This is a genomic window from Burkholderia contaminans (assembly GCF_029633825.1).
In the GTDB taxonomy this organism is placed as follows: Bacteria; Pseudomonadota; Gammaproteobacteria; order Burkholderiales; family Burkholderiaceae; genus Burkholderia; species Burkholderia contaminans.
Window position 1 is genome coordinate 1778571 of the sequence record NZ_CP090641.1, and the last position, 55841, is coordinate 1834411.

Genomic DNA, 55841 nt, shown 5'->3' on the forward strand with positions numbered 1-55841 from the left:
AATCCAGACGAACCATCCCCCAATCCGTGCCGCTCCGCACGACAGGCGCCCGCAGGAGGCGACGTGACGAATACAACCGTTTTTTCCCGCACGCGAGGCTCGACGGCCGACGTGCCGGCGCGCGACAGGATGGCGTACTGGGATGCGTTCAATGCGGCGACGCTGGTCGGGCTGCGCTGTTCGTCGCTGTCGCCGGCCGGGCTCGAGGTCGAGAAGACCGACATCGCGTTGCCGGGCCTCGGCATCGCGGACATCAGCGGCCAGGATCACGTGATCGAGCGCGGCCCCGCGCTGGTGCGCCAGTTGCCGAAGGAGTCGCTGTTCGCGTGTCAGATCCTGAGCGGGCGCGCGTATTTCATCCAGCGAGACCGCTGCCTGCTCGCGGACGCCGGCGATGTCGTCGTCTACGACACGCGCGTGCCCTATCTTTTCGGATTCCTGACGCCGATGCGGCAGCTGCTGATCGATATCCCGATCACGACGTTCGACGACCGGCTCGATGCGGAACTGGCGGCGCTGCCGTTGCGGATCGCGCCGAAACCCGGCGCGGGCGCGATGCTCGGCGCGACCTTGCGCGCGAGTGTCGAGCGGTTCATGAAGGATCCGGTCGAGCGTGACGCCGCGCGGTTCGCCGAACACACGCGCACGCTGATCGCGGAACTCATCGATGCGGAGGTGAACGGGGCAGGCGCGTCGCGTGCGTCGCTGTCGTATCTGCTGACCGCGAAGCAGCACATCGCGACGCATCTCGGCGACCCGGAGCTCGGGCCGCAGGCGGTCGCGGACGCGGTCGGGCTGTCGCTGCGGCATCTGAGTCGCCTCTTCGCGGCAGAAGGCGAGTCGATCACGCAGCATATCTGGTCGGAGCGGCTGTCGCATGCGCATCGCGAGCTGACCGATGCGCGGCTGCGCAAGACGAGCGTCGGCGAAATCGCGTTTCGCTGGGGGTTTTCGAGCCAGGCTCATTTCAGCCGTGCGATTCGCGAGCGGTACGGCGCGTCGCCGATGGCGCTGCGCGACGCGGCGCGGGCGGACGGGCGTTGATTACGGCAGTCGATGCAGATGAAGCGGCGGCGCGTGTCTCACGCGCCGTTTTTTTTATCGTGAACGAAAGCGCCCGCGCGCCGTGTTGCATTACTCGGCCAGCATGAACGCCGCACAGCGCTCCGCGATCATGATCGTCGGCGCGTTCGTGTTGCCGGACACGATGCGCGGCATCACCGATGCATCGCAGATCCACAACCCGTCGACACCTTGCACCGCGAGGCGCGGCGTGACGACCGCATGCGCGTCGTTGCCCATGCGGCAGGTGCCGGCCGGGTGGTAGACGGTTTTCGCGCGACGCCGCACATAGTCGGCGAGCGCAGCATCGGTCAGCGTCTCGGCTTCACGCACGATGCGTGCAAGCGACGGCGCGCGGATGATCTGGCGCGCGAGCGCGACGCCGCGCACGAGGCCGTCGACATCCGCCGGGTCGGACAGCGCGCCGCTGTCGAACAGGATCGGCGCGGCCGGATCGTTGCCGCGCAGTTGCACCGAGCCGCGCGAGCGCGGCCTGAGCAGGCACGGGTTGATCGACAGGCCGTGGCCGGGCAGCGGCGCGCGATCGACGTCGCCGACGAGCGTCGGCAGCACGTGGAACTGGATGTCCGGGCGGCCGCTGCCGGTCGTGTCGACGAAGGCGCCGGATTCGACGACGTTCGACGTCAGCAGGCCCGTGCGGCACAGCATCCACTGCAGCCCGTGGCGCAGCGCCTTCAGCCCGCGATCCTCGCCCAGCAGGCTGAGCGGCGCGTGGCTGTGGCCGTAGATCGAGACTTCGAGATGATCCTGGTAGTTCGCGCCGACGTCGCGGCTGTCGTGCAGCACGTCGATGCCGTGCGCGTGCAGATGCGCGCCGGGCCCGATGCCCGACAGCATCAGCAGCTTCGGTGTACTGAGCGCGCCGGCCGCGAGCACGACGTCGGCGCGCGCGGCGGCCGAACCGGTCGCACCGCTTTCCGTCCGCCATTCGACGCCGGTTGCACGCCGGCCGTCGAACCGGATGCGCGTGACGCGGCAGCCGGTCAGCACGCGCAGGTTCGGGTGACTCATCGCGTCGGCGAGATAGGTGGCCGCGGTGCTGCCGCGCTGCCCGTCGAAGATCGTCGTGTGATAGAAGCCGACGCCATGTTGCGCCGCGCCGTTGAAATCGTCGTTGTATGCGATGCCCGCTTCCTGCGCGGCCTTCACGAATGCGAGGCTCAGCGGATGCCGGAAGCGCGTGTCGCCGACCTTCAACGGCCCGTCGGTGCCGTGGAACGGCTCGGAGAGCCGCAGGTGCGATTCGGCGCGCTTGAACACGGGCAGCACGTCGTCCCAACCCCAGCCGGTGCAGCCGAGCGCGGCCCAGTCGTCGTAGTCGTCGCGCGTGCCGCGCACGTACAGCATCGCGTTGACCGAACTGCCGCCGCCGAGCGTGCGGCCCTGCGGCACGTAGGTCTTGCGGCCCGCCGCGCCGGGTTGCGGCTCGCTCTCGAACGTGACCGTGCGCTTCGTGCCGAGCACGCGGATGAAGGTTGCCGGAATCCGGATGAACAGGCTGTCGTCCTTCGGACCGTCCTCGAGCAGCAGCACGCGCCTGCCGGCGTTCACCAGCCGGTGCGCGACCGTGCAGCCGGCCGAACCGCCGCCGACGACGATGTGGTCGTACGTCTCCATCCCGCTTCTTCTCCTTGCTGTCGGGCGGCGAAACGAGTGCCGCCGCGCAGGAAGCCAGCTTAGCGACCGCTATGCGGCCCCATTTGACCGGGACGGACGCCGTGCTTGCCTCGCAGGGACGCGGCGGCGGGTGGGCGGAGGGCGGCGATGGACTATCGTGCGTCGGTGAGCGCCGGTGCGCGCGTATCGCTCGGTGTCTCGCCGAAGCGCGCGCGATAGCTGCGGCTGAAGTGTGCGCTGTTGTTGAAGCCCCAACGGAACGCGATCTCGCTGACCGTCAGGTGTTTCAGCGACCGGTCGCGCAGGTCGGCGCGGCAGCGTTCGAGCCGCCGCGCGAGGATGTAGCGCGTGAGCGGCATCCCTTCGATTTCGAAGACGCGCGCAAGCTGGCGCGGCGACAGGTTGATCGCGCGGCTCACCGACTGGCTGTCGAGATCGTCGTCGGCGAGATGGCTGTCGATGAACGCCTTGGCGCGCGACAGCGTGTGGACGGTCGATTTGGTCGGCGACGCGTCGCCGTCGCGCAGCCGCAGCATCGACTGCACGAGATCGAGGATCGCGGCGGCACGCTGTTCGCGCGCATCGGGCGTCGGCTCCTGCGGCGCGGCGAGCAGCGCATAGACCTGCCGCACGGCCCACGACGCGACGCCGTCGTCACGGTCGATCTTGACGAGGCTGCGGTAACGCCACGGGCCGACGCGCGCTTCGAACACGTGACGCGGCACGTCGAGCACGGTCATCGCCATGTCGGCGGGAAAGCCGTGGCCGTACGGCATCGACGTGTCGTAGAGGACGAGGTCGCCGGGCCCGTGCTGCATGCAGTCGACGTCCTGGAACGTATAGCCTTGCCCGGCGTGCATCAGGCAGATGAACACGGCGTCGCGCTGGTCCGCATGGATGTTGTGCGGCGTGCGCACGACCGCGTGCCGGTTCGCGACGATGTCGCAGGCGCCGAACAGCCCGAGATCGCGCTTGCGCAGCGACGCGTCGATACCTTCGGAGGACTTGCCGCTGCATTCGATCCGCACGAGCGTGCGAGCGACATGGTCGACCCAGAAGTCGACGCGTTCGTGGCCGCGCACGGCGCGCGTCGAGATCGTGGCGATCTCCGTGCTGGTGTCCGGCATGACGTTCTCCCAATGACCGCTCGAGCGGCGCAGTCTCGGGCATGGCGGAGAGCGTGGTCAATCCGTGAAAGACCCGGGGCGGGGGCGTGATGCGCTTGCGGCGAGGCGTTGCGGCTGCGCGTGCAATCGATGTCCGGCTGAGGCAACACAAGCGGCCGTGCCGATCAAAACACGACGACGGTTTTCGTCTAGGCAGCGTGCATTTCGGTACGCACATGAAACCGGCCGGTGGCGGAGCCGCGCGGACTGCGCGATCCGATCGACCGGCCTGCTGCCGACGACTTCAGACCGCGCTCGCCTCGTCGATCCGGCGGATGTCGTCCTGATCGAGCTGAACGCGGATCGCTTCGCCGAGCGATGCCAGCTGCGCCAGCGACGTCGCGCTCGCGATCGGCGCGGTGATCGTCGGCCGCGCGATCTGCCATGCAAGCGCGATCGCGGCCGGTTGCGTGCCGTGCTTCTCGGCTACCGCATCGAGCGCGGCGAGGATGCGCAGCCCGCGTTCATTGAGATACCCGGCGACGCGATCGCCGCGCACGCTCTTCTTCAGGTCGGCCTCGCTGCGGTACTTGCCCGACAGGAACCCGCTCGCGAGCGCGTAGTAGTTGACGACGCCGAGCTTCAGGTCCCGCACGACCGGTTCGAGATCGCGTTCGTAGTCGGCGCGGTCGAGCAGGTTGTACTCGGGCTGGATGACCTGGTACGCGGGCAGGCCGTCGCGCTTGCTGATGTCGGCCGCTTCGCGCAGGCGTGCGCCGCTGTAATTCGACGCGCCGATGATCCGCACCTTGCCCGCGTCGATCAGCGTTTGGTAGGCGCCGAGCGTTTCTTCGAGCGGGGCCGTATCGGCAAGGTCGCGATGCGAGAAATACAGGTCGATGTAGTCGGTCTGCAGGCGGCGCAGCGAATCGTCGGCGGCTTTCAGGATGTTGTCGCGAGTCAGCCCCGCGCGCGTGCCCAGCAGGCCGACCTTGGTCGCGATCACGACCTGCTCGCGCTTGCCGGACCGCTTGAGCCACTTGCCGATGATCGTTTCCGATTCGCCGCCGCTGTTGCCGGGCGCCCAGGCCGAATAGACGTCGGCCGTGTCGATGAAGTTGATGCCGGTGTCGGCGAGCGCGTCGAGGAGCGCAAACGACGTGTTCTCGTCGACGGTCCAGCCGAAGACGTTGCCGCCGAACGCGAGCGGCGAAACCTGGATGTTCGACGTGCCAAGGGTGCGTAGTGCCATGTTCTGCTCCGATTGCTGCGGGGTGACGGAATGGAACTGCGGGATGGGCCGGCGTGTTCGCGGCGAGACGACAGGTACGTGGTGTGGTCGCGCCGTTGTCGCGGGACGCCGGACATTCTCGCCCATCGCGCCGATTCGTGCAGGCGGCGCGCGGCCGCGATGGCGGACGGCTCGACGCAGATGACGGACACCTCGTCCGTTGCGTGAGTGCTTCGTGCGGCTGCGTTCGATCGGGAACCGATTTTTGTCGCGGTTGGCGAGCCGGAGCGCGGAGCGGCGCGCGGGCGGAAGCGGTGACGAAGGGGAAGGTGGAGGCTCCGGCGTTGCGCCGAAGTGGGCGGGACGACGGGCGGCAAGCAGCCGCCCGCGCGTTGGCGAGCCGGTCAGCGCAACTGTACCGCCGCGAGAAACAGCACCATGCTGCCGATCGCGCCATCCAGCACGCGCCACGCCGTGGCCTTGCGGAACCACGGCGCCAGCAGCCGCGCGCCGTAGCCGAGCCCGAGGAACCACACGACGCTGACCGACATCGCGCCGATCGCGAATGCGAGCCGTGCGCCTTCCGGCTCGCGTGCGCCGGCCGTACCGATCAGCAGGAACGTATCGAGATACACGTGCGGGTTGAGCCACGTGAACGCGAGCGTCATCAGCACGATCGCGAGGCCGCTCTGCGGCGGCGGCGCGACCGCGTCGCCGCGCACGTCGAGCGTTTCGTGGCCGGGCTTGAACGCGCGGCGCAGCGCGTTGATGCCGAACCAGGCGAGATACGCGAGGCCGACGTACAGCACCGCGTGGACGAAGGTCGGATAGCGTTCGACGAGCACCGATGCGCCGCCGACGCCCGCGCCGATCAGGATCATGTCGGACAGCGCGCACAGCAGCACGATCTTGCCGACGTGCGAGCGCATGATGCCCTGCCGCAGCACGAAGGCGTTCTGCGCGCCGATGGTGACGATGAGCGATCCGCAAAGCGCGGCGCCGTGGGAAAAAGCGAGCCAGTTCATGGTGGGTGACAACGGTGGAAGCAGTAGACGGATGAATCGGGTAGCGCTAGTCTGCGGTCAGCATGAAAATAAGAGAAGCTAATTCACCTAATGCCGATTAAGGAAATCTAATGCTCGACTACGCGTTGCTCGATGCCCTCGCGGCCGTGATCCGGCACGGCTCTTTCGAGCGTGCCGCCAAGGAGCTGAATGTCACGCCGTCGGCCGTGTCGCAGCGGGTCAAACTGCTGGAGGAGCGGGTGGGGAGCGTGCTCGTGAAGCGCGGGCAGCCGTGCGTTGCGACGACGTCGGGTGCGCTGCTGTGCCGGCATACCGAGCGCGTGCAACTGCTCGAGGCCGAGCTGGGCGGCCGGATGCCGGCGCTGCCGGGCCAGATCGCGAGCGCATGGCCGACATTGCGCGTGGCCGTCAACGACGACAGCGTCGCGACGTGGTTCATCGACGCGGTCGGGCCGTTCTGCACGGAGCGCGAGACGCTGCTCGACCTCGTGATCGACGACCAGGACTACACGGCTTCGCGCATTCGCGACGGCAGCGTGCAGGGCGCCGTGACCGCGCAGGCCGAGCCGATCCAGGGATGCCGGTCGGAGCGGCTCGGGCGCATCCGCTATCGCGCGGTGTGCTCGCCGGCGTTTTACGAACGCTATTTCGGTGCGGGCATCACGCGCGATGCACTGCGCCGCGCGCCGTGCGTGATGTTCAATCCGAAGGACGGGCTGCAGGCGCGTTTCATCCGGCGCGTGACGCGCGCGGATCTCGATCCGCCGCAGCACTGGATACCGCACGTCGCGGGCTACCTGCGTGCGTGTGAGACGGGATTGGGATGGGGGATGTGTCCGGACCGGATGGTCGACCGCCAGCTGGCGGCGGGTGAACTGGTCGACATGTCGCGCGGGCGCACGATCGACATCGACCTTTACTGGCAAAGCTGGCGTCTGTCGATCGGCTGGCTCGACGATTTCAGCGCGGCGCTGAAGGCGCGCGCCGCGCTGTTTCTCGATTGACCGATTGTGCGATTCAGGCGGCGCGCGAGAGGCGCGCGCCGTGCGGCATCACATCAGACGTGATGCAGGCCGTCGAAATCGATGATCTGGACGTGGCGGCCCTGCATTTCGATCAGGCCGCGCTTCTGGAATTTCGACAGCGTGCGGCTGACCGTTTCGAGCGTCATGCCGAGGTAGCTGCCGATGTCTTCGCGCGTCATCCGCAGGTTGAATTCCGACGGCGAGTAGCCGCGCTTCAGGTAGCGCGACGAGACGTCGAGCAGGAACGCGGCGACGCGTTCTTCCGCATTCAGCGAACCGAGCAGCATCGTTTGCGACGTTTCGCGCACGATCTGTTCGCTCATCAGCTTGTGCATGCGCAACTGCATCGAACCGGCTTCCGAGCACAGCGCCTTGAGCGCGCTGTACGGGATCACGCAGACGGAGCTGTCTTCCAGCGCGACCGCGGTGCGCGGATGCGTGTCGTCGCAGATGCCGTCGAGGCCGAGCGCTTCGCCGGCGAGATGCAGGCCGGTGACCTGCTCGCGGCCGTCGTGGCGCGTGGCGACGGTTTTCAGCGAACCCGAGCGCACCGCGTACAGGTTGTCGAATGCGTCGCCTTCACGGAACAGCGCTTCGCCGCGCTTGACGGGGCGCGCCGCGCAGATGACCGACTCGAGGCGGCTGAGCGCTTCGGGCGCCAGGCCCTGCGGCATGCACAGGTGCCGCATTGCGCACGACGAGCAGTGCGCTGCCTGGCGAGGGGCCCAGCTACCGGCATGAGGCGTGGCGGCGGGACGTGTGGCGACGGGCGTCAGCATGATCGTTTACTCCGGCGTTGAATCGACGGAATCATTGTCCCACCGCAACTTGCCGCTGTCGGGTGACAAAACGTCGCGACTGCCCGCGCATGCCGAACGCTGCTTACGCGGCCGGTTCGTCGACGTTGGCGGCTGCCGGAATCAGCAGCACGGGCAGCGTCGCGTGGCGCACGCACTGCTCGGCGATGCTGCCCAGCACGAGACGGCGGAACCCGCGGCGGCCGTGCGTGCCGAGCACGATGAGATCGGCATCGAACGCTTTTGCGCCATCGAGGATCAGCGACGACACGTCGTTGAGCGACGTCGCTTCGCTGAGCTTCGTCTCGCCCTTCACGCCGGCTGCCTGCATCAGCGCGGTGAAATCCTTCGCAAGTGCGTTGCCCTGCGCGACGAGCTGATCGCGCAGCACGGACGGATCGTAGCCCGGCACGTTGTAGTAGATCGCGGCGTTCTCGACGACGTAGAACGGTTGCAGCTCGGCGCCGTGCGATTTCGCGAGCGCCAGCGCGGCATCGAACGCATGGCGGGACGTGTCGCTGCCGTCGACGGCAACCAGAATACGCTTGTACATAGTGTCTCCGAGTGGCGGGTTGAAACGAAGTCGGCCGGATGGCCGATCAGGCTGGGCAATGCGCAATGCTGCGAGGCAGAGTAAACCAATGGTCGGGAATTTGCAGTGAGGTGCCTGTCGTGCAGCGCGGCGGCGCTTCCGTTTCCGCGGCGCACGGCCATGTACCCGGCGCATGCTGCGCAGGGTGACGCGTGCCGTGCGACATGATGGCCGCTGTCGCCTGCATCGTCGACGGGAAGGCATGCGCGCGCATCGGTGTCGCATGTGGCACACGCACACGCGGCACATGCACATGCTTCGCCGCGCACGCCGATCGCATCGACACAACGCGACGGTCACGCGGATGCATTGCCCGCATCGCCATTCAATCGCAATCGCGCCGTTTCGACATGACCTCGATCAATGCAAGTGCGTCGCTGCGATTCACCGCATGCATGACACCGCCGGTGTCGCCGCGCGGAATCGTTCGCTTTTGCATCGCGCTGTGACCGGCACACGGTAGGCACGCAGCAAGGGCGGACGCCGATCCCCAGCCATCGGCCGTCGACCGATACCGATCCGCAAACGAACGATCGATTCAAACGCCGCGCCGGCTATCTCGGCACGGTCGTCAGCTCGAAGACGCGCTCCGGCCGCCGCTGGTGGCCGGGCCAGTGCGTGCTGCCGTACATCCGGTGGACGGGGCCGAACAGCGCGTCGCTCATGGGCGGCGGCGCGTCGAAGCCCTTCTCGATCACCATGTAGCCGGCACGCAGCGCGAACGCCGGATGATTGCCGCCGGGGCGGCTGTCGAAACCGGCGAAGCCGTCGCCGGCTTCCGGCATCGCATTGACGAGCGACGCGTTGCTGCGCGTGATTTCGTCGGGCGAGATCGGCCCGCCGCCGGCGAGGCGCGCCGCCTCGCGGTTCTTGCCGTCGGTGTCGACCGTGCTGTCGTGCGTGTCGTCGTTGTCGAGCTCGATGCTGCGCGGACGCGAACGAGCGGTTTGACCGGATGATTCCATCGCGGCTCTCCTCGCGGCGAAGCGTGCCGGATCGAAGCAAATCCCGTTCCGGGCGTGACGGGAAAAGGCGCGCGGGCGATCGCCGCGGTCGCGCGACGCGCACTGATTTGTCATGATTTATTTCAGCTAGAAGACGCGTTTCCTACAGAGTATGATTCTTTTCCTGCGAAGCGGCGACAGGGGATTCCGTCGCGCCGCCTCTGCCCGCGCCGGGGGGCCGCAGCACCCTTAAAGACGGGTAGTGAACAACAAAGCAAGGGACTTGAGGTGGCGGATTCATGCAAGCGACTACTGCCTTCACGCACCGCGGTTATCTGTTGAACTGCGCGCCCGCGCGCGCCAGTGACGGTTCGTTCAAACCCTATGTCGTGATCTCCCGATCGAGCGACGGGGAACTCGTCGCGAACCGTTTTTTCCCGATCGAGCTCCAGTTCAACGACGAAGGCGACGCGATCGCGCACGCGCGCGACTGGGCCGTGCGATGGATCGACGCGAGCAGCATCACGATCTGACGCCGCTGCTATCCGGTGCCATCGGCCGTCCGGCCGATCCCCGGCGTGCCGCTCCCGGACGGAAAACGCGGTAATCTTGTGGAACCCGTCACTTTATTAGCGGCCGTGCGACCGAGCGTGGCTGCCTGCATTGGCATATGTCGACATCACCCGCCCGTCAGTGGGGCCTTGAAGAAATCGTTGCCGGCTTGCGCGAGTCGCGCGAGGAACTCCATCGCACGCGTCATCCGCGCGGCATTCGCGAGCTGCCGTCGCGCGACGCGATCTGCAAGATTGTGAATGGCCTGCGCGCGTCGATGTTTCCGACGCACTACGGCGCACCGGATCTGACCGACGAAAGCGTCGACTTCTACGTCGGCCACACGCTCGAAAGCACGCTGCGCATTCTGTCCGAACAGATCCGCCGCGCGTTGCCGTTCCTGCCCGAGCATGTCGATACGCCGTTCGCCGAGCTCGACGAACGCGCGTTCGAAATCGCGCGCGAATTCGGCCGGCAGCTGCCGGCCGTCCGCGCGCTGCTCGTCAGCGATATCCAGGCCGCGTATGCGGGCGATCCGGCCGCGCAGCACATCACCGAGATCCTGCTGTGCTACCCCGGCGTGCTGGCGATGATGCATCACCGGCTCGCGCATGCGCTGCACCAGCTGGGCGTGCCGCTGCTGGCGCGATTCATCAATGAAATCGCCCACTCGGCTACCGGCATCGACATCCACCCCGGCGCGCAGATCGGCCCGAGCTTCTTCATCGACCACGGCACGGGTGTCGTGATCGGCGAGACGGCGATCATCGGCGAGCGCGTGCGCGTGTACCAGGCCGTCACGCTCGGCGCAAAGAGCTTCCCGGCCGATGGCGAAGGTACGCTGGTCAAGGGCAATGCGCGGCACCCGATCGTCGAGGACGACGTGGTGATCTACGCGGGCGCGACGATTCTGGGTCGCGTGACGATCGGGCGCGGCTCGGTGATCGGCGGCAACGTGTGGCTCACGCACAGCGTGCCGCCCGGCACGAGCGTCGCGCAGGGCAAGGTTCGAGAAGGCGGCAGCGCCGACAAGCCGTAGCGCGGCGCGCGGCCGACGGCTACGGGCCGCCGACGCGCGCACCGGTCAGTGCTTGCCGTCGGGCGCGCGGTGCTTGTACAGCACGTCCTGGTCGACGCGGATCAGGTTCTGCCCCGCATCGACGACGAAATCCACGCCGTTGTACGCGTTGCCCGTCAGCATCAGGATCGCGCTCGCGACGTCGTCCGGGCCCGCGATGCGCGCGAGCGGCGTCGATGCGCGGCTCGCGTGTTCGAAGTCGGCTTGCGTCTGGTCGTCGCTCGGCAGCATCAGCCCGGGGAACACCGCATTCACGCGCAGCACCGGCGCGGACGACAGCGCGAGCATCTGCGTGAGGTTGCCGAGCGCGGCCTTCGCGACCGTATAGCTGAAATGGTCGCGGTGAAAGTTTTCCTTGATCTTCTGGTCGACCACATTCACCACGACACCCTGCGTGCCGGTCGCGCGGGCCCGTTCGTAGAATGCGCGCGTGAGCAGGATCGGCGCGCGGCAGTTGACGGCCCACGCCTGGTCGAATGCCGCGAGGTCGAAGCTCGGGAAATGGTCCTGCCAGAACACCGATGCGTTGTTGACGAGCACGTCGAGGCGCCCGAAGCGCGCATACACCTGGTCGATCAGCGCGGTGATCTGCGCAGCGTCCGACAGGTCGGCCTGCAGCGCGACCGAATCGTGCCCGCGTTCGGCGATCGCGCGGGCCGCCGCCTGCGCGGCATCGGCCGAACGGTCGTAATGCACCGCGGTGCGATAGCCGTGCGCGGCGAAATACTCGGCGAACGCGCGCCCGGCCCGGCGCGCGGCGCCGGTCACGAGCACGACGGGCGCGTGCGCCGCTTGCTTCGTCTGCTCCATTACGTATTCGTCAGGTTGACTGAAGAAGGATTGGCGACGATCGACAGGAATTCGCGCCGCGTCGACGGATCGGTGCGGAACGTGCCGAGCATGCGCGACGTCACCATCTCGACGCCCGGCTTGTGCACGCCGCGCGTCGAGATGCACTGGTGCGCGGCTTCGAGGATCACGCCGACGCCCTTCGGCTGCAGCACGTCGAACAGCGTGTCGGCGATCTGCACGGTCATCTTTTCCTGGATCTGCAGGCGCTTCGCGAACGCGTCGACGAGGCGCGCGAGCTTCGAGATGCCGACCACGCGATGATTCGGCAGATACGCGACGTGCGCGCGGCCGATGATCGGCACCATGTGGTGCTCGCAGTAGCTCTCGAAGCGGATGTCCTTCAGCACGATCATTTCGTCGTAGCCGTCGACTTCGCTGAACGTGCGCGCGAGGATGTCGCGCGGCTCCAGCGCATAGCCGGCGAAGAACTGCTCATAGGCGCGCACGACCCGTGCGGGCGTGTCGACCAGGCCTTCGCGCGCGGGATCGTCGCCGGCCCAGCGCAACAGCACGCGAACGGCGTCTTCCGCTTCTTCACGGCTCGGGCGGGATGCGGCTGGTTCAGGCCGCGCGGACTTCTTTTTAGCCATCTATCTGCTCCATCGAATGCCGCCGCCGGGGCGGCGCGGAATCCGGGCATTGTTTCATGCTTTCGCGGGGCGCGTGTGCGGCTGGGGGCCCGCTCTTCGCGTGAACAGGCCCCGGCGCTCACTTCGGCCATTCGTCCTGTTCGTCGTTGAAGAGCGACGCGACGACGCCGCGCAGCCACGCGGTGCGCGGATCGTTGTGATACTTGCGATGCCAGTGCTGCTTCAGGTCGAAGCGCGGCAGCGCCAGCGGCGGCTCGACGGGCACGATGAACGCGTGCTCGGCCGCGTACGCATAGCCGATCGCATGCGGCACCGTCGCGATCAGGTCGGTGCGGCTCAGGATGAACGGCAGGCTCATGAAGTGCGGCGTCTCGAGCACCGCGCGGCGCTGCATGCGCTGCTTCGCGAGATATTTCTCCAGCACTTCCTGGCTGCGCCCTTCGGCGCGCACGACCGCGTGCCCGCAGCCGAGGAACTGCTCGACCGTGAATGGCGGCGCCTGCTCGAACGGATGGCCGCGCCGCATCAGGCACACGAACCGGTGCGTGAACAAGCGCTGCTGGAAGAAGTTGTTGCCGTCGAGATCCGGGAAGTAGCCCACCGCGAGATCGATCGAACCGGCTTCGAGGCCACGCCCGACTTCGTCGTGCGCGAGCGAGACCGAGCGCAGGTTCGCGTGCGGTGCGCGCGTCGCGAACGCCTGCAGCAGCTTCGGCAGGAACACGATCTCGCCGACGTCCGACAGCGCGATCGAGAACGTATGCGTGCTCGCGGCCGGGTCGAAGTCGTGCGGCGCGACGAGGCCGCGCTCGATCTGCGCGAGCGCGTCGCGCGCGGCCGGCAGCAGCGCGAGCGCACGCGGCGTCGGCTCCATCCCGCGCGACGTGCGCACGAACAGCGGATCGCCGAAGTACTCGCGCAGGCGGCCGAGCGCCGTGCTCACGCGCGGCTGGCTGACGCCGAGCAGGTCGCCCGCGCGGCTCACGTTGCGCGTGTCGTCGAGCGCGACGAGGTAGGGAATGAGGTTCAGATCGAGCGCATCCATCGCCAGGCCAGTATCGTCAAAACGTATACAACATATCTCCTGAATCGCGTTGCCGCATAGTCGGGAAAGCGCTCAAATGTGTTCGACGATTCGAATTAATGTTCAGGAGACGAACAATGCGCACCCAGGTCGCCATCATCGGCGCCGGTCCGTCCGGCCTTTTGCTTTCCCATCTGTTGCGCCTGCAAGGCATCGATTCCATCCTCGTCGAAGCGCGTTCCCGCGAATACTGCGAGAACCGCATCCGCGCCGGCGTGCTGGAGCAGGGGACGGTCGACACGCTGAACGAAGCCGGCCTCGGCGACCGGATGCGCCGTGAAGGGCTCGAACATCACGGCATCGAACTGCTGTTCTCGGGCCAGCGCCACCGCATCGACCTGTCCGAGCTGACCGGCGGGCGCGCGATCACCGTCTACAGCCAGCACGAAGTGGTGCGCGACCTGATCGCGGCCGGCGTCGAGCATGGCCACGCGATGCACTTCGAGGTAAGCGACGTCGCGTTGCACGACGTCGAAGGCGAGCACCCGTTCGTCACGTTCAAGCATGCCGACGGCCGCGAAGACCGCATCGACTGCGACTACATCGCCGGTTGCGACGGCTTTCACGGCATCGCGCGCCAGACGATTCCGGCGGAACGATTGAACACGTTCGAGCGCGTCTATCCGTTCGCGTGGCTCGGCATTCTCGCCGACGCGGCGCCGTCGCTCGACGAGCTCGTCTACGCGCATCACGACAACGGTTTCGCGCTGTTCTCGATGCGCTCGCCGACGGTCACGCGCCTGTACCTGCAGTGCAAGCCCGACGAAGACCTCACCGAATGGTCCGACACGCGGATCTGGGACGAATTGCACACGCGCTTCTCGAACGACACGGGCTGGACGCCGACCGAGGGCCGGATCACGCAGAAGAGCGTGACGCCGATGCGCAGCTTCGTGTCGGAGACGATGCAGCACGGGCGCCTGTTCCTTGCCGGCGACGCCGCGCACATCGTGCCGCCGACCGGCGCGAAGGGGATGAACCTGGCGGTGGCCGACGTCCGCGCGCTGTCCCGCGCGCTCGGTGCGCGCTACCGCAACGGCGACGCGACGCTGCTCGACACGTATTCCGCGACCTGCCTCGAGCGCGTGTGGCGCGCCGAGCACTTCTCGTACTTCATGACGAACATGCTGCATTCGTCGCCGGAAGACTCGCCGTTCGTCAATCGCCTGAAGTTTGCGGAGCTGAAATACGTGACGCGCTCGCGGGCCGCCGCGCAGGCACTCGCGGAAAACTACGTCGGGCTGCCGTTCGACGATGCGACACCCCCCGAGGCAACCCGCCTTGACAACGCGCTGTGCGCGACTCTATGATCGGCCCATCGTTCGCTAATCGAATCTCGGTTCGAATAGCGAACAAAACCGGGATCGACATCGGCCCCGGCGCGGCACGCGGCACGCGCGTGTCCCCTCGACAGGCCGCGCATCGAGCCGCGGGTTCGTATCAGGAAGAGACATGGTCAACAAGATTTTCGAATCGCTTCAGTCGGCGGTGGCCGACATCCACGACGGCGCGACAATCATGATCGGCGGCTTCGGCACGGCAGGCATGCCGTCCGAGCTGATCGACGCGCTGATCGAACAGGGCGCGCGCGACCTGACGATCGTCAACAACAACGCGGGCAACGGCGAAACCGGCCTCGCGGCGCTGCTGAAGGCGAAGCAGGTGCGCAAGATCATCTGCTCGTTCCCGCGCCAGAGCGATTCGCAGATATTCGACGGGTTGTACCGCGCCGGCGAGATCGAGCTGGAGCTCGTGCCGCAGGGCAACCTCGCGGAGCGCATCCGTGCGGCGGGCGCCGGCATCGGCGGCTTCTTCACGCCGACCGGCTACGGCACCAAGCTCGCGGAAGGCAAGGAAACGCGCGTGATCGACGGCAAGCCGTATGTGTTCGAGACGCCGATCCACGCCGATTTCGCGCTCGTGAAGGCTTACAAGGGCGATCGCTGGGGCAATCTCGTGTATCGCAAGACGGCACGCAACTTCGGGCCGATCATGGCCAGCGCCGCGAAGGTCGCGATCGTGCAGGTGTCGGAAGTCGTGCCGCTCGGCGCGCTGAACCCGGAACACATCGTGACGCCGGGCATTTTCGTCCAGCGCATCGTCGAGGTGCCGCAGGCCGCGCACGCGGCCGAGTTGGCCGCCGAACACGCCACGTCCCAAGCCGCCTGAACTTTGTATGGGACCGGAGTAAGCGCTGAAGCGCCAACTCCGGTCGACAGGAAACCGACATGAAACGACTGACCCGCGATGAAATGGCCAAGCGCGTCGCCCAGGACATCCCCGAAGGCGCGTACGTGAACCTCGGCATCGGCGTGCCGACGCTGGTGGCGAACCACCTCGACCCGAGCAAGGAGATCTTCCTGCACAGCGAGAACGGGTTGCTCGGCATGGGCCCCGCACCCGCGCCCGGCGAGGAAGACGACGAACTGATCAATGCCGGCAAGCAGCACGTCACGCTGCTTACCGGCGGTGCGTATTTCCACCACGCGGATTCGTTCGCGATGATGCGCGGCGGCCACCTCGACTACTGCGTGCTCGGCGCGTTCCAGGTTTCGGCGACCGGCGACCTTGCGAACTGGCATACGGGCGCGCCTGACGCGATTCCGGCGGTCGGCGGCGCGATGGACCTCGCGATCGGCGCGAAGCAGGTGTTCGTGATGATGGAGCACCTGACGAAGCAGGGCGAGAGCAAGATCGTCGCGCAGTGCTCGTATCCGGTCACCGGCGTGCAGTGCGTGAGCCGCATCTATACGGATCTCGCCGTGCTCGACGTGACGGCCGACGGCCTTGCCGTGAGCGAGATCTTCACCGACCTGTCGTTCGACGAGCTGCAGAAGCTGACCGGCGTGCCGCTGATCGACGCGACGCAAAAGGCCGCTGCCTGAACCGCGAGCGTGCCGGCGCGTGCGCTTGCGCGCAGGCCGGCACGCTTGGGTGGACAATAGGCGCACGCCGTTTCCCCAATCTGATGCCATGCTCGAAGACAGCGCCCGTCTGACCTCCCTCATCTGCGGCACCGAGCCGCTCAACCGGATCTGGTCGCCCCGCGCGACGATCCAGCGAATGCTCGACGTCGAAGCCGCGCTCGCGCGTGCGCTCGCCGCGCAGCAGGTGATTCCCGCCGCCGCGGTTGCGCCGATCGAACGCGCGTGCGATGCGAGCCGGCTCGATGCCGACGCGCTCGCGCACGGCGCGGCGCTCGGCGGCAATCTCGCGATTCCGCTCGTCAGGCAGCTCACCGCGCAGGTGAAGGCCGACGACCCCGAGGCCGCGAAGTTCGTGCACTGGGGCGCGACGAGCCAGGACATCATCGATACCGCCACCGTGCTGCAGTTGCGCGACACGCTCGACGTGCTCGAGCCGATGCTCGACGAAGCATGCGCATCGCTCGCGGCGCTCGCGCGCACCCATCGCGCGACGCCGATGATCGGCCGCACGTGGCTGCAGCAGGCGCTGCCGATCACGCTCGGCCTGAAATTCGCGCAATGGCTCGATGCGTTGCTGCGCCATCGCGCGCGCTTCGCCGAGTTGCGCGAGCGTGCGCTCGTGCTGCAGTTCGGCGGCGCGGCCGGTACGCTCGCGAGCCTGCGCGAGCAGGCGGCCGGCGTCACGGCCGCGCTGGCGGCGGACCTGAAGCTCGCGGCGCCGGCCGTGCCGTGGCACACGCAGCGCGACCGCATTGCGGAAGCCGCATCCTGCTTCGGGATGCTGACGGGCACGCTCGGCAAGATTGCGCGCGACGTGTCGCTGCAGATGCAGACCGAAGTCGGCGAGCTCGGCGAGCCGGCCGCCGCCGGCAAGGGCGGCTCGTCGACGATGCCGCACAAGCGCAACCCGGTCGGCTGCGCAGCCGTGCTGACGGCCGCCGTGCGCGCGCCGAACCTCGTCGCGACGGTGTTCGCGGGCATGGTCCAGGAACACGAGCGCGCGCTCGGCGGCTGGCAGGCCGAGTGGGATGCACTGCCCGATCTCGCGCGCCTGACCGGCGGCGCGCTGGCGCAGATCGCGCAGATCGTCGCGGGCCTCGACGTGAACGCCGAACGCCTGGCCGCGAACCTCGACCTGACCCGCGGGCTGATTCTCGGCGAAGCGGTGATGCTCGCGCTCGGCGACAAGATCGGCCGGCTCGACGCGCATCACGTCGTCGAACATGCGTCGAAGGAAGCCGTACGTACCGGTGCGACGCTGTTCGACGTGCTCGCCGCCGATGCGACCGTGTCGGCCCACCTGTCGCGCGACGCGCTCGCGCGGCTGCTCGATCCCGCTCATTACGTCGGCGAGGCGCAGGCCTACGTCGACGCCGTGCTCGCGCTGCATGCGGGCGCGCAATCACCAGGAGAACATTGATGCCTTTCGCCACTGTCAACGGCGTGAAACTGCATTACCGGATCGACCGTGCGGCACGCGACGACGCGCCGTGGCTCGTCTTCTCGAACTCGCTCGGCGCCGACCTGCAGATGTGGGCGCCGCAGATCCGTCCGCTCACGCAGCATTTCAACATCCTGCGCTACGACACGCGCGGCCACGGCCATTCCGACGCGCCGGCCGGTTCGTACACGATCGAGCAGCTCGCCGGCGACGTGATCGGCCTGCTCGACCACGTCGGCATCGCACGCGCGCATTTCTGCGGGATTTCGATGGGCGGGCTGACGGGTGCTGCGCTGGCCGCACGCTTCCCGTCGCGCATTGTTCGCGCGGTGCTGTCGAACACCGCCGCGAAGATCGGCTCGCCGGAAGTGTGGGCGCCGCGGGCGCAGAAGGCGCGTGCCGAAGGGATGGCCGCGCTCGCCGACGCCGTGCTGCCGCGCTGGTTCACCGACGCGTTCGTCGAACGTGAGCCGCGCCTGTTCGATGCGATCCGCGACACCTTCGTGCATACCGACAAAGACGGCTACGCGGCGAACTGCGACGCGCTGAACGCAGCCGACCTGCGCGAAGAGGTGAAAGGCATCGCGCTGCCGGTGCTCGTCGTGACCGGCGCGAAGGACATGTCGACGCCGCCCGACCAGGGCCGCGCGCTGGCCGCCGCGATTCCGGGTGCGCAGCACGTCGAATTCGACGCCGCGCATATTTCGAACATCGAGTGCACCGACGGCTTCAACCGCGCGCTGCTCGATTTCCTGACCGCGTGAGGCACCGGCGATGGACGACCAGGAACGTTATGAAGCAGGGATGAAGGTGCGCCGCGCGGTGCTCGGCGACGCGCACGTCGACCGTTCGCTCGAGAACCGCACCGAGGTGACCGACGAATTCCAGAACCTGATCACGCGCTATGCATGGGGCGAGATCTGGACGCGCGACGGCCTGCCGCGCCATACGCGCAGCCTGCTGACCATCGCGATGATGGTGGCGCTGAACCGCGGCGAGGAACTGGCGCTGCATCTGCGCGCCGCGCGCAACAACGGCGTGACGCGCGACGAGATCAAGGAAGTGCTGCTGCAGACCGCGATCTATTGCGGCGTGCCGGCTGCGAACTCCGCGTTCCATCTCGCGGACAAGATCTTCAAGGAGCAGGATGCGGCCGGTTAAGTACCGGGTGTAGTCCGAGCTTGGGTCGAGGCACGCTGATGGTGGCGGGCCTCGACGATGAATGAACGTGCCGGCAGAGCATCGGCGCGCGGCGCACCGGATGGCCGGTGCGCGAATAAAGGCAAGACGTGGTTCCGAGGCCGCGTCGCTTGTATATGTCAGGAGACTAGCGATGAATCGCACACCCGTGGTCGATGTCCAGACCTTCATCAACGAGCAGCCGTTCGGCGGTTTTCAATGGCTCGTATTCCTCATGTGTTTCGTGATCGTGCTGCTCGACGGCTTCGATACGGCTGCGATCGGCTTCATCGCGCCGTCGCTGCTCGGCGAATGGAACCTCACCAAACCGGATCTCGCACCGGTGCTGAGCGCCGCGCTGTTCGGCCTCGCGTGCGGCGCGCTCGTGTCGGGCCCGCTGTCCGACAAGCTCGGGCGCCGCTCGCTGCTGCTCGGCTCGGTGTTCCTGTTCGGCGTCGCATGCCTGATGTCCGCATTCTCGACGACCATCGGGCACCTGACGATCCTGCGTTTCATCACCGGCGTCGGACTGGGCGCGGCGATGCCGAACGCGGTCACGATGATGGGCGAGTTCTGCCCGGACAAGCGCCGCGCGACCGTGATCAACCTGATGTTCTGCGGCTTCCCGCTCGGCGCCGCGTTCGGCGGTTTCCTCGCCGCATGGATGATTCCGCATTTCGGCTGGCGCAGCGTGCTGATCCTCGGCGGCGTGACGCCGCTGCTGCTCGGCGTGCTGTTGCTGCTGAAGATGCCGGAATCGGTGCGCTTCATGGTCGCCAACAACCACGCGGTCGACAAGGTTCGCGCGACGCTCGCGCGCATCTCGCGCGACGCGCTGAACGCCGGCTCGTTCGCGCTGACGGAAGCCGCGCCGCAGACCGGCGGCAAGGGCCTCGGCGTCGTGCTGTCGCGCTCGTACATCGTCGGCTCGGTGATGCTGTGGCTCGCGTACTTCATGGGCCTCGTGATCTTCTACGCGTCGATCAACTGGATGCCGATCCTGCTGAAGGATGCCGGGCTGACGCCGAAGAGCGCGACGCTGATCTCCGCGCTGTTTCCGCTCGGCGGCGTGGGCGCCGTGCTGTGCGGTGTGCTGATGGACCGCTTCAACGCGAACCGTGTGATCGCCGTGTGCTATGCGCTGACGGCGGTGAGCGTCTATGCGATCGGGCAGGCGGCCGGCAACGTCGGGCTGCTCGTGCTGGTCGTGTTCGTGGCCGGCGTGCTGATGAATACCGCGCAATCGTCGATGCCGGCGCTTGCCGCCGCGTTCTATCCGACCGAAGGGCGTGGCACGGGTGTCGCGTGGATGCTCGGCGTCGGCCGCTTCGGCGGGATTGCGGGATCGTTTCTCGTCGCCGAGCTGACGCGCCGGCACTTCTCGTTCGCGGGCGTGTTCGCGACGATCGCCGTCGCGGGCTTGCTCGCGTGTGTCGCGCTGCTGATCAAGCAGATGGCGCGGCCGCATGGCGTGACGCAGCCGGCAGGCAAGATCGAATCGCTCGGGCATTGAGCGAAGCGCGGGCCGGTGCGATGCGCCGGCCCGCCGCTACGGCGGCCGTCGGGCCGCCGGCTATTCCTCCGTGTCGTGTTCCCTCACGAAAGTGCGCAGATACGCGCGCAGCGCGGCCTCCCGGCCGCGATGATCGGCGAGGTTCGCGGCGCCCATGTCTTCCTCTTCACCGAACATCGTCGGCGGCGCGCTGTAGATGCCGATCTCGATGTCCTCGCGCAGCACGCGAATCTCGTGCGTGAGCGGGTGATACTCGGCGATCCAGTGCATCCCCTCGATGTGTTCGCCCGCCCTCAGCAATGGCTTCATCGACACTCTCCCGGCAGCAGCGGCGCAACCGGCGAAACGGTTGGGCGCGCCCGTAACAAAAGGGTACGCCTGCATCGGGCGAATCTCAACGGGCGCGCGGTGAGCGCTCACTACGCAAGTAGGTGCGCGACCAGCGGGTACAGCGACAGGATCAGCAGCGCGGCCATCGTCATGTTGAACATGCGCAGCGCGCGCGGGTTCGACAGGAAGCGGCGCAGGCCGAGGCCGAAAGCGGCCCACAGGCAGATGCACGGGAACCCGATCAGGATGAACACGACGGCCATCCATGCGGCGTTCATCCCGTAGTCGGCGGACAGGCGGACCGTCGTCGCGGCGGTCAGCACCATCATCCAGGCCTTCGGGTTGATCCACTGGAACGCGGCGGCTTCGATGAACGTCATCGGACGCGGCTTGCCGCCGTGCGCCTTCACTTCGCCCGACGTGCCGATGCGCCACGCGAGGTACAGCAGGTACGCGACGCTCGCCGCTTCGAGGATCGTGTACAGCACCGGCATGCGCTTGAACGCTTCGCCGAGGCCGAAGCCGACGCAGAGCATCAGGATCGCGACGCCGATGCTGATGCCGAACAGGTGCGGCATGGTGCGGCGGAAACCGAAATTGACGCCGGATGCGAGCAGCATCGTGTTGTTCGGGCCGGGCGTGATCGACGTAACGAGCGCGAACAGCATGCCGGCGGGCAATGCGCTGAGGGTGAGGAATTCCATCGCGGATTCTCCATTCGGTTCTGGACTGGGATGGAGGTCAGTTTAGCGACGGTTTTCTGTACAGTACCGGTACAGTTTTATGGATGGATGCCGGTACGGGGAAGGTGCTTGGGATGATGTCACGGTGCTACTGTTGTTAATTTTTGGACTTCCGCGTCGGCCCCCTCTCCCTCCCCGTGAGCCCGCCTTCCGCGGAATCCCGCCAGACGAACGCAACCAGATCCACTTCGACCGCAGCGTATCGAGGCAGCCGGAATGCGCTCACTGACGTTCTGGCGTGTACGCCCGCTTCGCCGAACACGGAATACACCACCTCCGATGCGCCATCGGCGACGGCACTGTGTTCTTCGAATGCAGGGTCGCTTTGCATGTAGACGCCGATGCGCGGAACGGCCCGGACCCGGTCGAGGGTGCCGAGTGAGCGTTGCAATAGCGCGATGCAGCGAGCGGCACAGATCATCGCGCCGCGCCGGCCACTGTCCACCGACACGTCCGACCCGATCAAACCGCGAACGGCGATTTCGCCGTTGAGCTTCGGAATCTGTCCACTGACGAAGATCTGGTTGTCACAGCGCACGAGCGGCGCGTACCGCCCGGCCGCACCCAAGTCCTCGTCCACGGCGAGTCCCAGCGCATCGGCAATGCCGCGGAATATCGCGTCCCGGTTCGTGTCGATCGTCTCCGTTTCGTCGTCCGGCGCCGCGGCATTCATTGATACCCCGGCGGGCAATCGCGGGAGGCGTCCGTTGAGTGCGCGATCGCGTGGCTGCCATACGCAACAGCCGCCGCGTCCCAGCCGACGTCGATGTGCGATGCCATGACCTGCAGGTCGCGCCAGTGACGTTGTGCAGGATGGGCGTCAAATGCCGCGGCGGTGCCCATGCTGCCGATCAGTCGCCGGATCGCGTCGACGCAAAGCTGCGCGATGAATGCGCGATCCCGCCTGATGCGGACCGTCTCGGCAGGCGACACCGCGCGCCGCGCGATGCCGGCCATGTGCAAGGTGCGGACCAGCGCGTCGTAGAGACGGCCCGCGCAGGCGAGCTCCGCGTCGCTTTTCGCGATGTGCGCGCAAAGCACCGCATCGCCGCTTCTACCGCGGTTGCGGAGCGCATCGATGCAGTGCCGGTACGCGCCCTGTGCGCAGCCCAGAATCGGTCCGATGATCCAAGTCGTGCTGTAAGGGATGAGCGGCACGTCGTACAGATACGCGTCGGGATGCAGGTCGGCGCCGGCGGGATGCGGGCCAAAATAGTTCGAACGAGGGAAGACCCACTCGTCCGATACGTGCAGCTTGTCGAATGCAATATCCCTGGAACCTGTCGCGCGCATCCCGGACACGTGCCATGTGTCGAGCACACGGACATCTTCGCGTCGAACCACGACCTTGAAGATCTCCTGGGCCTCCGGTGCGTCCGTCCCGCTGAGTCGTGCCGAGACGATCACCCAGGTGGCGTGATCGATGCCCGAGCTATAGCGCCAGATGCCGTTCAACCGGAATCCGCTGCCGTCCCTGACGAACGTGCCGTTCTGGACCGTGGCCGTCGCGAACAGCTGTCGTGGCCCGTTCGCGAAGATGATGTCCTGACAGGCGGCGGGCAGGCGCGCCGCAGTCGTCACATGTCCGCCGACGACACTCAACATCCAGGCCGTGGACGCGCACGCGGTGGCCGCGAGTCGCGCAGCTTCGACGAGTGTCGGAAAGTCCTTCTGCAATCCGCCGTAGCGGCGCGGTGTCAGCAGGTGGAGGAGCCCGGCGTCGTGCAGCTCGGCCATTGTCTCGGGCGACAGGCGCGCGAGCTGATCGGCCGCCTGTGCGCGAGCCTGCCAGCGCGGGAGCAGTTGTTCGATGCGCCGTCCGATCTGCGTGCGTTCGAGCTCGAGCCCGTCCACGCATGACCGGATCGTATCCATTGACGGGAGGTCATCATGCAGCTGCATCACGTCGCGTCTCCTCGCGGCCCGGCCACTCTGCGCGGTACGGGATGCTCGAAGCAGAACACGGGCTCGATGCAGGGTTCGCCGAGCAGCGAGACGAATGCCTCGATCGATCGTGCGTCGTTGGACGCGACGAACTCGTGGAAATTGGTCCCGTTCCAGAGCAGATAGACATGTTCGAACTGCTCGTGGATCGACGCGACGAGCGTATCGAATGTCACCTGTCCGTTTTGCATCTGCGAAAGCATCTGGTTGCGCTTCCAGTCGATTTCCTCGCGGCTGAAGTAATGGCTCTTGTGCCGTTCGTCCTTGACGCGCTCGCGCTTGTCGTACTCGTCGAGCGAATCGCAGTTGAGCTTCTCGAGGAAGAAGATCAATCCGTTCGGCTTGAGCAGGCGCGCGACATGACGAATCTGGTCCGCGCGATCCACGCCATAGAACTGAAACGCGGCAGTCTCGTAGATGTAGTCGAACGTGCCGGAGAAGCGGTCGAGGCGCGCATGCTCCCGGAACAGCCGAGGGGTGACGTGGGCGAATGCCTGCGGGTGGAACGCCGAGAAGTCGTGATTGGCGAACCGGTTGAACGTCGTTTCGTTGGCCGGATTGGGCGAGTTCGTGAAAGTGCGGATCAGGCCGTTCGATCGTTTTGCCAGCGTTCTGCCGTTGGTGCCGTCGAAGGCATCGACTTCGTAAAACTCGAAGTGCTGATCCGCGTGCTGCCTGCGACGCTCGGCATACCGCGTGAGCGCGACGCCGACGCGCGACATTTCCTCCAGTATGGCCGGCACGCTGGCAAGAAAATGCGTGAATAGCGGCCCGGCTTCGGCGACCATCAGGTCGTGATAGGCAAGCACGTCCGGATCGCGCAGCAAATGGCGAATGCGGCTCGCGACCGATTGCTTCGGCACCTGCGTCGCCCCCGTCGCGAGGCTGTGAAAATAGTTTGCCATCCGGATCATCGGCGCGCTTTCCAGGTATTGCTCCGCGCCGTCCTCGATTCCGCTTGACGTCATGGTTGACCTCTTTGCATGTGGTATCAGTTCAAACCTTGGGCGGACACCTTGCCGCCGAACGATCTTGGCAACGCTCGCAGAAAGTCGATGCTTGCCGGAACCGAGGCGGAATCCAGATGGCGGCGACAATGATCGAGCAGCTCGATTGCATTGGCCGCGGATGTCGCAGCCGGAACGACATAGGCTTTGGGGACGCGTGCGCCGTCAGACCGGGAAACCGGTACGACGAGCGCTTCCGCAACGGATTCGTGGTCGAGCAATACCCGCTCGACGGCGCGCGGATTCACCGGCACGCCGTCTCGATCGAACAGGTCGCCCTTCCTGCATTGAAAGAACAGGAATCCGTCCTCGTCCATCGCGAACAGATCACCGGTCATGAACACGCGCAATTCACCGAAACATCCTGTGCGAATGACGCGGGCGGTATCGCTTTCGCGCCCCCAGTATTTCTCCATCAGCAGATCGCCGGCTACCGCCAGTTCACCGACCTGCCAGGGCTGGACCACGAGCGCATTGTCGTGGCCGACGAGGTAGGTTCTGATGCCCGGAATGGCTTTGCCGACCGAGCCGATACGTCGATCGAGTTCGGCGGGCGGCAGGTAGGCGATGCGTTTGCACTCGGTCGAACCGTAGTTGCAGTAGATCAGGACAGCCGGCAGCGCACGCCTGATCAGGCGAATGTAATTGCCGGGCAACGCTTGTCCGCTGGTCGAGACATACCGCAGCGATTGCAGTCTCGAGGCAGGCAGGTCGCCCGATTCGCACAGACGGAAAAGCGCCGGCGGAAACACGTGCAGGCCGGTTACGCCGTGTCGCTCGATGAGGTCGACGATGGCGGCGGCCGACGCGGGCAACGCCGTCTCGACCACGGCACGGCCCCCGAACAGCAGCGGCATGACCGTGTTGTAAAAGCCGTAGTCCGAGCTCAAGCCCGGGGAGAAACTGAGCACGATGTCGCGTTCGCTATTGGCGAGATAGCCGGAGACCGAGCGGAACGCGGCAATCATATTCCGGTGCGTGACGAGCACGCCCTTCGAATCGCCGGTCGAGCCGGATGTGTAGAAGATCGTTGCGGCGTCATCCATGCAGGGATTGTCCGCTTCGGATGCGCCGTCGGTCGCGAAGCAGACGACATATTTCGACAGGTCGCCGCGGGTCGCGTCGATCGTGACCGCGCGATGACGGGATGCGACGCGGGGCGAGGTCGATCGCGATGCCACGAGCGCGCTGGCGCCGCAATCCGCGATATGCCGCTCCAGTTCGGCGGTGTCGATCGTGTGCCTGATGCAGGCCAGTACGCATCCTGCCTTCAGGATGCCGAATGCAGCCGCCACCGCATGCACGGACGTCTCCGAATAGAGCGCGACGCGCGCGCCGGCGGGAATGCCGAGACGGTGAAGCGTATCGGCTATCGTCGACATCACGTCCAGCAATTCGCCGTAGGTCGCCGGACGCCCGTCGACCACCAGCGCGACTTTGTCTCGACGACTGCTCGCGCTGCGCTCGAAATACTGCGGGAATCGTTCGATCATGGCATCAGCCTTCATGCGAGGATACCGACGCCGACGAGGGGCTATGGTCTTTTCGAATGCGGTGCGCGAGCGAGACCAGCAACCCGAGGCAACCCATGCACACGGACAGCACCATGATCACCGTGTCGGGTCCGAAACGCGTCGAGAACACGCCTACCGCGACGCCCGCGAGCGGCTGTGTCATGTTGTTGAGGAGGATGACGACGCCCGTCGTCTTGCCGTAGTCGCGCGCGGGGATGATCTTTTGCCGCGTGCTCCGGATGTACACGTTGAACATCTTGTCGAACCCGACGATCAGCAGGAAGCCAAAAACGTAGCCCCCGATTCCCGGGCTGGCTGCCGCGATAACACCGCCGACACAGATCGAAGCGAAGCCGACGAAGCCGAGGATGCGCCTCGGGACATGCAATCTCGCCGTCATCAGCAGAATCGCGATCGTCACGCACGCGCCTGCCGTTTGCAGTCCTGCGTAATAGCGTCCGCTTTCGTGATGAAAGCCGGTGACCATCGCGGCGGATGTCGCGAGCGTGACGCCGATCACGAGATTCTCCGCGGCAGCCAGCATGATGACGGCCTTGAGGCCCGGGAGATGGACGACGTGAGACAAGGCCGTCCTGATCGGCTTGAACCAGGTGCCGTGCGTGCCTTCCGGCATCGCGAATTCGAACGCGCTGGCCTTTTGCCAATAGGCGAGCGCGACGTCGGCTGTGACGAACAGCACGGCCGCGGCCGCCACGACGAATTCCCAGCGCCACCAGGACAGCAGGATCGCCGCGAGCATGGGGCCGAGCACCAGGCCAAGCTGGTCGGCCAATTGCGAATACGACAGCACTTTTTCGAAGTGGTGGCTGCTGAATATCTGCGGCAGCATCACCTCGCGTGCAACGATGCCCTGACTCGTCAGCATGCCGCACAACGCGGACAGCGCGATCAGCCATCCGATGCCGCCGACGAGGTCGTAGGCGGCGACGCCCGCGACGCATACCGCCGCACGGAGAACCTGGCTGACGCGCATCAGTTTCGTGGGCGAATATCGGTCGCAAAGCGCGCCGAGAAACGGGAAGCACAGGTATCTCGGCAGTGTTTCGAGCGAAAACGCGATGCCCGACCAGGACACGCGCCCTGTCATCTGAAAGATGACCAGCGGCACGAGGAACAACAGAATCTGGTCGGCGAGGCGGGCAAGGAAAAGAGAATGAAAAAAGGCTTGATGCTGGGCACGCACGAACGGTCACCTTTCTTTTGCACGGAGCACGCGATGCATGCGCGCTCCTGCGGACGTTGCCGGGAGGGCCGGTACCTCGGGGCCTCCCGGAATGAGCGTATCGAGCCTCAGTAAGCGGATGCTTCTGCAGACTCCAGGTTATGCCGTTCGTGTCCCTTGAGCGGGGGATTGAAGACGCTGACAAGCACCAGATCCCCGTCTTTGCCGCCGCGCAGGTAATGCTGGTCGTGTTGATCGAGCACGTAGATGGTGCCCGGGCGGATCGGAAAGACGTTACCGTTCATGTCCTCGACCTCGCCTTCGCCTGCAATGCAATAACAGGCTTCGAGATGGTTGCGGTATTGCAGCAGCGATTCCGTACCCGCGCGCACCACCGTATGGCACACGCCGTAGCCCATGCCGTCCTTTTCCGTCAACAAGCGATGGCTCGTGCCGGATCCCCATTCGACAAGCAGTCCATCTTTTTCGACATCTCTCAGGTTCCTGACAAACATATTCGCACTCCTTTCTTTTGTGTAAGAAATTATTATCCTGCTCTCGGCGGAAGCGAAGCCACGAAAAAGAAAGCCAGTTCCCGTAACGGAATGGCCGGCTAAATCATGTAGTTTTTCAACATTAACCGCAGATGGCGTGGCTGGTCAAGCGTGGGATATGCGGGAATTTCGGGGGATTATGTAAATCTATTGGGGTAGTGGTGGGGGCGTGTCTGGTGATTGGTAGTGTAGTTTTTCTACATTTTCGTCGATTGCCTGGCTTTCAAAGCTGTCTTGATGAGGGGTGTTTTCATAGTTTGGGAAGGGTTGAATGTTCCATCTTCGATGGATTGTATTGAACCTGGCATTTTTGCGAGCTGCTTGATCCTTCAGTAATCGAATCGATGGTGTCGGATGGATTTCCATTTTGTGCTCGGATCATGAGTTGTGTTGAATTTTTGGACCGGCGTCACCAGCCGCTCGAGCCGTATTTCAGCCTGGCGTGACGGCGAGGCCGTCCGTGCGCATGCCCGGCATGGACGGGTATCGAGAGGTCGCCGGATGAGCCGCGTTCCGGCGCATGCACCGGCGACGACGCGCGCTACCAGGCCGCCGCCACCCGCACCTTCGAACACTTGAACCACAGCCTCACGGCCCCGACGCCGCCCGCGACCGGAATCCGCGGCAGCAGAAACGGATCGTCGTTCGTACCGGCACATCCGCGCCGGGTCGTCGTCGCGTTGCCGTATCCGGCAGCAATGACCTGATCGCGCACGCGCGCATCCAGATCGCCGTACGGGTAGCAGAACGACTCGACCGGCTGGCCGCCGAACGCCTCGAGCCGCCGCTTCGATTCGATGATCTGAACTTCCGCAACATGCGCCGGCACGTGCGACAGCGCGACGTGATCGAGCGTATGCGAGCCGATTTCATGGCCGTGATCGCGCCAGGCGAGCATGTCCGCGCACGTCATCAGCGGCGAGCGGGCTGTATCGGCACCCGCATCCCAGTCGTTCTCGCGGCCGAACCGGCCGGCGACGAAGTAGCAGGTCGCGGTGAAGCCGAGCGCGTCGAGCACGGGCATCGCATGCGTCAGCACGTTGAGAAAGCCGTCGTCGAACGTAATGCCGAAGACCTTCCCGCTGCGCTCGCCGCGCAGGTACGGCTGCAGTTCGCGCACGCTCACGCCGCGATAGCCGAGCCGCCTGAACAGCATCATCTGGCGGCGGAACGCATCGGGCGCCACGCTCAGGCTGCGCAGCCGGTCGGTCGGCGGCGGCAGCGTGCGGACCTGGTGGTACATCAGGATCGGGTAGCGCGTGGCGGGCAGCAGCATGAGCGGGTCGCGGGAACGGGAAGTTACGCGGCCTTGCGGAAGATCCGCAGGGTCTTGAAGTCGCCGATTTCGACGAAGTCGGCATTCGCCGCCCATTGCTCGATGATCGGCTCGGCCTTCCGGTACGCCGACGAGCCCTTGTAGAACAGCAGGTGGCCTTCGCGTGCGGTGTGTCGTGCGAACAGGTCGAGCACTTCGGCGTCGGTCTTCGCGCCGTAGCGGCTGTTCGTCTCGTCGCGGAATTCGCACAGATGGAACAGCGTGACGACGTCGAAGGCCGGCAGCAGGTCCGAGTTGCTCGTATAGATATCGCCGAAATAGGCCAGATAGGTCTTGCTCACCTCCGGTTGCCGCGTGACGAGATCGACGTACGACTTGTATTCCTTCGGCGACGCCGTCACGCCGAAGACTGTGTTGTTCAGGTGCGGCCGCGCGCATTCCACGCCGACATGATGATGGCCGCCGGTGCCGAAGTGATAGATGCGGATGCCGTTGAGGCACGCGGCTTCCAGCCATTCGACGAAGTGCACGTCACACGGGCACTCCTGCGTGCGCAGATCCCAGTACTTCTTCCAGATGTTCATTGCCATTAAACGGACCTCAAGGATGTCACCCGACGATTGGGGTTGTGGCGAATCGATTTCTGATAAACGAACAGCGTCGCGTCGATGAATCGTTCGAACGAGAATTCGCGCTTGCCCTTCAGCCGCGCGCTGCGTCCCATCGCGCGCAAGCACGCGGGTTCGCGCACGATCGCGCGCAGGATTTCCCCGATCGCTTCGGGCTCGCGCGGCGGGACGACCCAGCCGTCCACGCCCGGCTCGACGTTCTCGGGCAGCCCGCCCACGCGCGTGACGATCGCGGGGCAGCCGAGCGACATCGCTTCGCGGCACGCATACGACAGGCTCTCGTGGTACGACAGCACGAACGACACGTCGATGATCGAGAACGGCGCGCGCACGTCGTCGAGGCGGCCGGTGAACGCGGTGCGCGCGGCCATGCGGTGCAGCGCGATCTGCTCGCGCTGCTCGGCGGTCGGCTCCGCGCCGACCAGCAGCACGCGAAACCGCTCGCGCTCGTGTTCGGGCAGGCGGCCCAGCGCCGCGATCAGGTCCATCCAGCCCTTCTCCGGCGCGGTGCCGGCGCTGCTGCCCAGCACGATCGCGTCCGCGGCGGACGGCCCGAACAACGCGATCTTGCGGCGCCGGATTTCGTCACTGGCGAGGCGCTGCGCGGCCTGCCGGCGCACGCCGTGCTTCACGACCGTGACGTTTCCGTACGGTGACCGCAGCGCGAGCATGCCCGCCACGTAGTCGCTGACCGCGATCGTGTGATCGGTGGCGAGGCGTGCGCGCAGCACGTTGCCGAAGCTGTCGGCGCGATAGGTGTTGTGTTTGGTGAGCACGACGGCGGGCCGATACCGGCAGCCGAGCAGCGCGAGCATCACCTGCCGGTGATCAGCGGAGCCGTTCACATGGATGACGTCGAAGCGCTCGGCGACGATCCGCTGGCGCAGCCGGACGATTTCCTGCCACAGCCGGTTCCAGCGCGGCTTGAATTCCATGTCGAAGATGGCCACGTCGGGGCTGTCCTTCAACAGCCGCGACAGGCGGCTGCCTTCCGGCGACGCGACGGTTACGCGATGATGCCGGCTCATCGCGGCGGCGAGATCGCGGACGTAGGTGTCCTGGCCGCCGCCGTAGTCGCCGTGGAAGTTGGTATACAGAATGTTCATCACGATGCCGCCTTTCCTCGATCATTCATTGGGCAGGACTGCTGAGAAAATGAGCGCGTCCGCCTGTTGAAAGCAATGACTCGAACCTGGTCCCGCGTTGTCGATGCGGAATCGCGCATCGACGCCCGGGCAGGGCGTCACCGCGAATCGTTTCAAAATATTACAGAAGCATTACGTGCCGTAGTGTCAATGTCTGCGCATCTTTGTGAGGATGTGTCGCGATCGTTCACGGTCTCGTCACGCAATGCGGTGCTGCCGGGGAGGAGGGGGCCGGTGGCGCGGTTTGCCGTCGCCGGGCGGCGCGTGAACTGTGGCAAGCCCGGCGCGACCGGCAATGTGGCCCGATTACCCGCCTGGTCGCGCAGGAAGCGGGCTGGATCGCGACAAAACCCGACTTTTCGACGACATCCGGACGGAGATCAACGCGGGCGACTTTCAGATTTGAAAGCAGGGAGGCCATTTGCGTTAGAATGCCCCCCCTTGTCCGCCGTGGCGATCGCCAAAGGCGGGCTTGTCGCACCCAGAGAGACGTGGGTTTCGATTCGTAGCCGGGCGCGGAAGATGTGCCAGCCGTTAGCAACATACGCTTTGTGATTTGGATTACTAATGAAGAAGAAGCACAACATCACCAAGTACATCGTTGTCGCGATGATTCTTGGAATCGCAGTGGGTTACGCCTGTCATAGCGCGTTTCCCGACCCGAACATGGCGAAGGAGGTCGCCGGCTACGTATCGTTGCTGTCCGACATATTCCTGCGCCTGATCAAGATGATCATCGCGCCGCTGGTATTCGCGACGCTGACCGTCGGCATTGCGCAGATGGGCGACGGCAGCGCGGTCGGCCGCGTCGGCGTCAAGGCGTTCGGCTGGTTTTTCATCGCGTCGTTCACGTCGTTGCTGCTCGGCCTGCTGACCGCCACGATCCTGCAACCGGGCAGCCATCTGAGCCTGCCGCTGCCGGCGTCCGATGCGTCCCTTGGCCTGAAGACGGGCGCCTTCACGCTGAAGGATTTCGTGGTCCACCTGGTGCCGAAGTCGATCGCGGAAGCGATGGCGAACAACGAAATCCTGCAGATCGTCGTCTTCTCGATCTTCTTCGGCACGGCGCTGTCCGCGCTCGGCGAGTCGGGCAAGCGCCTGACCGGCGTGATCGACGATCTCGCGCAGGTGATGCTGAAGGTAACGGGCGCGGTGATGTGGTTCGCGCCGGTCGCGGTGTTCGCGGCGCTGGCGTCGACGATCACGACCCAGGGGCTCGGCATCCTGCTCACGTTCGCGAAGTTCATGGCGAGCTTCTATCTGGCCCTGGCGCTGCTGTGGGGCGTGCTGACGCTCGCCGGCGTGACGTTCCTCGGCAAGCGTGCGTTCACGCTGATCCGGCTGATCCGCGAGCCGTTCCTGCTGTCGTTCGCGACGGCGAGCTCCGAAGCCGCGTATCCGAAGCTGCTGGACGCACTCGACCGCTTCGGCGTGAACCGCAAGATCTCGAGCTTCGTGCTGCCGATCGGCTATTCGTTCAACCTCGACGGCTCGATGATGTACTGCACGTTCGCGGTGCTGTTCATCGCGCAGGTGTACGGCATTCATCTGCCGCTGGGCACGCAAATCACGATGCTGCTGATGCTGATGGTCACGTCGAAGGGGATGGCGGGCGTGCCGCGCGCGTCGCTGGTCGTGATCGCGGCGACGCTCAACCAGTTCAACATGCCCGAAGCCGGGTTGCTGCTGATCATGGGCGTCGACATGTTCCTCGACATGGGGCGCTCGGCCACTAATGCGGTCGGCAACTCGATCGCGGCGGCCGTGGTCGCGAAGTGGGAAGGGCAGCTCGACGATCCGCGCGACGACAACGATCCGGACAATGGGCGCGCGATGAAGGTGAAGGTGCCGGAGACCTCGGCATCGGCATGACGTGCGGCAGTGCGGCAGCGCAGCGATAGTGGCGCGTTGCCTGCTTCCCGGTAATGAATAATCGCCGGCCTGGATTCGAAACGGATTCAGGCCGGCGATTTGTTTTGGGGCGATGATTCCGTCTTGAATTCAGGCGTTTTCCCTCGATTCCCTGATTCCCCGATTGATACTTGGCGCTCGCCGTTTCAATCCGCAGCCGTTGAACACGCGGCGATATTCCCGCAAACGGGCACGCGCCTGATTTTCCCGATCTCCGATTCGACGTGTAAGTGACCATTCACTGTCGTGCAGTCGCGCTTGCCGTCTGCGTGCTTGGGTGCGACGGTCGATACCATCAAAGCTGAATCCGAGAAAAGCGCAATGGCGCGAACGATTCGCAATTTTTTTCCATTTATATAACGCTATTCTCGCGCTGCGCATTATCGAACGCATGCTGCACGTAATACCGACTGCGCCGGATGATTCAGGGGAAGAATTTACGCATCATGGTTTTCAAGCCATCCGGCCGGCCCTTCATGTGAATGTTCGCACCATTCAGGAGAGCATCCGTCATGGTCGCCAGACAACGATTTCAGGCTGCGCTTCTCGCCGCGGCGATCGCCGCGATGACCCCCGCCGTTCACGCAGGCAACACCACCGACTGGCTGGCGAATACGTACGGCACGCTCGCGGCCCACGTCGGCAACGTCGCGCGCGCGATGTGGGTCGCGCCCGAAGGCGTGATCTATACGGCGTCGATGTGGGACGAGGACGAAGGCGGCATCGCGATCTACCAGAACGGCAAGAGCGTCGGCTCGATCGGCACGCACTCGGAGTTCCAGGGCAGCGCGATCACCGGTAACGCGACGTCGTTGTTCGTCGCGCTGCAGCCCGGCAAGACGTACGGCAGCGGCGCGGTGGGGCGCTACAACCGCGCGACGAAGTATCGCGACCTCGTCATCCAGGTCAGTGCGGCGACCAATCAGCCGCGCATCGACGTCGTCACCGGGCTCGCGACGGCCGGCTCGCTGCTCTATGCGAGCGATTTCTACGGCAATCGCGTGCGCGTGTTCACCACCGACGGCGTGTGGCAGCGCGACATCAGGGTATCGGCGCCCGGCGCGCTCGCAGTGGATGGCACGGGCAACGTGTGGGTCGCGCAGAAGAGCGCGGGCACGATCGTCGGCTTCAGCCCGGCCGGTGCGCTGCTGAACACGATCCGGATGCCGACCGGGTCGCAGCCGTCGGCGCTGGTTTTCGATGCGGCAGCCGGCCAGCTGCTGGTGGGCGACGAAGGCCCGGACCAGAACATCAAGCGCTATACGGTGGCGGGCCGGCCCGCGCTGGCCGGCACGTTCGGCGTGCGCGGCGGCTATCTTGACACGACGACGGGCATCAAGGGGCAGGTCGGTGCGCAGCGCTTCACGCGCATCGTCGGGCTCGGCAAGGACACCGGCGGCAATCTCTATGTGCTCAACAATCCGTGGGGCGGCAGTTGGGATCTCGGCCGCAACGGCGCGACCGACATTCACGCGTACAGCAGCACCGGCAGCCTGCGGTGGACGCTGCAGTCGCTGAACTTCGAAGGGATCGCCGCACCGGACCCGGTTACGGACGGCGCGCTGTTCTACGGGGGCACACATGTGTACAGCGGCAGCGCGGGCGGCAAGTTCGTCGCGAACACGGTCGATCCGTTCACGTATCCGGCCGATCCGCGCATCAACATGAGCGATACGCAACGCGACGAGCATTTCGGGTTGCTCACGTCGGTGGGCGCGAACCGGATTCTCGTCGCGGCGGGCCAGAATCCGCCCGTCTTCACCTTCTTCCACTTCAACGCGGCGAACGGTTATATCGCGATTCCGGACGGCTCGATCCCGGGCCCCGCGTTCAATACGACGCGGCGCGTGACGAGCGGCTTCAGCATCGACAGCAAGGGCGGCGTGTGGGCCGGCCTCGACAAGACCGGCGCGATTACCCACTACCCGCTGACCGGTTTCGACGCGAGCGGCAAGCCGTCGTGGGGGCCGGGCGTCGCGACCCGCGTGCCCGACAGCATCCAGCCGCTCACGCGCATCGTCTATCTCGCGGACAGCGACACGATGGTGCTCGCGCAGGGCGCCATCGGGAGCAACGACTGGACGTCGATCGGCACGCGCATCGAGGTGTATCACGGCTGGAGCGCAGGCAATACGACGAAGCCCGACCCGGTGATCACGCTGCCGCACAGCGGCGCGAAATCGATCGACGCGGTGGGCAACCATCTGTTCGTCGGCTACTGGTTCAGCAGCAGCGGGCCGCTGTGGCCGAACGTCGACGCGTTCAACCTCACCACCGGCAATCTCGACACCACGCTGGTCAATGCGAGCCCGGCGACCGTCGATACCAGCAGCGCGATCGACGCGATGTACAGCATTCGCGCATACCGCCGGTCGAACGGCGAGTACGTGGTGATGAAGAACAACGTGAAAGGGAACAGCATCACCGTGTACCGGTGGACGCCCTGACGTTGATGACGCATGCGCGGCCGCCTCGACCACGGTCGGCGGCCGCGCTCGCGAAACCATGATGTGATTCATCGTGACTCCGCGGGATTTCCATCGCGTTTCCACACAATTTCCACATCACGCGTTCGTAATGACCGGCGTGCGCAACGCGCGCCGCACCGCCCGCCGGGCGGCTGTCCTGAACCTCCCGACACGGAAAACCCGATACGGGCACAATGACAGCGGCGTCGGCGGCACCGCGCGTGCGCACGACGATGAACCGAATCGACTGAATGGTTGCACCGGCGCATTGCCGCGCCGGTGAATTTGCGCGGCAACCCCTGCCGCGTTTTTTGAGCCGAAGTGACGAAAAGATGAAGACGAAAACCACACCGAACCGCCTGTTGCTGATCGCTGTGCTCGCCGGCGCGCTGAGCGGGACTGCCCATGCAGAGACGGCGGCGACCACGGCGACCGTTGCAACGGTCAACGGCACGCCGATCACGCAGGCCGACGTCGATACGCTGCTGCGCGCGTCCGGGCAGCCCGACTCGCCGCAGATTCGCCAGGCGATCAAGAATCAGCTGATCACGCGCGTGCTGGTTCAGCAGGCCGCCGAGAAGGCGAACTACGGCGACAAGCCCGAGGTCAAGGCAGCGGTGCAGCAGGCGAAAACGAATGCCGAAGTGCAGCTTTACCTGCGCGACAACGTGAAGCCCGAGCCGGTGACCGAAGAGCAGGTCAAGGCGCGCTACGACGAACTCGTGGCCACGCTCGGCAAGAACGAGTACAAGCCGCGCCTGATCATCGTCCAGGACCCGGTGACGGCCGCGACGGTGCTCAGCGAGCTGAAGGCGGGCAAGTCGTTCGAAGGGCTCGCGCGCCAGTACAGCATGGCGCCGAGCCGCGATGCCGGCGGCGAGTTGCCGTGGGTGAGCTTCCACACGCCGGCGACGGAAGGCAAGACGTCCGGCTTGCCGCTGCCGGTCGCGCAGGCGCTCGAGAAACTGAAGGTCGGTGCGGTGACGAGCGATTCGATCCCGGTCGACGGCGTGCGGGCGATCGTGAAGCTGGACGCGAAGCGGCCGACGCAGGTGCCGGGCTTCGCGACCGCGAAGCCGGGGCTTCAGCAGCAACTGCAGGCGGCCGCGGTGGAGAAGGCGAGTGCGCAGATGATCGGCAACTTGCTGAAGGACGCGAAGATCACGCAGTAATGCGGCGTCAAAACGCCGGACGTCACGCGCGCCAGACCATGCTCGCGCTCGTTTCGGTGTCCGATTCGCTGCGGAAGCCGAGCCGTTCGTAGAGCCGCCGCGCCGGGTTGCCGTGCAGCACGCTGAGCGACACCGGCACGTGCGCGCGTGCCGCGTCGTTCAGGAGCGCGCTCAGCACGGCTTCGCCGATGCCCCGGCCCTGGTGCGCCGGGAGGATCTGGATCTGGTGCACGTGCCACGCGTCGGTGGCGCGTGTCACCTTCAGCAAGCCGATGGCGTCGTCGCCTTCGCAGACGATCATCGCATCGTCGAAATGCGCGCGGATGCGCTGGTCGTGCGCTTCGTCATCGATCGGCATGCCGGCGCGTTGCAGGTGCTCGGTCATCGTGAGCCGGCGCAGGTTCAACAGGAACGGCAGGTCGGCGGCAGACGCCGGGCGCAGGCGGATTGCGTGTGTCATCGTGCGGAGGCGTTCGTTCGGGAAGGCGGGATCGTCGACGGCAAGGACGAACCCCGCAGCGAATCATTACCGATGGCGGGCAGCCGGTCAAAAGGGGCGCAGCGCCGAGTCCGCCACGCACGCGCGGCCGATCATGCGGCGTGCCGGCCGGATACCTGGTGCGCACCGGCGAGATTGGCGGTCAGCGTGTCGACCACCACGCGTTTCAGGCTCACGAGCGCGGCATGCGCATCGCCTTCGCTCGCATGGAGGCACACGTCGACGGACGGCAGCGGCGGCAGCCCGTCGCGCTCGCCAAGCTGGCGCAGCGTCGGCGGCACACCCACCATCGTTCTCGCCGTCATCCCCAGCCCGCCCGCGATGCCGGCCCACAGGCTTTGCAGGCTGCCGGTCGTGTAAGCGAGCCGCCACGGGATCCCGGCCTTGTCGAGCGCATCGGTGCCGGCCTTGCGGAACAGGCACGGCGGCTTGTACAACGCGAGATCCAGCGGCACGCCGGCGCGCGGGCGCACGTCGACGCCTGGCGGCCCGATCCACGCCATCGGCAGCGTGACCAGATGTTTGGCGTCGGTGCGATGGCCGCGGCCCATCGCGAGCACGATGTCGAGTTCGCCGCCATCGAGCCGGTCGAGCAGCGCGCCGTTGCCGTCGACGACGATGTCGACGCGCACGCCCGGGTGCGTGCGCTTGAACTGGCCGAGCGCGACGGGCAGCCACGATTCGGCGAAGTCGCCGGGCAGCCCGAACCGCACGGCCCCCTCGATCGCCGCGCCGCGGATCGCGCCGACCGCCTCGTCGTTCAGTTCGAGAATGCGGCGCGCATAGGACAGCATCAGTTCGCCGGCTTCGGTCGGCACGAGGCCGCGCCCCTGGCGGCGAAACAGCGGCTGGCCGATCTGCGCTTCGAGCTTGCGCATCTGCTGGCTGACCGCCGACTGCGAGCGGCCGATCCGGTCGGCGGCGCGGTTCAGGCTGCCGAGCCGATCCGCGGCGATCAGCGTGCGCAGCGCATCCATGTCGAGATTCGGAAGCGTCATGATTCGGTTTTTCTTATAAGTCGATTTCGAATTATCGTATTTATTGCACATTCCCGTCGCTACCATCAAGTGAACCGGTCGTTCCGGTTCACGGGGATGCGCGCGATCCGCAGCTGCGGATGCCCGTGAGGTTGTTTCCCTTCTTTCTCTCACGAGGACAGTGAATGAACATCCGCTCGATATTCCGCCAGGGCTTTCCCGGCATGCTGCTGGCCGCATCGATGATTCCCGGCGACGCATCGGCCGCGCCGTCGCTCGCGGGGACGTGGACGCTGGTCGCGGCCGACGTGCAACATCCCGACGGCACGATCGGCCGCGACTATGGCGCCGATCCGAAGGGGATGCTGCTGATCGACGCGCACGGGAACTACTCGCTGCAGATCTTCAAGTCGGAGCGCCCGCGCTTCGCGTCGAACGACAAGGCGACCGGCACACCGGACGAATTCCGGGAAGCCGTACTCGGCTCGAGCACCCACTACGGCACGCTGACCGTCGATCCCGCGAAACACAAGCTCGCGTTTCACATCATCGATTCGTCGTACCCGAACTGGATCGGGCAGACGCAGACGCGAAGCTATCAATTGAAGGACGGCGAGCTGAGCTACCGGGTGCCGCCGCGTGCGAACGGCGACATACCGATCTCGGTGTGGCGGCGCGTGGATTGAGGCGGGAGGGCGTCAAAGCCCCGGCAACCGAGTCTGCAGGCCGGCCGGGCGATGGTCGAGGACATCCGTCACTTCGTATTCGGTTTTTGCTCCGTCCGAGGTTTGCCACTGCTGCGTGCGGACTTTGACGATTTTGGCCGTCCGGCCAGGACGGCGCGCTGACGTGTCCCGGCCGAACCCGGCACACACCGAACTTTTTCGATAACTTCCCGGTCACAACCGCCAGCTTGCGGGCGCGCCGGCGCCCCGTACGCGCTTCCGGCCCCAGTATTCCCCGGGCTGCCCCGTCCGCATATCATTCGCACATCGCGCCCCCGCCGATCGCAGGCGCAGCACACAGGGATTCTCGATGGACACCAAACGATCGCGGCCGGGCCTCGTCGCCGCGCTGCTCTGGGCGGCGCTGTATCTCGCGACCGGCTACATCTCGCACCAGTTCAACGGCCCCGTCCGGCTGACGGGTTACATCTGGCTGCCGGCCGGTGTGACCGTCGGCGCGTTCATGCTGCGGCCGATGCGCGAATGGCTGATGCTGGCCGGCGCGTTCCTGGTCGGGCAGCTCGCGCTGAGCGGCATCGAACACGGCAACCTGGTCAACGCGGTGCTGTTCACCGTCGACGAGGTCGGTGCAGCCGCGCTCGCGGTGTGGCTCGTCCAGCGCGTGCGCTTCTCGCTCGAAGGGCTGTATTTCCTGCGCTCGGTGATCCTCGCCGGCCTGATCGCGGGCGTGGTCGGCGCGATCGGCGGCGCGGCCTGGTACACGGTGGTCAATGACGCGCCGTTCTTCGACGTGTGGTTCGTGTGGGCCGCGTCCGATTTCGTCGGCGTGCTGCTGGTCACGCCGGTGCTCGCGTCATGGTCGCGCTTTCGCGCGCACCGCTCGGGCGATCATGAGCGCTTCGATCTCGTGCTCGGCATGGTCTCGTTCGTGCTGGTCGTGGGCGTCGCGCTCGTGATCTTCGACGGCGACACGTCGCAGAAATTCGGCACCGGCGCGGGCTTCGCGCTGACGTATATCCCGCTGTTCCTCACCGTCGCGGTGACGCTGCTGCTCGGCGGCCGCGCGGGCTCGTCGTCGGTGCTCGTGCTCGCGCTGATCGTGATCGAGCAGACCGCGCAGGGCGACGGTCCCTTCTCGTCGTTGCACGAGCACTACGGCAACGCGCTGCTCGAGGCGCAGCTTTATCTGGCGGTGGCGTCGCTGCTGGTGCTGGCGGTGAGCACGCTGAAGACGACGCGCGAACGCGTGCACGAGCATGCGGCGGTCCTGCAGAACAACATGGAGCTTGCGCTCGCGAGCGCCGGCCAGATCGCGTACGTGCTCGATCCGGAATCGGGGCGGATCGAGTGGAGCGGCGACGTCGAGCGTGTGTTCGGCGTCGGCGTCGATGCATCGCAGATCGCGAGCGTGCCGCTCGTGCTCGAACGTGTGCAACCAGGCGACCGCGAGGCGCTGCGCGACTACTGGGATGCGGAGATCGCGGGCGAGGACCGTGCGTCGCTGTCGCTGCGCATCGTGCAGCGCGACGGCGGCACGCAGACGGTCACCGATCATGGCGCGCCGCTGCTCGATTCGAATGTCGACGTGACGGTGGTGGCGGGCGTCTGGCAACTCGAGCGCGTGTGGCCGGCGGACGAATGAGCGGACGCGCGTCATGACGGGCCGCACGGGCGTCCTGCTGATCCACGGGCTCGGCGGCACGCAATACGATCTCGGTTCGCTGCACAAGGCGATGCGGCGCGCGGGCGTCGACACGCACATGACCACGCTGCCAGGGCACGGCACGCGCCCCGAGGATCTGGTCGGCGTGCGCGCGGAAGCGTGGCTCGACGCGGTGACCGAGCAGTATCGCGCGCTGGAAAACGAGTACGACACGCTGCATGTCGCGGGCATGTGCATGGGCGCGCTGGTCGCGCTGCTGCTGTGCCATCGCGTGCAGCATGCGCGCGGCCGGCTCGCGCTGCTGGCCACGCCGGTGTTCATCGACGGGTGGTCGACGCCCTGGTATCGCGCGTTGCGGCACGTGCTGTACCGCGTGCCGGGTGTGGCCGAGCGGATGCGTGTGGAGGAAGGCGATCCGTTCGGCATCAAGAACGCGACGATCCGCGCGATCGTGAAGAAGAAGTTCGAGCGCGAGGACAGTTTCCACTATGCGTGGGTGCCGCTCTCGTGCGTGCGGCAGGTCGACCGGATGCGCGACTGGGCACTCGACGCCGCGGCCGGCACGCCGTGCCCGACGCTCGTGGTGCATGCGCGCGAGGACGAACTGACGAGCCTGCGCTCGGCCGATTTCCTGCTCGAGAAAATGCCCGATGCGCGCGGGATCGTGCTGGAGAACAGCTATCACATGATCTGCGCGGACAACGATCGCGACGACGTCGCGCGCCACGTGCTCGACTTCTTCGGGTTCGATCCGGCGCATGCGGTGAGCCCGGCGATGGCGCGCCGGATGGGGAGGCTGGAATCCTGACGGCGACGTGCCCGGCTCGGGATGCGCGATATCCGCTGCCCCGGGAACGCATCGGGCCGCGCATGCGTACCGGGGCGTGGCGAATTCATGCCGTTTCCATCGTGCGTCGCACCAGCAGGGCCGAGGTGGCCAACTGGGCGCGTACCGCATCGATGGCGGCGTCGCTCGGCGCAAGGCCTTCGAGGTAGACGAAATCGACCGTCGACAGGCCGATCACGGCGAGCACCTGCTTCAGGTACGGAGTCAGGAAATCGGGCTGCCGCGCCGCTGCGCCGGTGCAGATGCCGCCCGAGCGTACCAGCACGAGCACGGGGCGATCGGCGAGCAGGCCGAACTTGCCTTCCGGCGTGGCCGTGAACGTGCGGCCGATACGCAGCACGAAATCGATCCACAACTTCAGCGCGGCAGGGACCGTGAAGTTGTGCATCGGTGTACTGATCAATATGCCGTCGCTGTGTTCCACTTCCGCGATCAGTTGTTCGGAGTACGCCAGTGCCGGATCGGAATCCGGCTGCCTCGCGACCACCGCGCGCGCATAGTCGGCCGATAGCGAGGGCAAGCCGGGTTGACCGAGGCTGCGCGACACGACCCGCGCATTGGGGCGGGCCGCCCGCCATTGCGCGATCGCTTCATGTGCAATGCGTGCGCCCAGCGAATGACTGCCATGCGGACTGGCATCGACAAAAAGAAGATTGTTCATCAGAGCGCCTGAAGAGACTGACTGAAATGCATGCCGCGGGACAGCAGCCCCTGGCGGAAATAGAAACGCTGCGCGAGCGCGTTGGAGAGCCCGGTATCGAGTACGAGGTGCGCGCAGCCGTGTTGCCGCGCGTCGTCGCGCACCGCATCGAGCAGCCGCTCGCCCAGCCGTTGACTGCGCGCGTGTGCGGTCGCGACCAGGTCGTCGACATAGACGAAGCGCCCGTACAGCGTGTTTTCGAGGTGACGGTATCCCGCCAGTGCGACGACCGCGCCGTCCGGGCTGCCGTGCCGTGCGGTCAGCAGCACATAGCCTTGTTCGGCCTGGCGGCGTATCTGCTGCACGAACGCATCGGCATCGGTCAGGTGCGGGCGCAGCTCGCGCATCACGTCGAACGTCGACCGGTAATCCGCGTCCGTCACGGCGCGTTTCAAATGGATCTCTGGCATCACGATTGCTCCACGGTAACGTCGTTACTGTACGAATCGGATGGCGTATCCTGAAGGTCCAAAAAGTGACTATTTGACTGGGACATGAAATTCGACGATCTGATGCCGGACCGTCATCTCGACATGCCGGTCTATCGGCAACTGGTCCGGCGCTTCCGCGATGCGATCGAGACGGGCAAGCTGGCGCCGGGCAAGCGCGTGCCGTCGGTACGGAGCCTGGCCAGCGAACTCAATCTGGCACGCGGCACCGTCGAAGCGGCCTATCAGATCCTCATCGGAGAAGGGTACCTGGTCGCACGCGGGCCGGCCGGCACCGTCGTGTCACCCCAGCTGCCGAATGGGCGGCAGCCGCGCGCCGCGGCGCCGCGGCCGGATGAACCGCCGCGCGGCGATTCGGCGGCGAGCGGGCCGAAGCCGTTCCAGATGGGCATTCCCGCGCTCGATGCGTTTCCGCGCATGCCGTGGATACGGCTCACCGGCCGTCATGTGCGGGCGATGGCGACCCCGTCGCTGGACTATGCGCCGCCTCAGGGGCACGACGGGCTGAGGCGTGCGCTGTCCGCCTATCTCGGCGTGTCGCGCGGCATCGACTGCTCGGCCGGGCAGATCTTCATCACCGCGGGGTATCGCGGCGCGCTGGACCTGATCTGCCGGACCTTGCTGCGCGCCGGCGACACCGGCTGGTTCGAGGATCCCGGTTATATCCACGCACGCCGCGTGCTCGAGCACGCGGGGATGCGGCTCGTGCCCGTGCCGGTCGACGACGACGGCCTGTGCGTGGAAGCGGGGCTGCGCCGGGCGGCCGATGCACGTTTTGCCGTGGTGACGCCGACCCATCAAAGCCCGCTCGGTGTCGCGCTGTCGCTGCCGAGACGCCTGGCCCTGCTCGACTGGGCTCGTCAGCAGCGGGCCTGGATCGTCGAGGACGATTACGACAGCGAGTTCCGTTACGACGGCCGCCCGCTGCCCGCGCTCAAGAGCCTGGATCGCCACCACCGCGTGCTTTACACCGGATCGTTCAGCAAGGTGCTGTATCCGGGCTTGCGGCTGGGGTATCTCGTCGTTCCGGATGAGCAGGTCGCGGCCTTTCGCGATACCGCCGGATGGCTCGGCGGGAGCGGCCAGATGCTGATGCAATCGGTCGTCGCCGATTTCATGGAGCAAGGGCATTTCGCGCGCCACCTGAAGAAAATGCGGGCGCTTTATGCCACCCGCCGCGCGTGGCTGATCGATGCGCTGGGCAAGGTCTTCGGTGATGCGCTGGACATTCCGCCCCGCGCGGGCGGCCTGCATGTGGTGGCTTACTGGCGCACGGCGGTCGACGATCGCGCCGTCGCACGCATGGCCAACCTGCAGGGCTTTTCCATCCAGCCGCTGAACGACTGGAGCCCGGGCGGCCGGATGCCGCCCGGCATGCTGCTCGGCTTCACGAACCTGACGTCGGCGCAGCAGGCGTTGACGCTGGTTCGGCGCTTGTATCGGCTCGTTTGCGGGTGAAGCGGGTGTGGTGGATTACGCAGCCGTGGGGGCTGGAGTGCGTGCGGCTGGTGGCATGGGTTTGCGACTGTGGGACCGATTTCTGCGACTGTTCTACGCATTGTCGAAAACACCCCGTGATGTCGCTTTCCGGATTCATGCCTCAACGGTTGCGTGTTCGAGTAGGGTGCACGGCCGACATCATGCTGTTCCGACTTTCGACCGAGTCGAAGTAGCCGGCCTGGCTCGCAACTCCGAGGGCGGTTCTCGGCCAGAAGCGGACGTTCGACTTCGCCTCTTGGATCGTTGACAATGCGGCTGTCGACCAGGACGAGATCGGAAAAATGGATAAGAATCGAGCGTTTTTGCTGCCGTTCGGAATCGACCTCCGGGTTGAGGACGGAATCGCAAGTATTGAATCCAACTTGCCGGAAGCACTAGCTAGCTCTGGCGATCCCGTGGAAAACGGGCGCATAGTCGGGGTTGTTGAAGGCGTCGAGCAATTGTTGCTCTCGCTCGCGCGTGTCGGCCTGAATTTGTCCAATCCCCAGGTCGCGCAGGCAATCCACGATTGCGTAGCCAATCTTCAATCAAGCTGAGCGGCAAGCTGCCCTGGTCGGTAACCAACGTGCTCAGGAACCGTCTCACCAGGCCAATACTACTTTGAGGGTCGACAGGCATCTCCTATGCAATACAAAGAAGCTGTGAAGAAAAGCGAGCTGCAGGAAGACTTGTTCATGATCGTGCTTTCCATGGAGCTGACTAATCCAGACGATCTGATTCAGGAAATGCGCGAATGGAAGGAAATCGTGATGGATTGGTACGCCGCCAGAAAACAGGCAGCCACAGAGGTTAGATTTATTGCCGTCTCCGAAGTTAAGTACCATCAAGCGATCGAAGAGTTCACCGAACTCTGTCACGCGAATGACGTGGATCTGAAAGGCGTATTTAAATCTGTGAAATTACACTTGGATCTTCACGATGGAATTGGTACGAAAATTCGTGAGCGTATCTTTGAGATAGGCAAGGAAGATTCGAATCTCTGGAGTCGCTGGTTTGGTCAATCGAAGCAACGTCCTTGAGTGTCCGAAATCGGTCCAGTCGGATGACCGCTCGGGGTCGGCTGCAGTCAATCGGGCGCAACGAAATGGCACTACTCCGGCGCCCCACCGCACCGGCAGCCCGAGCCGCACGCGCCGGCCATCGTCGACCGTGACACCAACCAGCGGCGAAGCCGCTACCCCGCCTCCGGCCGCCGTGCGATCCGCGCGCGGGTGGCCGGCGACGCGAGACACGTGGCCACCGCTTCATAGCCCGGTGCACCGGGGTACGGTGCGACGCGGGCCGGCGGGCTATGGTTCGCGGGACACAGAATGATCGCTTCGTCAGGCCCGACGGCCGACAGGTCCAGCACGGCCGACGAGCGGGTCAGCATGAACAGCGGCCGCATCCCGCCGGCTCCGGCACGCTGGCGAAGGCACGCAATCAGCGCCTCCTGCGTGGGCTGGTCGAGATCCTGCTCGATCATGTCCACGACCAACGCGCCGGTGCCGTCCGCCTCGAGGCCGGCGAGCAGGATGGTCAGCGCCGGGCACGGCGTGGCGCCTTCGTCGGCGAGCCATGCCGACGTGCGTTCGACGCGCGCCTTCAGCGCCGGATCGGCCTGCAACGCGGCGAAGGCCGCCGCGCCGCCATCTTCCAGCCGGTCCAGCCCGATGAACGCGGCGCCGGGCAATGCCTCGGCCAGCCGATGCGCGAGCCGCGTCTTGCCGCTGCCCAGCGAACCGATGATGTAGTTCAACGGCCGGATATCGCGAAATTCGAACCATTCGCCGTCCCACGGCCACGGGAGGCTGAACGCAACGCCCGCGGCGGCCGGCGCGAGCAGGCGCGTCAATTCGCCGTCGCCGGGCATTCGGCCGCGCGCGAGATCGGCGCGGATCGCGCGAACCCTGTCGACCTTGCCGACCAGATCCTGAATACCGCTTTCGAGCGCCGCTTCATGCGTGGCCAATGCGTCGCTCAGGCTGCGGGCGTCGCCGCCCAGCACGTTTGCGACCTGGGCCAGGCTCAGGCCGAGCGCGCGCAGCGCCGCGATTTCGGCCGCACGCGCCAGATCGTCCGGGCCATAGGCGCGGTATCCGGCCACCGTTCGCCCGGGCGTAACCAGTCCTTGCCGTTCGTACAGCCGCAGTGCCTTGGCCGATACGCCGAGCCGCATAGCGGCTTCCGATGCGCTCAGGCCGCGCGTGACATCGTTCATGGGTCACCTTCGGGTCGTCGATTCGTGACGACGAGCATAAAGGCGATCCCAAGGGCCGGGTCAAGCGCAACCACGCGCGAATCGACGAAGACGCATGCCGCGCCGCGCGTCAGTCGGCGGCCGCGAACTCTTCCCGCAACACGCGATACAGCCGCCGGTAGCGGGCGAGCCGCCCCGCCATCAGATTGGCCACGGCGGCATCGGGCGCGACCGTCTCCGTGACGGGCGGCGCGACGCAGACTTCCGCGAGCGTGTCGTTCGTTGCGGCGAGGCGTGCAAGCCGCGCCGCGCCGAGTGCCGCACCGACCGCGCCGTCCGCATGGCGCTGCATCGCGAGCCCGGTCGCATTCGCGCCCAGCCGCGCCCAGAACGCGCTCTTCGAACCGCCGCCGATGAACGACACCGCGTCGAGCGTCGTGCCGGCCGCACGCAACGCGTCGTAGCCGTCGGCCATCGCGAACGCGACGCCTTCCAACACCGCATACGCGAGATCGTCCGCATCGTGCTCGTTGGACAACCCGAAGAACACGCCGCGCGCATGCGCGTCGTTGTGCGGCGTGCGCTCGCCGCAGAGATACGGGAGGAACAGCGGCGCGCGGGCCGGCTCCGCGCGTTCGGCGCGTGCAGCGAGCTCGCCGGCGGTGGTGCCGTGCGCGCGGGCAAGCCAGTCGAGGCTCGCGGCGGCCGACAGGATCACGCTCATCTGGTGCCAGCGCCCTTCGATGCAATGGCAGAACGCGTGCACGGCGGCGTCCGGGTTCGGCGCGAAGCGGTCGTTGCCGGCGAACAGCACGCCCGACGTGCCGAGCGACAGGAAGCCGCTGCCAGCGCCCGTGACGCCCATGCCGATCGCGGAGGCCGCGTTGTCGCCGGCGCCGCCGGCGATCGTCACGGGCCCCGCGATGCCCCATTCGCGCCGCAGCGCGTCACGCAGCTGCGCGGCGGGGGCGTTGCCCTCGACGAGGCGCGGCATCTGCGCGCGCGACAGCTCGGTCGCGGCGAGCATCCGGTCGGACCAGTCGCGGCGCGCGCAGTCGAGCCACAGCGTGCCCGATGCATCGGACATCTCGGACACGAATTCGCCGGACAGGCGCCAGATCAGGTAGTCCTTCGGCAGCAGCACCTTGTGCACCGCGCGGAACACGGCGGGCTCGTATTTCGCGAGCCACAGCAGCTTCGGCGCGGTGAAGCCGGGCATCGCCATGTTGCCGGTGATCGCGCGCGATTCCGGCACCAGCGCCTCGAGCTCGACGCACTCGGTGCCGGCGCGCGTGTCGTTCCACAGGATCGCGGGGCGCAGCACCTGGTCCGCGCGATCGATCAGCGTCGCGCCGTGCATCTGCCCCGAGAGTGCAATGCCGCGCAGCGCGGCGAAGCCGGCCGGATGCGCGGCGCGCACCGCCGCGATCGCATCGAGCATCGCGTGCCACCACGCCTGCGGGCTCTGTTCCGACCAGTGCGGATGCGGGCGGCTGATCGACAGCGCGGCCGAACCGGTCGCGAGCGGGACCGAACGGGAATCGGTGAGGAGTACCTTGACCTCGGACGTGCCGAGATCGATGCCGAGAAATGTCACGTGTGAAGCATCCTGTCAGGGGCGCGCGGTGGTGCACGCCGAAGCGGCGGCGCGTCGTCGCGGACGTGCGGTTCGTTGAGCCGGTGCAGCGCACGGAACCTCGACGGCGGCACCTGCTTCATCGCGAGAAACTGACGGTTGAAGTTCGACAGGTTGTTGAAGCCAACCCGGTAGCAGATGTCGGTCACCGTCAGGTCGGAAAACATCAGCAGCTCGCAGGCCTCGTTGATGCGCAGCCGGTTCAGGTAGCGCACGAACGACGAGCCGGTATGGCGCCGGAAAAACCGCGTGAAGGTGCTGACGCTCATCCCGGCGAACGCGGCGACGTCGGTCTCGCGCAGCATGCCGGGCAGGTTCTGCTGCAGGTACGACAGCACCTGGTTGATGGTCGACGACATGTAGTGCTGCGCGTCGCTGCGGTAGCCGGGGCCGGCGAGCACGCGCCGCTCGCGGCACGACGACAGCCGGTCGAACAGCGACATCAGGATCTCGACGCGCCGGCAGCCGTGCGCGTTCGCGAGTTCGAGCATCAGCGGCACGACGTCGCGGCCGACGCGGTCGGGAAACTGCACGCCGCGCGCCGCATCATCGATCAGGTCGATCACCGGCTGCAGCTCGCTGAACGCGCCGACCATCTTCTCGATCGCATCGCGCGAGAACTGCAGCACGACGTCGCGCGACGGCACGCGCTCACCGTCGGGAAGCTCGCTGACCCAGTTGTGCGGCAGGTTCGGCCCCGTGATGATCAGGTTGCCCGGGCCGAAATCGCCGATGTGATCGCCGACGAACATCTTGCCGTGCGACGACTGGATCAGATGAATCTCGTACTCGGGATGGAAGTGCCACTTCGCGACCGAGTGCGGATAGTCGTGGATCCACGCGCGGAACGATTCGTCGCGGTGGGTGGGAACGATCTCGAGATCCGGGTTCATCGTGTGCTCCGTCGGGGGCGTGCCGGCGTGCTACGAACGGGACATCGACCAGCCCGTCGCGGCGGGCGGCGTGGTGCGCGTCGCGGCCGCCGGCGGTGCCGCGTGCGCGATGGGGTTCGCGTCCGGCAGCGTGACGTTGCGCTCGGTGCCGGCGTCGAACAGATGCAGGGCTGCTTCGTCGAAGCGAAACGCTACCACGGCCCCCGGCGCGGGGGCCATCGGGGCCGGCACGAGGGCCGCGCACGGCTGGCCGTGCCAGTCCAGCGTGACGAGCGCCTCGGCGCCGAGCAGCTCGACGAGCTCGACCGTGCCGGTGAGCGCGAGCGTGCCCGGGGTCGGATCCGGTTCGGTGACGAGCCGCAGGTGGTTCGGGCGGATCGCGACCTTGACCTTCTGGCCGTCGTGCAGCCCGGCGAAGCGCGGCGACGCGAGCGGCCAGCGCGCGCCGTTGCAGTCGAGCAGCACGTTCGCGCCGAGGCGCTCGATCGAGCCCGCCGCGAAGTTCATCGCCGGCGTGCCGACGAAACCGGCGGCGAACACCGTGTGCGGCTGCCCGTACAGTTCGGCCGGCGTGCCGATCTGCTCGATGTGGCCGCCGCGCATCAGCACGACGCGGTCGGCCAGCGTCATCGCCTCCAGCTGGTCGTGCGTGACGTACAGCGTGGTCGTCTTCAGCCGCTGGTGCAACCGCTTGATGTCGCCGCGCAATTGCGTGCGCAGCTTCGCGTCGAGGTTCGACAGCGGCTCGTCGAACAGGAACACGGCGGGCGTCTTGATCATCGCGCGCGCGATCGCCGCGCGCTGCTGCTGGCCGCCCGACATCGCGCGCGGGCGGCGGTCGAGCAGTGCGTCGAGGCTCAGGATGCGCGCGACGTCGCGCACGCGGCGGTCGATCTCGTCGGCCGGCACCTTCAACCGGCGCAGCCCGAACGCGATGTTGTCGTACACGGTCATGTGCGGATACAGCGCGTAGTTCTGGAACACCATCGCGACATTGCGCTCGCGCGACGGCAGGTCGTTGACGACCGCGTCGCCGATCACGAGCTCGCCGCCGGTGATCGCCTCGAGGCCCGCGATCATCCGCAGCATCGTCGACTTGCCGCAGCCGGACGGGCCGAGCAGCACGATGAATTCGCCGTCGGCGATCTCGAGGTCGAGCGGGTGCAGCACGGCGGGGCCGCCGTCGTAGTGCTTCGACAAAGCCTTGCAGGTGATCTGTGCCATGGCTCAATCCATTTCGATCTGAATCTTGACGTCGCGCGGGTGGCCGCTCGCCGCTTCCTCGAACGCGCGCACACCTTCGGAAAACGGGAACGTGCGCGAGATGAACGGCTTCACGTCGATCGCGCCGGACGCGATCAGCGCGAGCGCGCGCGGAAAGATGTTCGCGTAGCGGAACACCGATTCGATGCGACCTTCCTTCGCCTGCAGCGCGACCACGTCGAGCGGCACCGGCGCGACCGGCATGCCGATCAGCACCGCGCAGCCACCCGGGCACATCAGGTCGACGAGGCCCGCATACGCGTTCGCGCTGCCGCTCGCTTCGAACACGACGTCCGCGCCCCAGCCGTCCGTTGCTTCGGCCACCGCGTCGGCGAGCGACTCTGTGCGCACGTCGACGGTCGTGACGGCGCGGTTGTCGGCGAACAGCGCGAGCTTGTCGGGCACGACGTCGGCGAGGATCACGCGCGCGGCGCCGCCGGCGAGCGCGGCGAGCGCCGTCATCGCGCCGATCGTGCCGGCGCCGATCACGACCGCGAGGTCGCCCGGCTTCATCGCCGCCTTCTTCGCGGCCTGCAGGCCGATCGACAGCGGCTCGACGATCGCGCCTTCGGCGAACGACACGTTGTCGGGCAGCCGGTACGTGAACGCGGCCGGATGCACGACGTACGGCGTCAGGCAGCCGTGGATGGGAGGCGTCGCCCAGAAGCGTACGTCGGGATCCAGGTTGTAGAGCCCGCGCAGCGTCGCGGGCGAATCGAGGCGCGGCACGCCGGGTTCCATGCACACGCGATCGCCGACGCGCAGGTGCGTGACGCCGGCGCCGGTCTCGACGACGGTGCCGGATGCCTCGTGGCCGAGCACCATCGGCGCGTCGACGCGGAACGGGCCGATCCCGCCGTGAACGTAGTAGTGCACGTCGCTGCCGCAGACGCCGACCGTATGCACCTTGATCCGGACGTCGCCAGGGCCGACTGCCTGCGGCAGGTCGATGTCGCGCAGCGCGAGTTCGCGCGTACGTTCGAGTACGAGTGCTTTCAACACATCCTCCTTATTTTCCCTTGACCATCGAATTGAGCAGGCGGCTCAGCATGCCGACGAACACGAGCGGCGGCAGCGCGAGCAATACCGTCGACGCGTTGATCACGCCCCACGGCACTTCCTGGCCGAGCGACGTGAACGCGGACGCGACCACCGGCAGCGTCGCGCTGCGCGACGACGTGAGCGCGAGCGCGATCATCAATTCGTTCCACACCAACACGAAGCTGAACACGATGCCGCCGAGCAGCGTGCTCGCGCACACCGGCAGCGCGATGTGCCAGAACACCGCGTACGGGCCGTAGCCGTCGAGCGCGGCGGCTTCCTCGATCTCGCGCGGCAGCCGGCGGAACACGGGGATCGACAGCCACGTGATGGTCGACAGCGTGACGAGCAGGTACGTGACGATCATCGACAGCTTCGTGTCGTACAGCCCGAGATCGACCCAGATCGCGATCAACGGCAGCGCGACCGCGACCGGCGGCAGGAAGCGCAGCGACAGCAGGAAGAACTGGATGTCGCGCTTGCCGCGTATCGGGTAACGCGCGATCGCATACGCGGCCGGCACGCCGAGCACCGCACCGATCAGCACGGCCGCGCCGACGATCGCGATGCTGTTGCCGAGCCCGATCACCACCTCGGGGCTCGACAGTACCTGCTCGTAGTTCGCGAGCGTCGGCGTGAAGATGAAGCGCGGCACGGGCGTGACGATGTCGAGCAGGTGCTTGAGCGAATTGAGCACGGCCCAGAACAGCGGGAACGCGGCGACGAGCAGGATCGCGCCGGCGATCGCGACGGTGGACAGGTTCGAAACGGTCGCGGCGGGGCCGCGGCGGGCCATCAGTCGTCCCATTTGTTGACCCTCTTCCAGATGAGCGTGAAGACGAGCGTGGTCGCGACCATCATCAGCACGGCCATGCCGGACGCATAGGACACCTTGCCGGCGAGGCCGATGCCCTGCTGGTACGCGTACAGGTCGAGCGTTTCGGTCGCGATGCCGGGGCCGCCCTTGGTCATCACGTAGATCAGGTCGAACGAGCGCAGCGACTCGACCATCTTGATGAACACGAGGCTCACGAGCGGCGCCTTCAGCATCGGCAGTGCGATGTACGCATGCACCTGCCACGTCGTCGCGTAGTCGAGCCGCGCGGCTTCGAGCGGTTCGGGCGGCAGCGTCTCCAGCAGCTTCAGGATCACGACCGCGAAGAACAGCCCCCATTGCCACACGTCGACCAGCGCGACCGCATACAGCGCGAGATGCGGATCGGCGAGGAACGCGGTGTTCTCGATGCCGAGCGTGCCGAGCAGCCAGCTCAGGATGCCGGTGAGCGGCGCGTACATGAACTTCCAGATGAACGCGGCCGATACGCGCGGCAGCAGCACCGGCATGATCAGCACCAACGATGCAAAACGGCGCCAGCGGCCATGCACGCGCTCGAACAGGAACACGGCCAGCGCGATCCCGACGAGCACCGCACCGGCCACCGTGACGACTTCCCACAGCACCGACACCTCGATCGCGTTCAGGAAACGACGGTCCGACGCGAGCCGGATGAAGTTGCGCAGGCCGACGTATTCGCTGTCCGGATAGCGCAGCACGCGGTTGCGCAGCGCGAGGTTGATCGCGGCGACCGTTGGGACAAGGCTCAGGACCGCGAGCAGTGCGAGCGTCGGCGCGAGGAATACCCACGGCAGGCTCGTGCGGTCGCGGCGCGCGCGGCCGCGCCGGGCCGACGTTGCGGGAGAGGCCGGACGGACGCCGAGCGCGCGTCCGTCGGCACCGTCATTTGCGAGCGCCATGTTCGAGCGCGTCCTTCGCGTACTGGTCTGCATCGTCGAGCGTGCCGCGGATATCCGTCTGCGTGCCGGTGAACACCTGCTCGAGCGCGATGCCGAGGTTGTCGCCGATATCCGGCCACTGCGGCGTGCGCCAGATCGTCACCTGCGTGACCGGGTTCGTGTCGTTCAGCCCAGCCTGGATCTGCGGCGCGACGTGCTGCTTGAAGTACGGGCTCGCGATCGTGCTCGACCGGTTGTAGTCGCTGAACACGCCGTTGCGCAACCGCGCCTGCTCCTGGTCCTTGCTGGTCGCCCACGCGATGAAGCGGCCGGCGGCCGTCCGCGTGCAGTCGTCCTTCGCGCCGACCGCCGAGATCGCGAAGCCGTGGCCGTAGGCGGCCGACGGCAGCGGCGCGGGCGGGCGCGTGTAGCCGACCTTGCCGGCCACGCTCGACTTGCTCGCATCCTCCATCCAGTCCGCGAACGGCGTCGATTCGATCATGAACGCGACCTTGCCCGAACGGAACGCTTCGAGCGCGTTGCTCCAGTCGTAGGTCGCCGAGCCCGGCGGCGCGTACTTGAACAGGTCGCTGTAGAGCTGCGTGGCTTTCACCGCGGCCGGCGAGTTGAACGCGGGCTGGTCGCCCTTGTCGGTCCAGGCGCCGCCCATGCCGAGCATGAACGGCGACCAGCGCCACACGTTCATCCCCGAGCCGCGCTGGCCGCGTGCGACCCAGCCGTACAGCTTCGGCGGCGCGTTGAGCTTCTTGATCGCGGCGACGAGCTGGTCGAGCGTCTTCGGCACCGGGATGTGCGCGGCGTCGAGCAGGTCGCGGCGATAGAACAGGAAGTCGCCGCCGCCGATCAGCGGCGCGAAGTACGCGACACCGTTGTAGCTCGCGACCGCGCGGCGGCCGGGCAGGAAGTCGTCATAGTCGTATTCCTTCGGGTAGTACTTGAGGAGCGGCACGATCCAGTTGGCCGACGCGAATTCGGCGACGTTCGCCTCGTCGACGTAGTAGATCTGGTACGAGCCTGCGCCGGTCGACGCGTCGAGCCGCGATTTCGCGCGGCGGTCGTTTTCGCCGAAATAGCTGATCTCGACCTTGGTGCCGCTCTTCTTCTCGTAGTCGGCCAGCGACTTCTCCATGACCGACAGGCCGAGACTCTTCTGCGCGAGCACCCGAAGGGTCGGCACCTTGCAGACCTGCGCGGCCGCGACGCCCGGCAGACAGGCGCCGAGCAGCACGCCGGCTGCGACGATTCGCATCTTGTTCACCCGTGTCTCCTTGATTCTGCTTGTTCGAATGCCGTCGATGACGGCAGGAACAATGGTGTGACGGGGGCGATGCGATCACCACATCAAAAGAAAACGCCAACCGATACTTTTTGCTCAGGGTGGGTCGTGCGGTGCACAAAATGTGGTGGTGGGGCGTCCGGACGGCGGGAGAGGGCAGGGCAGTACGTTTTATCCGCGTGCCGGCCCGTGCAGCGTGTCGAGCGCGATCCGGTACACCCGCAGCGCGTTGTCATGCCAGATCGCGCGGCGCTCGGCGTCATCGAGTTGGGTCATCGCGCGAGCGAACGTACGCAGCAGCGCCGGATACGACACGCGCAGCCCGGCCACCGGAAAGTTGCTGGCGAACAGGCAGCGCTGCGCGCCGAAGATCGCGATCGTGTCGCGGATGATTCGTGCGTTGTCCGCTTCGTTCCACGCTGCATCGCGCAAGCCGAGTTCGGAGATCTTCACGACCACGCGCGGCGATGCGGCAAGCGCCTCCATGCCGCGCCGCCAATGTGCGAGCCCCGCATCCGAGCGATCCCACGGCAGCCCCGCATGTTCGAGCACGACGTCGACATCCGGTGCATCGGCGAGCATCGAAGCCGCCTCGCCGAGATGCCAGAACGGCACGCGCAGATCCCAGCTCAGGCCATGCGCGGCGAGGCGTGCCAGCGCGGCCGGCCAGCGCGGATCGCGCAGCGTGCCCGGCCCGTCGACGGACGCATCCGGCGCAGCCGCAGTGCGCGGCTTGAAGCGCACGCCGCGCACGCGTGGCCACGCGGCCTGCTCGGCAAGCCGCTCGTCCGCATCACTCGCGAGCAGGTCGACCCACGCGACGACCGCCGACGGCAACCCGTGCGACGCCGCGACCTCGTGCAGCCAGCGCGTTTCCGCCAGCGCCTCGTCGCGCGCCCGTTCGGCCTCGACGTGCACGCTCGCGACGATCGGCACACCCTGCGCCGCGTGCCGGAGATCGTCCACCCCGAAATCGCGGCACAGCGCCGCGTAGTCGCCGAACATGAAGCGCGCCGGATCGTAGCCCTCCTGCAGCCACGGATAGTGCGCGCCTGCATCGAGCCGCCACAGGTGGTGATGCGCATCGACGAGCGCATCCGGCATGCCGTCGAGCGGCGGCGCGTCGCGCATGTCAGCGTGCCCCGGCGAGCACGTACGACGCATCGGGCTCGCGCAGCGTCGCCAACGCACCGACGAAACGCCACGTATCGAGATCGAGCTCGCGCACGTAGTCGTCCTGGAACGACACGTATGCGGCGCGCCGCGACGGATGGAACGACAGCGCGGTCGGGTTCGCGGGCAGTGCGATGCGTTCGATCTCCTCGAGCTGTCGCGCATCGAACACGGAGATCGACTGCTCGCCCGAGTTGGTCAGCAGCAGCAGGTCGCGGCCGTCGGGTGCGCTCGTGCGGTAGATGCGGTTCGGATCGCTGCGCGTCTTCACGCGGCGCCCGCAGGTCATCGTTTCGGTGTCGATCTCGACCAGCGTGTCGTCGCCGCGATTCGCGACGAACAGCGTGCGCTCGTCGCTCGACAGCGCGTTGCCTTCGGGGCGCGGGCCGGGCATCACCGCGCGCGGCGCGACCGTCGCGTCGCGCGGTTGGAATTGCGTGACCGTATTCGACAGCAGGTGCACGCCGTACGCACGGGTTGCATCGCGCGTGAGCGTGACGAGGTGCGTCTTCACGCCGCCGGACGGCACGGCCATGTTCGGCACGGGCTGCTTGGTCGGCTCGTCGAACACGAGCAGCATGTCGTGCGCTTCGCTCATCGCGTACAGCCGGCCGTCGCGGTCGCTCGCCATCCCGTGCGGCCGGTAGTACGGCCACAGGTCGAGCATGCGCGTGTGCGTGCGTTCGACGAGATCGATTTCGGCGATCCGGTGATCGCCTTCATGGCCGCGCGACCACGCGGTCTCGATCCCGAAGATGCCGACGTACGCGAAGCGCTCGTTCACGTCGACGG

At 66.4% G+C, this 55841-nt stretch carries 55 protein-coding genes (1 of these 55 only partly in view); 20 read left to right on the forward strand and 35 right to left on the reverse strand.

Annotated features, from left to right (window positions below):
• Nucleotides 1-63 precede the first annotated feature (63 nt).
• A complete protein-coding gene (locus tag LXE91_RS25650) occupies nucleotides 64-1044 on the forward strand; it encodes a helix-turn-helix domain-containing protein (protein WP_039344535.1) in 981 nt (326 codons plus the stop codon).
• 90 nt (nucleotides 1045-1134) lie between these two features.
• Here the strand turns inward: LXE91_RS25650 and LXE91_RS25655 are convergent, their stop codons facing one another.
• The 4 genes from LXE91_RS25655 to LXE91_RS25670 form a co-directional block, all read right to left on the reverse strand.
• Nucleotides 1135-2700 carry a GMC family oxidoreductase gene (locus LXE91_RS25655; protein WP_039344532.1) on the reverse strand — a complete coding sequence of 522 codons (1566 nt, stop codon included), beginning with the start codon at nucleotides 2698-2700 and terminating at the stop codon, nucleotides 1135-1137.
• 152 nt (nucleotides 2701-2852) lie between these two features.
• Nucleotides 2853-3827, reverse strand: a complete 975-nt coding sequence (locus LXE91_RS25660; RefSeq protein WP_039344529.1) for a helix-turn-helix domain-containing protein — start codon at nucleotides 3825-3827, stop codon at nucleotides 2853-2855.
• A gap of 283 nt (nucleotides 3828-4110) precedes the next feature.
• Nucleotides 4111-5058 (reverse strand): aldo/keto reductase, encoded by a 948-nt coding sequence (locus LXE91_RS25665; RefSeq protein ID WP_039344527.1) that lies wholly within the window; start codon nucleotides 5056-5058, stop codon nucleotides 4111-4113.
• A 383-nt stretch (nucleotides 5059-5441) separates the two neighbouring features.
• Complete coding sequence (locus LXE91_RS25670; RefSeq protein WP_039344524.1) at nucleotides 5442-6062, reverse strand: LysE/ArgO family amino acid transporter; 621 nt, start codon at nucleotides 6060-6062, stop codon at nucleotides 5442-5444.
• Nucleotides 6063-6172: 110 nt separating this feature from the next.
• On the opposite strand from LXE91_RS25670, the gene LXE91_RS25675 reads away from it, so the two are divergent.
• The gene (locus LXE91_RS25675; protein WP_039344521.1) at nucleotides 6173-7066 is read left to right on the forward strand and encodes a LysR family transcriptional regulator ArgP; all 894 of its coding nucleotides are present in this window, start codon (nucleotides 6173-6175) and stop codon (nucleotides 7064-7066) included.
• A 53-nt stretch (nucleotides 7067-7119) separates the two neighbouring features.
• On the opposite strand, the gene fnr is transcribed toward LXE91_RS25675, so the two are convergent.
• The 3 genes from fnr to LXE91_RS25690 form a co-directional block, all read right to left on the reverse strand.
• The gene (fnr, locus tag LXE91_RS25680) at nucleotides 7120-7866 is read right to left on the reverse strand and encodes a fumarate/nitrate reduction transcriptional regulator Fnr (RefSeq protein WP_039344517.1); all 747 of its coding nucleotides are present in this window, start codon (nucleotides 7864-7866) and stop codon (nucleotides 7120-7122) included.
• Nucleotides 7867-7969: 103 nt separating this feature from the next.
• The gene (locus tag LXE91_RS25685) at nucleotides 7970-8437 is read right to left on the reverse strand and encodes a universal stress protein (RefSeq protein ID WP_039344514.1); all 468 of its coding nucleotides are present in this window, start codon (nucleotides 8435-8437) and stop codon (nucleotides 7970-7972) included.
• A 593-nt stretch (nucleotides 8438-9030) separates the two neighbouring features.
• Nucleotides 9031-9441, reverse strand: a complete 411-nt coding sequence (locus tag LXE91_RS25690) for a DUF3005 domain-containing protein (protein ID WP_039344508.1) — start codon at nucleotides 9439-9441, stop codon at nucleotides 9031-9033.
• 278 nt (nucleotides 9442-9719) lie between these two features.
• Between LXE91_RS25690 and LXE91_RS25695 the strand changes: the two genes are divergently transcribed.
• Together LXE91_RS25695 and epsC are read left to right on the forward strand one after the other, a co-directional pair.
• The gene (locus LXE91_RS25695) at nucleotides 9720-9953 is read left to right on the forward strand and encodes a hypothetical protein (protein WP_011356723.1); all 234 of its coding nucleotides are present in this window, start codon (nucleotides 9720-9722) and stop codon (nucleotides 9951-9953) included.
• A gap of 137 nt (nucleotides 9954-10090) precedes the next feature.
• Entirely contained in the window at nucleotides 10091-11011 is a 921-nt protein-coding gene (gene epsC / locus LXE91_RS25700) for a serine O-acetyltransferase EpsC (protein ID WP_039344500.1), read from the forward strand.
• Nucleotides 11012-11056: 45 nt separating this feature from the next.
• Here epsC and LXE91_RS25705 read toward each other — a convergent pair whose 3' ends face one another.
• From LXE91_RS25705 to LXE91_RS25715, 3 genes are all read right to left on the reverse strand, one after another.
• Nucleotides 11057-11860: an SDR family oxidoreductase gene (locus LXE91_RS25705; RefSeq protein WP_039344497.1), complete on the reverse strand. Its 804-nt coding sequence runs from the start codon at nucleotides 11858-11860 to the stop codon at nucleotides 11057-11059.
• Nucleotides 11860-12492, reverse strand: a complete 633-nt coding sequence (gene folE / locus LXE91_RS25710; protein ID WP_039344494.1) for a GTP cyclohydrolase I FolE — start codon at nucleotides 12490-12492, stop codon at nucleotides 11860-11862. Before folE ends, LXE91_RS25705 begins: the two co-directional genes overlap by 1 nt.
• 118 nt (nucleotides 12493-12610) lie before the next feature.
• Nucleotides 12611-13537: a LysR family transcriptional regulator gene (locus LXE91_RS25715; RefSeq protein ID WP_039344491.1), complete on the reverse strand. Its 927-nt coding sequence runs from the start codon at nucleotides 13535-13537 to the stop codon at nucleotides 12611-12613.
• Between the two features lie 116 nt (nucleotides 13538-13653).
• Between LXE91_RS25715 and pobA the strand changes: the two genes are divergently transcribed.
• The 7 genes from pobA to LXE91_RS25750 all read left to right on the forward strand — a co-directional run bounded on the left by pobA (nucleotide 13654) and on the right by LXE91_RS25750 (nucleotide 20636).
• Entirely contained in the window at nucleotides 13654-14886 is a 1233-nt protein-coding gene (pobA, locus tag LXE91_RS25720; protein WP_039344488.1) for a 4-hydroxybenzoate 3-monooxygenase, read from the forward strand.
• Nucleotides 14887-15028: 142 nt separating this feature from the next.
• On the forward strand, nucleotides 15029-15745 hold the full coding sequence (locus LXE91_RS25725) for a 3-oxoacid CoA-transferase subunit A (RefSeq protein ID WP_039344485.1): 717 nt from the start codon (nucleotides 15029-15031) through the stop codon (nucleotides 15743-15745).
• A 59-nt stretch (nucleotides 15746-15804) separates the two neighbouring features.
• Complete coding sequence (locus LXE91_RS25730; protein ID WP_034189746.1) at nucleotides 15805-16461, forward strand: CoA transferase subunit B; 657 nt, start codon at nucleotides 15805-15807, stop codon at nucleotides 16459-16461.
• Nucleotides 16462-16549: 88 nt separating this feature from the next.
• Complete coding sequence (locus LXE91_RS25735) at nucleotides 16550-17923, forward strand: 3-carboxy-cis,cis-muconate cycloisomerase (RefSeq protein WP_039344477.1); 1374 nt, start codon at nucleotides 16550-16552, stop codon at nucleotides 17921-17923.
• A complete protein-coding gene (gene pcaD / locus LXE91_RS25740; RefSeq protein ID WP_039344475.1) occupies nucleotides 17923-18708 on the forward strand; it encodes a 3-oxoadipate enol-lactonase in 786 nt (261 codons plus the stop codon). The genes LXE91_RS25735 and pcaD overlap by 1 nt, the downstream gene beginning before the upstream one ends.
• A gap of 10 nt (nucleotides 18709-18718) precedes the next feature.
• Nucleotides 18719-19105, forward strand: coding sequence for a 4-carboxymuconolactone decarboxylase (gene pcaC / locus LXE91_RS25745; RefSeq protein WP_034206288.1), 387 nt, complete (start codon nucleotides 18719-18721; stop codon nucleotides 19103-19105).
• Nucleotides 19106-19277: 172 nt separating this feature from the next.
• Complete coding sequence (locus LXE91_RS25750) at nucleotides 19278-20636, forward strand: MFS transporter (RefSeq protein WP_039344466.1); 1359 nt, start codon at nucleotides 19278-19280, stop codon at nucleotides 20634-20636.
• A 60-nt stretch (nucleotides 20637-20696) separates the two neighbouring features.
• Here the strand turns inward: LXE91_RS25750 and LXE91_RS25755 are convergent, their stop codons facing one another.
• The 11 genes from LXE91_RS25755 to LXE91_RS25805 all read right to left on the reverse strand — a co-directional run bounded on the left by LXE91_RS25755 (nucleotide 20697) and on the right by LXE91_RS25805 (nucleotide 30922).
• Nucleotides 20697-20945: a hypothetical protein gene (locus tag LXE91_RS25755; protein WP_039344463.1), complete on the reverse strand. Its 249-nt coding sequence runs from the start codon at nucleotides 20943-20945 to the stop codon at nucleotides 20697-20699.
• Nucleotides 20946-21055: 110 nt separating this feature from the next.
• Nucleotides 21056-21670, reverse strand: a complete 615-nt coding sequence (locus LXE91_RS25760; protein WP_039344460.1) for a LysE family translocator — start codon at nucleotides 21668-21670, stop codon at nucleotides 21056-21058.
• A gap of 136 nt (nucleotides 21671-21806) precedes the next feature.
• On the reverse strand, nucleotides 21807-22382 hold the full coding sequence (locus LXE91_RS25765) for a RidA family protein (protein ID WP_063779173.1): 576 nt from the start codon (nucleotides 22380-22382) through the stop codon (nucleotides 21807-21809).
• The gene (locus tag LXE91_RS25770; protein ID WP_174990627.1) at nucleotides 22379-23611 is read right to left on the reverse strand and encodes an acyl-CoA dehydrogenase family protein; all 1233 of its coding nucleotides are present in this window, start codon (nucleotides 23609-23611) and stop codon (nucleotides 22379-22381) included. The genes LXE91_RS25765 and LXE91_RS25770 overlap by 4 nt, the downstream gene beginning before the upstream one ends.
• The gene (locus LXE91_RS25775) at nucleotides 23611-24621 is read right to left on the reverse strand and encodes a hypothetical protein (protein WP_039344457.1); all 1011 of its coding nucleotides are present in this window, start codon (nucleotides 24619-24621) and stop codon (nucleotides 23611-23613) included. Before LXE91_RS25775 ends, LXE91_RS25770 begins: the two co-directional genes overlap by 1 nt.
• A gap of 23 nt (nucleotides 24622-24644) precedes the next feature.
• A complete protein-coding gene (locus LXE91_RS25780; protein ID WP_198113740.1) occupies nucleotides 24645-26168 on the reverse strand; it encodes a class I adenylate-forming enzyme family protein in 1524 nt (507 codons plus the stop codon).
• Nucleotides 26158-27378 carry an MFS transporter gene (locus LXE91_RS25785; RefSeq protein ID WP_039344451.1) on the reverse strand — a complete coding sequence of 407 codons (1221 nt, stop codon included), beginning with the start codon at nucleotides 27376-27378 and terminating at the stop codon, nucleotides 26158-26160. Before LXE91_RS25785 ends, LXE91_RS25780 begins: the two co-directional genes overlap by 11 nt.
• Nucleotides 27379-27485: 107 nt before the next feature.
• Complete coding sequence (locus LXE91_RS25790) at nucleotides 27486-27872, reverse strand: ectoine synthase (protein ID WP_039344448.1); 387 nt, start codon at nucleotides 27870-27872, stop codon at nucleotides 27486-27488.
• A 580-nt stretch (nucleotides 27873-28452) separates the two neighbouring features.
• Complete coding sequence (locus LXE91_RS25795; RefSeq protein ID WP_039344437.1) at nucleotides 28453-29187, reverse strand: polysaccharide deacetylase family protein; 735 nt, start codon at nucleotides 29185-29187, stop codon at nucleotides 28453-28455.
• A 23-nt stretch (nucleotides 29188-29210) separates the two neighbouring features.
• Nucleotides 29211-29777 carry a hypothetical protein gene (locus LXE91_RS25800; protein ID WP_223274434.1) on the reverse strand — a complete coding sequence of 189 codons (567 nt, stop codon included), beginning with the start codon at nucleotides 29775-29777 and terminating at the stop codon, nucleotides 29211-29213.
• Nucleotides 29777-30922, reverse strand: a complete 1146-nt coding sequence (locus LXE91_RS25805) for a glycosyltransferase (protein WP_039344434.1) — start codon at nucleotides 30920-30922, stop codon at nucleotides 29777-29779. Before LXE91_RS25805 ends, LXE91_RS25800 begins: the two co-directional genes overlap by 1 nt.
• Before the next feature lie 606 nt (nucleotides 30923-31528).
• Between LXE91_RS25805 and LXE91_RS25810 the strand changes: the two genes are divergently transcribed.
• The 3 genes from LXE91_RS25810 (at nucleotide 31529) to LXE91_RS25820 (ending at nucleotide 36512) form a co-directional block, all read left to right on the forward strand.
• Nucleotides 31529-32833, forward strand: a complete 1305-nt coding sequence (locus tag LXE91_RS25810) for a dicarboxylate/amino acid:cation symporter (RefSeq protein ID WP_039344431.1) — start codon at nucleotides 31529-31531, stop codon at nucleotides 32831-32833.
• Nucleotides 32834-33384: 551 nt separating this feature from the next.
• A complete protein-coding gene (locus LXE91_RS25815; RefSeq protein WP_039344428.1) occupies nucleotides 33385-35319 on the forward strand; it encodes an SMP-30/gluconolactonase/LRE family protein in 1935 nt (644 codons plus the stop codon).
• Between the two features lie 353 nt (nucleotides 35320-35672).
• Entirely contained in the window at nucleotides 35673-36512 is an 840-nt protein-coding gene (locus LXE91_RS25820) for a peptidylprolyl isomerase (RefSeq protein ID WP_039344425.1), read from the forward strand.
• Between the two features lie 22 nt (nucleotides 36513-36534).
• On the opposite strand, the gene LXE91_RS25825 is transcribed toward LXE91_RS25820, so the two are convergent.
• Both LXE91_RS25825 and LXE91_RS25830 read right to left on the reverse strand, forming a co-directional pair.
• A complete protein-coding gene (locus LXE91_RS25825; protein WP_039344422.1) occupies nucleotides 36535-36972 on the reverse strand; it encodes a GNAT family N-acetyltransferase in 438 nt (145 codons plus the stop codon).
• Between the two features lie 131 nt (nucleotides 36973-37103).
• Nucleotides 37104-38009, reverse strand: a complete 906-nt coding sequence (locus LXE91_RS25830; protein WP_039344418.1) for a LysR substrate-binding domain-containing protein — start codon at nucleotides 38007-38009, stop codon at nucleotides 37104-37106.
• A 164-nt stretch (nucleotides 38010-38173) separates the two neighbouring features.
• Between LXE91_RS25830 and LXE91_RS25835 the strand changes: the two genes are divergently transcribed.
• The 3 genes from LXE91_RS25835 (at nucleotide 38174) to LXE91_RS25845 (ending at nucleotide 41145) form a co-directional block, all read left to right on the forward strand.
• Nucleotides 38174-38674, forward strand: coding sequence for a lipocalin-like domain-containing protein (locus LXE91_RS25835; RefSeq protein ID WP_039344416.1), 501 nt, complete (start codon nucleotides 38174-38176; stop codon nucleotides 38672-38674).
• Between the two features lie 349 nt (nucleotides 38675-39023).
• Nucleotides 39024-40316 carry an MASE1 domain-containing protein gene (locus LXE91_RS25840; RefSeq protein ID WP_039344413.1) on the forward strand — a complete coding sequence of 431 codons (1293 nt, stop codon included), beginning with the start codon at nucleotides 39024-39026 and terminating at the stop codon, nucleotides 40314-40316.
• Between the two features lie 13 nt (nucleotides 40317-40329).
• Nucleotides 40330-41145: an alpha/beta hydrolase gene (locus tag LXE91_RS25845; protein WP_039344411.1), complete on the forward strand. Its 816-nt coding sequence runs from the start codon at nucleotides 40330-40332 to the stop codon at nucleotides 41143-41145.
• A gap of 85 nt (nucleotides 41146-41230) precedes the next feature.
• Here LXE91_RS25845 and LXE91_RS25850 read toward each other — a convergent pair whose 3' ends face one another.
• Together LXE91_RS25850 and LXE91_RS25855 are read right to left on the reverse strand one after the other, a co-directional pair.
• The gene (locus tag LXE91_RS25850; protein ID WP_039344408.1) at nucleotides 41231-41845 is read right to left on the reverse strand and encodes an FMN-dependent NADH-azoreductase; all 615 of its coding nucleotides are present in this window, start codon (nucleotides 41843-41845) and stop codon (nucleotides 41231-41233) included.
• Entirely contained in the window at nucleotides 41845-42294 is a 450-nt protein-coding gene (locus tag LXE91_RS25855) for a GNAT family N-acetyltransferase (protein WP_039344405.1), read from the reverse strand. Before LXE91_RS25855 ends, LXE91_RS25850 begins: the two co-directional genes overlap by 1 nt.
• An 84-nt stretch (nucleotides 42295-42378) precedes the next feature.
• On the opposite strand from LXE91_RS25855, the gene pdxR reads away from it, so the two are divergent.
• The 3 genes from pdxR to LXE91_RS25870 all read left to right on the forward strand — a co-directional run bounded on the left by pdxR (nucleotide 42379) and on the right by LXE91_RS25870 (nucleotide 44852).
• On the forward strand, nucleotides 42379-43791 hold the full coding sequence (pdxR, locus tag LXE91_RS25860; protein WP_039344403.1) for a MocR-like pyridoxine biosynthesis transcription factor PdxR: 1413 nt from the start codon (nucleotides 42379-42381) through the stop codon (nucleotides 43789-43791).
• A 323-nt stretch (nucleotides 43792-44114) separates the two neighbouring features.
• Nucleotides 44115-44369, forward strand: coding sequence for a hypothetical protein (locus tag LXE91_RS25865; protein ID WP_174990626.1), 255 nt, complete (start codon nucleotides 44115-44117; stop codon nucleotides 44367-44369).
• Nucleotides 44370-44456: 87 nt separating this feature from the next.
• Entirely contained in the window at nucleotides 44457-44852 is a 396-nt protein-coding gene (locus tag LXE91_RS25870; protein WP_039344400.1) for a hypothetical protein, read from the forward strand.
• 155 nt (nucleotides 44853-45007) lie between these two features.
• Here the strand turns inward: LXE91_RS25870 and LXE91_RS25875 are convergent, their stop codons facing one another.
• The 10 genes from LXE91_RS25875 to LXE91_RS25920 form a co-directional block, all read right to left on the reverse strand.
• Complete coding sequence (locus tag LXE91_RS25875) at nucleotides 45008-46033, reverse strand: MerR family transcriptional regulator (RefSeq protein WP_039344397.1); 1026 nt, start codon at nucleotides 46031-46033, stop codon at nucleotides 45008-45010.
• Nucleotides 46034-46142: 109 nt separating this feature from the next.
• The gene (gene xylB, locus LXE91_RS25880; protein WP_039344394.1) at nucleotides 46143-47609 is read right to left on the reverse strand and encodes a xylulokinase; all 1467 of its coding nucleotides are present in this window, start codon (nucleotides 47607-47609) and stop codon (nucleotides 46143-46145) included.
• Nucleotides 47606-48541 (reverse strand): AraC family transcriptional regulator, encoded by a 936-nt coding sequence (locus LXE91_RS25885; protein ID WP_039344391.1) that lies wholly within the window; start codon nucleotides 48539-48541, stop codon nucleotides 47606-47608. Before LXE91_RS25885 ends, xylB begins: the two co-directional genes overlap by 4 nt.
• Nucleotides 48542-48571: 30 nt before the next feature.
• The gene (locus LXE91_RS25890; protein WP_039344387.1) at nucleotides 48572-49765 is read right to left on the reverse strand and encodes an ABC transporter ATP-binding protein; all 1194 of its coding nucleotides are present in this window, start codon (nucleotides 49763-49765) and stop codon (nucleotides 48572-48574) included.
• A 3-nt stretch (nucleotides 49766-49768) separates the two neighbouring features.
• Nucleotides 49769-50803: an NAD(P)-dependent alcohol dehydrogenase gene (locus tag LXE91_RS25895; RefSeq protein ID WP_039344384.1), complete on the reverse strand. Its 1035-nt coding sequence runs from the start codon at nucleotides 50801-50803 to the stop codon at nucleotides 49769-49771.
• Between the two features lie 10 nt (nucleotides 50804-50813).
• Entirely contained in the window at nucleotides 50814-51653 is an 840-nt protein-coding gene (locus tag LXE91_RS25900) for a carbohydrate ABC transporter permease (RefSeq protein WP_039344381.1), read from the reverse strand.
• A complete protein-coding gene (locus tag LXE91_RS25905; RefSeq protein ID WP_223274435.1) occupies nucleotides 51641-52600 on the reverse strand; it encodes a carbohydrate ABC transporter permease in 960 nt (319 codons plus the stop codon). The genes LXE91_RS25900 and LXE91_RS25905 overlap by 13 nt, the downstream gene beginning before the upstream one ends.
• Nucleotides 52584-53849, reverse strand: coding sequence for an ABC transporter substrate-binding protein (locus LXE91_RS25910; RefSeq protein ID WP_220497460.1), 1266 nt, complete (start codon nucleotides 53847-53849; stop codon nucleotides 52584-52586). The genes LXE91_RS25905 and LXE91_RS25910 overlap by 17 nt, the downstream gene beginning before the upstream one ends.
• Before the next feature lie 198 nt (nucleotides 53850-54047).
• The gene (locus LXE91_RS25915; protein WP_039344375.1) at nucleotides 54048-55007 is read right to left on the reverse strand and encodes an amidohydrolase family protein; all 960 of its coding nucleotides are present in this window, start codon (nucleotides 55005-55007) and stop codon (nucleotides 54048-54050) included.
• Between the two features lies 1 nt (nucleotide 55008).
• Nucleotides 55009-55841: the 3' portion of a YncE family protein gene (locus LXE91_RS25920; protein WP_039344372.1), read on the reverse strand. The gene runs 115 nt beyond the window's last position; 833 of the gene's 948 nt are visible here — the last part of the coding sequence; the start codon falls outside the window, past its right edge; it ends in the stop codon at nucleotides 55009-55011.

Coding starts and splice junctions, on each gene's coding strand:
- LXE91_RS25655 (WP_039344532.1), bottom strand. CDS start 2,700: ATGGAGACGTACGACCACATCGTCGTCGGCGGCGGTTCGGCCGGCTGC.
- LXE91_RS25660 (WP_039344529.1), bottom strand. CDS start 3,827: ATGCCGGACACCAGCACGGAGATCGCCACGATCTCGACGCGCGCCGTG.
- LXE91_RS25665 (WP_039344527.1), bottom strand. CDS start 5,058: ATGGCACTACGCACCCTTGGCACGTCGAACATCCAGGTTTCGCCGCTC.
- LXE91_RS25670 (WP_039344524.1), bottom strand. CDS start 6,062: ATGAACTGGCTCGCTTTTTCCCACGGCGCCGCGCTTTGCGGATCGCTC.
- LXE91_RS25675 (WP_039344521.1), top strand. CDS start 6,173: ATGCTCGACTACGCGTTGCTCGATGCCCTCGCGGCCGTGATCCGGCAC.
- fnr (WP_039344517.1), bottom strand. CDS start 7,866: ATGCTGACGCCCGTCGCCACACGTCCCGCCGCCACGCCTCATGCCGGT.
- LXE91_RS25685 (WP_039344514.1), bottom strand. CDS start 8,437: ATGTACAAGCGTATTCTGGTTGCCGTCGACGGCAGCGACACGTCCCGC.
- LXE91_RS25690 (WP_039344508.1), bottom strand. CDS start 9,441: ATGGAATCATCCGGTCAAACCGCTCGTTCGCGTCCGCGCAGCATCGAG.
- LXE91_RS25695 (WP_011356723.1), top strand. CDS start 9,720: ATGCAAGCGACTACTGCCTTCACGCACCGCGGTTATCTGTTGAACTGC.
- epsC (WP_039344500.1), top strand. CDS start 10,091: ATGTCGACATCACCCGCCCGTCAGTGGGGCCTTGAAGAAATCGTTGCC.
- LXE91_RS25705 (WP_039344497.1), bottom strand. CDS start 11,860: ATGGAGCAGACGAAGCAAGCGGCGCACGCGCCCGTCGTGCTCGTGACC.
- folE (WP_039344494.1), bottom strand. CDS start 12,492: ATGGCTAAAAAGAAGTCCGCGCGGCCTGAACCAGCCGCATCCCGCCCG.
- LXE91_RS25715 (WP_039344491.1), bottom strand. CDS start 13,537: ATGGATGCGCTCGATCTGAACCTCATTCCCTACCTCGTCGCGCTCGAC.
- pobA (WP_039344488.1), top strand. CDS start 13,654: ATGCGCACCCAGGTCGCCATCATCGGCGCCGGTCCGTCCGGCCTTTTG.
- LXE91_RS25725 (WP_039344485.1), top strand. CDS start 15,029: ATGGTCAACAAGATTTTCGAATCGCTTCAGTCGGCGGTGGCCGACATC.
- LXE91_RS25730 (WP_034189746.1), top strand. CDS start 15,805: ATGAAACGACTGACCCGCGATGAAATGGCCAAGCGCGTCGCCCAGGAC.
- LXE91_RS25735 (WP_039344477.1), top strand. CDS start 16,550: ATGCTCGAAGACAGCGCCCGTCTGACCTCCCTCATCTGCGGCACCGAG.
- pcaD (WP_039344475.1), top strand. CDS start 17,923: ATGCCTTTCGCCACTGTCAACGGCGTGAAACTGCATTACCGGATCGAC.
- pcaC (WP_034206288.1), top strand. CDS start 18,719: ATGGACGACCAGGAACGTTATGAAGCAGGGATGAAGGTGCGCCGCGCG.
- LXE91_RS25750 (WP_039344466.1), top strand. CDS start 19,278: ATGAATCGCACACCCGTGGTCGATGTCCAGACCTTCATCAACGAGCAG.
- LXE91_RS25755 (WP_039344463.1), bottom strand. CDS start 20,945: ATGAAGCCATTGCTGAGGGCGGGCGAACACATCGAGGGGATGCACTGG.
- LXE91_RS25760 (WP_039344460.1), bottom strand. CDS start 21,670: ATGGAATTCCTCACCCTCAGCGCATTGCCCGCCGGCATGCTGTTCGCG.
- LXE91_RS25765 (WP_063779173.1), bottom strand. CDS start 22,382: ATGAATGCCGCGGCGCCGGACGACGAAACGGAGACGATCGACACGAAC.
- LXE91_RS25770 (WP_174990627.1), bottom strand. CDS start 23,611: ATGCAGCTGCATGATGACCTCCCGTCAATGGATACGATCCGGTCATGC.
- LXE91_RS25775 (WP_039344457.1), bottom strand. CDS start 24,621: ATGACGTCAAGCGGAATCGAGGACGGCGCGGAGCAATACCTGGAAAGC.
- LXE91_RS25780 (WP_198113740.1), bottom strand. CDS start 26,168: ATGAAGGCTGATGCCATGATCGAACGATTCCCGCAGTATTTCGAGCGC.
- LXE91_RS25790 (WP_039344448.1), bottom strand. CDS start 27,872: ATGTTTGTCAGGAACCTGAGAGATGTCGAAAAAGATGGACTGCTTGTC.
- LXE91_RS25795 (WP_039344437.1), bottom strand. CDS start 29,187: ATGCTGCTGCCCGCCACGCGCTACCCGATCCTGATGTACCACCAGGTC.
- LXE91_RS25800 (WP_223274434.1), bottom strand. CDS start 29,777: ATGGCAATGAACATCTGGAAGAAGTACTGGGATCTGCGCACGCAGGAG.
- LXE91_RS25805 (WP_039344434.1), bottom strand. CDS start 30,922: ATGAACATTCTGTATACCAACTTCCACGGCGACTACGGCGGCGGCCAG.
- LXE91_RS25810 (WP_039344431.1), top strand. CDS start 31,529: ATGAAGAAGAAGCACAACATCACCAAGTACATCGTTGTCGCGATGATT.
- LXE91_RS25815 (WP_039344428.1), top strand. CDS start 33,385: ATGGTCGCCAGACAACGATTTCAGGCTGCGCTTCTCGCCGCGGCGATC.
- LXE91_RS25820 (WP_039344425.1), top strand. CDS start 35,673: ATGAAGACGAAAACCACACCGAACCGCCTGTTGCTGATCGCTGTGCTC.
- LXE91_RS25825 (WP_039344422.1), bottom strand. CDS start 36,972: ATGACACACGCAATCCGCCTGCGCCCGGCGTCTGCCGCCGACCTGCCG.
- LXE91_RS25830 (WP_039344418.1), bottom strand. CDS start 38,009: ATGACGCTTCCGAATCTCGACATGGATGCGCTGCGCACGCTGATCGCC.
- LXE91_RS25835 (WP_039344416.1), top strand. CDS start 38,174: ATGAACATCCGCTCGATATTCCGCCAGGGCTTTCCCGGCATGCTGCTG.
- LXE91_RS25840 (WP_039344413.1), top strand. CDS start 39,024: ATGGACACCAAACGATCGCGGCCGGGCCTCGTCGCCGCGCTGCTCTGG.
- LXE91_RS25845 (WP_039344411.1), top strand. CDS start 40,330: ATGACGGGCCGCACGGGCGTCCTGCTGATCCACGGGCTCGGCGGCACG.
- LXE91_RS25850 (WP_039344408.1), bottom strand. CDS start 41,845: ATGAACAATCTTCTTTTTGTCGATGCCAGTCCGCATGGCAGTCATTCG.
- LXE91_RS25855 (WP_039344405.1), bottom strand. CDS start 42,294: ATGCCAGAGATCCATTTGAAACGCGCCGTGACGGACGCGGATTACCGG.
- pdxR (WP_039344403.1), top strand. CDS start 42,379: ATGAAATTCGACGATCTGATGCCGGACCGTCATCTCGACATGCCGGTC.
- LXE91_RS25865 (WP_174990626.1), top strand. CDS start 44,115: ATGGATAAGAATCGAGCGTTTTTGCTGCCGTTCGGAATCGACCTCCGG.
- LXE91_RS25870 (WP_039344400.1), top strand. CDS start 44,457: ATGCAATACAAAGAAGCTGTGAAGAAAAGCGAGCTGCAGGAAGACTTG.
- LXE91_RS25875 (WP_039344397.1), bottom strand. CDS start 46,033: ATGAACGATGTCACGCGCGGCCTGAGCGCATCGGAAGCCGCTATGCGG.
- LXE91_RS25885 (WP_039344391.1), bottom strand. CDS start 48,541: ATGAACCCGGATCTCGAGATCGTTCCCACCCACCGCGACGAATCGTTC.
- LXE91_RS25890 (WP_039344387.1), bottom strand. CDS start 49,765: ATGGCACAGATCACCTGCAAGGCTTTGTCGAAGCACTACGACGGCGGC.
- LXE91_RS25900 (WP_039344381.1), bottom strand. CDS start 51,653: ATGGGACGACTGATGGCCCGCCGCGGCCCCGCCGCGACCGTTTCGAAC.
- LXE91_RS25905 (WP_223274435.1), bottom strand. CDS start 52,600: ATGGCGCTCGCAAATGACGGTGCCGACGGACGCGCGCTCGGCGTCCGT.
- LXE91_RS25910 (WP_220497460.1), bottom strand. CDS start 53,849: ATGCGAATCGTCGCAGCCGGCGTGCTGCTCGGCGCCTGTCTGCCGGGC.
- LXE91_RS25915 (WP_039344375.1), bottom strand. CDS start 55,007: ATGCGCGACGCGCCGCCGCTCGACGGCATGCCGGATGCGCTCGTCGAT.